Origin of the sequence: Caballeronia grimmiae (assembly GCF_000698555.1) — a bacterium.
Classification (GTDB): domain Bacteria; phylum Pseudomonadota; class Gammaproteobacteria; order Burkholderiales; family Burkholderiaceae; genus Caballeronia; species Caballeronia grimmiae.
Window position 1 is genome coordinate 1 of the sequence record NZ_JFHE01000011.1, and the last position, 54,350, is coordinate 54,350.

Genomic DNA, 54,350 nt, shown 5'->3' on the forward strand with positions numbered 1-54,350 from the left:
TCTTCGATGTCGTCTTCGATGCGACCGGCAATCCGCGCGCGATGGAGCGCGGCTTCGAGTTCATCGCGCACGGTGGGAAGTACGTTCTGGTGTCGATCGTGCCGGATCGTCTCTCGTTCGCCGATCCCGAGTTCCACAAGCGCGAAGCCACTCTACTCGCGAGCCGCAACGCGACGCCCGAGGACTTCGAGACCGTGCTCGCCGCGATGCGCGCGGGCAAGGTCCCGACTGATGCGCTCAACACGCACCGCCTCACGCTCAACGACGTGCCCGAGAAGTTCTCGACGCTGCTCGATCCGAAGGCGGGCGTGGTGAAGGCGATCGTCGAATGCTGAAGTTCGGCGGCTGAACGGCGTTAGTCAGGGCGGCTGTGCGGATAGCGCGGCCGTCCCCGAGCGTCGTGCCACGGCTCGGCCGTCTTGCACCAGATTTCATAGGCGGGCGGATAGAGCCCGGCTTCATCGAAGATGCCAGCCGGCACTTCGATCTCAGGCACGCCGTCGAAGACGAGATAGATAGGCGAACCGCAGGCCGCGCAATGATGGCGCCGGCCTGTCGGCGAGCTTGCCCAGGCGATGGTGTCGCCGCTGACTTCCACCGCATCGCGTTCGAAGATGGCATAGACGGCGAACGGCGCGCCGTGGATGCGGCGGCACGTCATGCAGTGGCAGAGATTCACCTCCTTCGGCTCCGCGAGGACGCTCACGCTGACTGCGCCGCATGCGCAGTGTCCCTGGTGAATCGGCGTTCGGTTCATGCGGGGCTCCCGATGTTGCCGCCCTCGCAGGATAACCCGCCCTTAGCGCACGAAATACCCCCTGCCCTGCATGCAGTCGCCATAGGCGCGCCAGTAGCGGACCATCGGCGGTTCGGGCGGCGGCAGCGGCGGCATCTTCATGTCGCCGCCGAGCATGGCATCCGAGGCACCCGAAGGCATCGCCACATCCGACGACGGCATCGCCGCCGATGCGCCGTGCGGCGCGGATGCGCCCGCAGCCACCGTGGCCGAAGCGCCCGATGCCGCGACCGCAGCCGAAGCGCCGGATGCGGCGAGCGCGCCTGACGGAACCGCCGGCAGCGGCGGCTCGACCGGACGCGGCGAAGCCAGCGTGCGCGTCTCCGTCGCGCTGTGCTTCGGCGGCGTCTGTGATTCGCGCGCGACGTTGACCTTCGTCGTCTGATTGGCAAAGGCGTAGCAAGCGGCCGTGTCGACGGACTGTTGCCACGTGCTCTGACTGCGGCCGGGCAAGGTCAACGGCTGCTGTGCGAGCGCGGTGCAGGACACCGCGAGCAACGCGAATCCCGCGTAAGTGGAAGGTTTCATTGGCGTGCGTTTCCCCGATGCGGTGTTTTTAGTCGTTGCAGTCCCGCCCGCCGTTCGCTGTTCGGCGAACGGCCGCGAACCTGCGCCGGGCCTGCTTTCAAGGATACCGTGCACGCCGCTGCGCGCGCCACGCCAGAAGCACCGGCTTCTTCCGCCAAATTCGTCTTACCGGGAAATGCGCCGCGTCAGAACTTCATGCCGACGCCCAGACCGAGCACCCAGGGATCGATCTTGAGCGATCCGAGATCGGCCCCGCCCGCCGACGCGCTCGTGCGCATCCAGATCTTCTTGACGTCCGCATTGACGAAGAGTGTCTTCGTCACCTGCACGTCGACGCCCGCCTGCAGCGCGGGGCCGAAGCTGCTGCGCTTGATCGAGACGGGCGTATCGCCGGCCTTGAGCTTGTCGTTATAGAAGTACGTGTAGTTGAGACCCGCGCCGACGTAGGGCCGCACGCGTCCCTGATGATTGAAGTGATACTGCAGCAGCAGCGTCGGCGGCAGCACCCCGACGCCGCCCAGCCCGCCGATATTCGACGTCACCTGATGCCGCGACGTCCCGAGGATGAGTTCGACGCCGATGTCATCGCGGATCATGTACGTGAAGTCGAGCTCGGGAACGATCGCGTTGTTCACATCGACGCCCAGCGAGCCGAGCGCACCGCCCGCGCTAGCTTGCGGCTGAATGCTGATGGCGCGCAATCGCACGAGGACATCGCCGGCGTGGATGCCGCCCGTCGTATCGACACTGGATGGGCCATTGTCCGCCTGCGCCGCACCAGCGAAGAGTGCAGCGCAGGCCAGAAACATTGCTCCGAGACTTCTTCTCATTTGCTTTCCCCGTTGAAAGCCTGATTGTCCGGGGGGCAAGCGAACGAGCTTTTGATGGCCGACAAAACACCGTTTCAGCCGATAGACGCACAACGCGCAACATTGCGCAACGACAAACAACGTGCGCGGCAGGACCGGTGTTTGCTTCGAAACAACAAACCGCAGAACATAGGGAGGACGAGATGAGACCCATATCGACAATGCTCGGCGGCGTCGCGGCGATGCTCGTCGCCGGCACGTTCACGATGACCGCGAGCGCACAGAATCCGACGGCCACGCCGACGCCGAAGCCGTCCGGGCAGCAGCAAACGCAACCGAATTCACCGAAGCCAAGCCGGCTCGATACCGACAGCACGCCGGCTTATCAGGAGCGCAACGTCACGCCGCCGGGCCATGCGGCCACTGCCGCAAGCGGTGCGTTGAAAACGGACCCGGGAAAGACATCGGCGGGAAAGGAGCCGCCGCCGAAGCGGCCCAATGGCATCGGCTTCGACACCGATGCGGGGAGCATGGGCAAGAAGCCCTGAGCCTTGATCGATGCAAGCGGCGCGTTGCCGCTTGCGCTTACTTCTTTTCCGGCCAGGGCCACGTCGCGTAGCGCGACGGCTCCGTCTTCGCGTTCACTTCCTTCTTGACGCTCGGCTCAACCGGCTTGCGCTTGGGCGCAGTCGCCTCCGTCTTCGCTTCGGCCGATGGCGATGGCGCTGGCGCGGGCGTTGAAGATGACGATGGCGATGCCGTCGATTCAAGCGCCGCTGGATGCGCAGGCGCGGCGCTCTCGGCGATTTCCGGCACGTCCTCGCCGAACCACGGCACTTCCGCGCGCCGCTCTTCGACGTAAGAGCGCCAGCCCGCCGCGTTGTCATCGAAGAGATCGGATTTGACCGTGCTCGCGAGCATCGGGCGATTGAGCGTCTCGTCGAGCAGCGCCTTTGGCCAGATGAAGAACGCACCGGATGCGCGCCGGATGAAATCGCGCGGCGTCATGCGCTGATCGACGAAGCCGAGCAGCGTGAAGCTCGCGAGCGCGTCGTTGCCGCGAACCGCATCGCCGATGCTCGCGTAATCGTCGGCGCATTGGCTCAGGCAGAAGACCGTTTCGAGCACATCGCCGAGATGCAGCAGCAGTGCGCGGCGTTCGTAGGGTTCTTGCGTGGCGGCCTCTTTCGTCATTCGCTCTTCCGTTTCGTAAAGGGTGAACAAGGGCGAGCGCCGGTCATGCTCGAGCGCCGCATTCATGACGATTCTAGCGAACCTGAAGCCGCGCGCCATCTGACGCGTTTCATCGGCAGATTCGATACGGTCCCATGTCCACGTGAAAGTGCGTTCTGTGCAGCGCGTTGTAGTCGGGACCGAGCGTCGTATCGAACGAACGGCACGCGCCGTCATGGACGCGGCGCAGAAAGTCCGCGTCGAGCGAACCTGCGTCGTTCCAGTCGTTGAGCGTGATGCGCCGGCCATCCGCGAGGACGAAGCCCGTCAGGTCGATGGCGTTCGCGCTCGCGTGCTGGCTCAGCGCCGCGTCTTTCTGATGATTCACATTGCGGCACGCATAGCTGCCGACATGCTCGATGCGCGCGACGCGCTTGCCGAACACTTCGATCGCTGCGGGCTGAAGATACTGATGCTCGAAGAACGCCATGCCGACCGCGAGCGGACACGTCGCGAGAAAAGGCGCGCTGAAGCGCACGTCCTCCGACTGCGACACGCGCACCACGTCTTTCAGTTCACAGCCGCCTGCGCCGGTCGTATCGGCCATTGGCCGATAGGCGAAGCCGGATTGCGCGAGCGCGGCGTCGCACAGTTGCGCGTCATGCGTCGTGCGCCAGAGCTTGTACGCGGTGAGCGGGCCGCGCGCGGCGCGCACATCGAGCGGAGCAAACGGATCGTATTGCTCGGGCACGGCGATGCGCCGCGAATACACGGCATAGCCGAAGCCCAGCGCCGCGACGAACGCCAGCAACAACAGCCATCCGGCGATTCGCGCGATCATCGCCGGCACCGCGTTTTATCCGGCTGCACTGGCCTGCACGCGTTCGGCGAGTTTGGCGTCGTAACTCGAATGGACATGCACGCGCTTCTTGTCCGGATACGCATACGCATAAGCCTTGCGCAACGCAAGCGATGCTTCGTGGAACCCCGACAGAATCAGCTTCTGCTTGTTCGGATACTGCGCGATATCGCCGACCGCGAAGATGCCCGGACGCGACGATTCGTAGTTCGAAGTATCGACTTCGATGCGCCCGCCGCGTATATCGAGGTTCCACTCGGCGATCGGCCCGAGATCCGCGACCAGCCCGTACAGCACGAGCAGCTTGTCGGCGGGGATGTCCGTCGTCCCGTCGATGTGCTTGATGCGCACGGCGCGCAGCGCGTTATCAGGGGCGTCGAGCGAATCGATCATGCCGACGACGAAGTCCATCTCGCCCGCTTCGACCTTGCTTTTCATCGCCGCCACCGATGCCGCCGCCGCCGAGAATCCGTTGCGCCGATGCACGAGCGTCAGCTTGCGCGCGACGCCGCTTAGCGCGAGCGCCCAGTCGAGCGCCGAATCGCCGCCGCCCGCAATCACGACGTCGCGATCGCGGAAGTCGTCGATGCGCGGCACGCTGTAATGCACGTCGCGATCTTCGAGCGCATCCGCCTGCGCCACCAGCAGGCGCTGCGGCACGAACGCACCGTTGCCGGCTGCGATCAGAATGGCGGCCACGTCGAACACGAGGCCCTGCTCGGTGTGCACGGTCCAGCGATGATCTTCGCGCTGAACCACCGTCTGCACGCGCTGCGAGAGATGGATCGGCACATCGAACGGCCGGATCTGCGTCATCAGCCGATCGACGAGTTCGCGCGCCGTGCATGATGGAATCGCGGGAATGTCGTAGATCGGCTTGTCAGGGTACAGCTCGATGCATTGCCCGCCGATACGCCCGAGCGCATCGACGATATGGCACGAAAGCCCGATGACGCCCGCCTCGAACGCCGCGAAAAGGCCCACGGGGCCCGCGCCTATGATCAGTACGTCGGTGCGAATGGGGCTGCTTTGTGGTTCCATGTGATCGTTTTCCGTAAATGCGGCTGTGCATGCCGTTTCGCTTTTGCACAGCATTCTTCGGTCACGATACAGAAAGCGTTCGCACCGGGCAACGAAGCCCCTGCCCGCCAAGCGGCGATTGCTCGCTCGCTTTGGCTAGCGGCGTTGAAAGCGGCGATGCCAGAGGGCGTCGTGCCGTGGAATCAGAGCGCCTGGAAGTACGGCGCGGGAATGTCGGGCAGGATCAGCGCCCTCCTTCCGTGCGAGGGCCGAAGCGCGCGTAATACGCGGGATCGTCAAGCACGACGCATCGCGCCGCGCCCGACGCCCGCAGTCGCGAGAGCGCGTCTCGTGCCAGCGCGCTGCCGTTGCCCTGCCGCTGACGCATCGGCGCGACTGAAAGCGGCCCGAGCCCGAACCATCGTTCATCGCGGCCGTCGATCAGCACCGGCGACAGCGCCACCATCGACACGGACAAGCGCCCGGCTGCACGAAGCGCATCGACGATCAAGAAAGGCAGCAGCCGTCACCGCATCGCCGGCTGCTCGCATCGGATGTCGAACGCCATGCTCACTGCTTGGTCAACTCTCGCGCATAGTAGTTCGAAGCCGCGTCGATTTCTTCGGGCGTCATGTTGCGCGCGACGTTGCGCATGACTTCGTTGATGTCGTTCGTGCGCGTGCCGTTGGCGAACGCGATCAGTTGCGACTTTGTGTAAGCCGCCGGCAGGCCATCGATCCACGGACTGCCCGCCTTGTTGTCGATGCCGCCATGACACGCCGCGCACGGCGCGATGTTGCGCATCGGCGCACCGTGCGAAACGATCGTCGGCGCCAGCGCATCGCTCACCTTGCGCTGCGCGGGCGGCCTCGGCAGGCTCGCGTAATAGGCGGCGAGATCGCGCATGTCCTGATCGCTCAGGTTGACGGACATCGGCGACATCACCGCGTTGTTGCGCGCGCCCGTCTGAAAATCGATCAGTTGCTTGTAGATGACCGATGCATACTGCCCCGCGAGATTCGGCGAATTCGCCTCGCTCATGCCGCGTTCGCCGTGACACATCGTGCATCGCAGGGCGAGCGTCGCACCGCGCCCGATCGAATTCGCGCTCGCGTTGACGAGCAGTTGCGGCGTCACTTCGACAGCACTGAGCTTGCGTTTCGGCTCGACGTTCGTGTCGCCCGAATACCAGTTGCGCGGCACGCCCGCGGCGCTGCAGATCGCATTCCAGATGCCGGTGAACGACGCATCGCGCTGAACGGATGGCAGCCACACGAAGCCGATCACCGCCGATACCACCGCGATGCCGATCGTCCCGAGCACGCTGGTCGCGAACCAGCGATTGCGGAAGGTGAAGAGGCGCTCGTCGCTCATCGCTGCGCTCCGATGGGAACGGCGGGCACCGATGTGTCCGAGCGTGCGAGAAGCTGCGCAATCGGATAGCCGTAGTTGACGAGCGTGAGGCCGATCATCAGCGCAAGCCAGAGCGCGAAGCTGTTCAGCGCGACCGGTATCGTGCGCGGCTCATGCACCGCGCGGCTGAACGTGTACTGCTCGACGCTCACCTGCGGCGCCCGATGTCCGCGTATCAGCACGACGAAGAACAGCACCGCCGACACGACGAGAACGAAGCCGCCGATCACCGACATGATGACCGATGCCGCCTGATGCGCAATCTGCGGATCGCCGTAGTCATAGAACGCCATGCGGCGCGGCATACCGAGAATGCCGGTGTAATGCCAGGGGAACGTCAGCACGATCATGCCGATGAACCACAGCCACAGTTGCCAGCGCATCAGGCGGATGCTTTGCAGCGCGCGCCCGGTGAGATGCGGCCACAGATCGTAGGCGATCGCGAAGTACATGATGACGATTGCGCCCGCGAAAATCAGGTGGAAGTGGCCGGTGACCCATTGCGTGTTGTGCACGGTCGAATCGAGCTGATAACTCATGTTGATGAGGCCGCCCGCTCCGCCGAAGCCCAGCATCACGAACGAGAACGCGACGGCGAGCATCATCGGATTGCTCCACGGCAGCGCCTTGACCCAGCCGAACGCGCCCTTGCCGCCGCGCAGCCGCGCCGCGATCTCCACCGATGCGCAGATGGTGAACACGGTCAGAAGCGTCGGCACGGCGACGAGCGCGGTGAACACCGAGTGCATGAACTTGAAGCCCGAGCCCACTTGCGGATCGGCGAACAGGTGGTGAATGCCGATCGGCATCGAGACCACGAGGAAGAGAATGAACGAGATGCGCGCCATCGCATCGCTATAGAGGCGTCCGCCGATGGCGCGCGGGATGATCGTGTAATACGCGATATACGCGGGCATCAGCCAGAAATAGACGATCGCGTGCAGCGTCCAGGAGAAGAAGACGCGCGCGAGGCCGGCGTCGATCGTGGACTTCCAGCCGAGCGCGACCGGCAGAATCATAAAGAGCACTTCGATCGCCGCGCCCACCGCCGTCCAGCCCCACAGATAAGCGCCCGCGACGGTGGCGAACATCGGCAGCGGCACGGTCCTGCCGCGATTGTCCCGTTTCCATGCGTGCAGGTTCACCGACATCAGCGCGACCCAGATCCACGATCCGACCACGACGAGCACCACGCCGAGGTAATAGAACGCGCTGCCGATCATCGGCGGATAGAACGTGTAGAGCACGGAGGCGAGGCCCATTGCGACCGGAATCATCGCCATGACGGAACCCACCGCGACGAGCCAGAAGCCGATCCACGCCCAGCGCAGTCCCACGAGCGCGCGCTTGAGCGACAGTTCCGTCACCGCGTAGCCGAAGCCCATCGCGATGAGCGTCGGGAACACGTAGCCCATAGCGGAACCATGAGCCGTCACCGAGCGATAGTAGATCTCGGGATTCTGCAGCCCCGCGAAAAGCGGGCTGCGCGCGAACATCTGCCACGCGCCGAGCAGGAGCGCGACGCCGAACGCGATGAACGCAAGCCAAAAGTGCGCGAGGATGAGGCGCTTGCTATTTAACACAGGACAGTCTCCGCGAATCGGCCGGCAGCTTGTCGGCCATCTGCATGAACTCGGTGCGATCGATCACCTTCACATGCGCCCACATGCCGTGATGCCCGACGCCGCAGAACTCGTGGCACGGCATCAGATGGTCGCCGGGTTCGTCGAACGTGGTCTTGAAGGTCGACACATACCCCGGCTCCAGCATCGAATTGATGTTCGTCTTCGTGATGAGAAAGCCATGCACGACATCCGAACTCGTCGCGCGGAACGTGACCGGGACGCCGGCGGGCACGAGCAGGCATTGCGGCGTGAACGAGTACTGCTGCGCCACGACACGCACCGTCACCGAGCCGTCCGCTTCCGGCGCGGTGCCGAGATTGCTTTCGATGAATTCGCCGGACACGTGCAGCGTTTCGGGCCGCACGGTTTCGACGCGCGACGGCGGCATCATCGCCCAGTGCAGGCCGGTGTAGACCACCATCGCCACGAGCACGACGACGATCGCGATGACGAGCATCGCCCAGCGTTTTTCGACGCGCTCGGCGACTTCGTGTGAATGCGGATTGATGGCCATAAATTCACTGAATAACGCCGCGCGGCAGGAACACGGCGAAGTAAAAGACGAACCAGCTTCCGATGACGATGGCCGTCGCGACGGCTGCGACCGCAAGCGCCCCGCCGGGGCCGCTTCTCACGATTTCGTCGACTGCGTCTTCGTTGGGATCTTCGTTCATGGTGTCGTCGATGCTCAATAAAGTGGTGCGGAGCGCAACTCGTTCACTTCCTTCACCGATACCGGCGCGCCCCGGTTGCCCCACGCCGTGCGGATATACGTCACGACCGCCGCGACTTCCACATCCGACAGCGATTGCGCGAACGGCGGCATGCCGTAAGGCTTCGGGTTCTTGAACGTGCCCGGCGGATAGCCGCCGTTGAGCACCATGCGGATCGGGTTCACGGCGGAACTCATCACGATCGACTGATTGTTCGCAAGCGGCGGGAAATCGGGCGGCTTGCCCTGTCCCTGCGCGGCATGGCATTCGGCGCATTGCGCGTCGTAGATCTTCTTGCCGAGCGGCGAGAGACTCGTGCGCTGCTCGGTGACGGCCTGGCTCGGCGGCTCGGACTTGTCGCCGGCGCGTGCGGGCAGCGCCTTCAGATAGACCGCCATCGCACGCACGTCTTCTTCGCTCAGATATTGCAGGCTGTCATAGACGACTTCGGCCATCGGCCCATACACCGCGCCGCGATTGCTCACGCCCGCATGCAACAGGCCGACGATCTCGTCGATGCTCCAGTCGCCGAGGCCCGCCTCACGGTTCGACGTGAGCGAAGGCGCGTACCAGTTCTGGATCGGGATCAGCCCGCCTTCGAACGCCTTCGACGATACATTGCCGCCGAGCGCGTTGATCGCGGTATGGCACATCGAGCAATGCCCGAGTCCTTCGACGAGATACGCGCCCCGGTTCCATTCGACGGACTGCTTCGGGTCCGGCTCGTACTCGCCCTGCTTGAAGAACAGCGACCGCCAGCCGAGCAGCAATTCGCGCCGGTTGAACGGAAAGCGCAGTTCATGCTGGCGGTTCGGCTGATGCACGGGCGGCGTGGACATCAGAAAGGCGTAGATGGCGTCGGAGTCGGCGCGCGTGACCTTCGTATAGGACGTGAAGGGCATTGCCGGGTAAAGCAGCGAGCCGTCGCGCGAGCGGCCCGTGTGCATCATCTTGTAGAACTCGTCGGCGGTCCATTGACCCAGTCCCGTCTCCTTGTCCGATGAGATGTTCGGCGTGAAGAGCGTGCCGAACGGCGTCTCCATCGGGCGGCCCCCACCGAAGGTCTTGCCCGCGGGCAAGGTGTGGCACGCGATGCAATCGCCCGCGCGCGCGAGATACTCGCCGCGCTTGACGGTCGCCGCGTCGTAGGTCTTCGCTTGCGCTGCCGCGTCCCGGACAGGCCCGCACAAAGCTGCCACGAAAGCCGCGAGGACCGTTACGGCAAGCGCCCCAAGTTGTCGGAAACGAAGCACGTCGGGTCCTCTTCAGTTGTGAACGCTGCCGCATGCAAGCGGCATCTTGAATGAGCCGGCCGCAACGGGCGTCGGATTCGCGGGCGCGGGGAGCGAAGCGAGATAGGCGGAAATCGCGGTGATGTCGCGCTCGCTCAGAAGCTGCGAGACCTGACGCATGCAGTCGAGCGCGACCGTCGTGCGGGTGCCGTAGCGCCAGGCGCCCAGTTGCGCGCTGATGTAGTCCGCATGCAGGCCGAGCAAGCCGGGAATCGCGGGCTCCATGCCGGTCATCGACGCGCCATGACAGCTGACGCACGCGGGCACCTTGCGCGACGGATCGCCCTTCATGACGAGCGTCTTGCCGAGATCGAGCGTCCTGGCGTCGACGGTGACGGGGCCCGGCTGCGGGAACGGCGGACGTTCGGCGGCGAAGTAATCGGCGATCTGCTTCAAGTAGGCGTCGGGCAGATATGCGAGCAGGTAGTTCATCGGCGGGTACTTGCGGCGCCCGTCGCGAAACGCGAGTAACTGGTTGTAGAGGTAGCCTGCGGGCTTGCCGGACAGACGCGGGAAGTAGTCGTTGCCGGTGCCCTCGCCGTGCGCGCCGTGACACGTCGCGCATCCCATCACGCGGGCCTGCATCGTGTCCGGTGCGCGTTCGAGGGGCGCGCCGGCGGCGGTGGCCGGCGGAGCGTCCGCGGCGAACGCCGCGATGCTGCCAAACGCGAAGAGCGCGGAGCACGCGATCCTGGCGCTGCGTTGAGCCACGTATCCCACGTTTCCCACGTATCCCCCGTGCCGCGTTGCCGTTTTTGACTCGCCGCGCACGGTTCGATCTCACGTTCGATCCATGCGCGTGCGATTGTTGAGAGCACTGCAATGGTTTTGCCGATGACGGGTGGTGCCTGGCTTCTCGAATGTTAGGAGGAAGTCCCCGTTTTCTCCAGCCCGGAGATTGTCTCAATACCTGCTATCGATACGCGTGACAAGACGGCACGTTTCTTTGCGTTTAGACAAAGAGACGCATTATTTTGAGATGCTCAACTGATCAGTTGATCGCGCGACTGCCGCGCCGGTGTTGTGCGGCGGAATCGGTGTTGGCTTTATCGAGACAAGGCGGAGCGCATCACTTGAGACCGAGCCGCCGCGCGAGCCGATTCAGATTGGCCCGGTCGATGCCCAGCTCCCGCGCCGTCGACGCCCAGTTCTGACCGTTGCGCGCGAGGGCATCGAGGATCAGCGTGCGCTCGTAGGCGGTCACGGCTTCGCGGAAGTCGGCGCCCGGCGCGGCCGCTTCGGGCGCGGTCGCAGACGCGGCGTTCGGGGTATCGGCGATACCGAAGTCGGCGGCTGTCAGCGTAAGAATGCGCGGCCGCTCGCGATGCGCCGCGAGCGCCTTCAGCGCGCTGCGTCCGATCAGATGTTCGAGTTCGCGCACGTTGCCGGGCCACCGGTAGGTGAGCAGCGCCGACTGCGCATCCGCCGACAGCCGCAAGCTCAGCAGCCCGAGCCGCGAGCGGTTCTCCTCGAGGAAGTAACCGGCGAGCAGCAGTACGTCGCGGCCCCGCTCGCGCAGCGGCGGCACGACGAGCGGATAAACCGACAGCCGGTGATACAGGTCCGCGCGGAAGCGCCCCGCGCGCACTTCATCGGCGAGATCGCGATTGGTCGCGGCGATCAGCCGTACATCGACGCGATGCTCGCTATCCGATCCGATCCGCTGCAACTGGCCGTTCTGCAGCACGCGCAGGAGCTTGGCCTGAATGGCGAGCGGCAACTCGCCAACTTCGTCGAGAAACAGCGTGCCGCCGTCGGCCAGTTCGAACTTCCCGCGCCGGTCCGCCGATGCACCGGAGAACGCACCGCGCACATGCCCGAAGAGTTCGCTTTCCACGAGCGTGTCCGGCAGCGCCGCGCAGTTGAGGCTGACGAGCGGCTTGTCGGCGCGCGGCGACAGCGCGTGTATCTCGGACGCCACCAGTTCCTTCCCCACGCCCGTTTCGCCGGTCACGAGCACGGTCAGATCGCTCGACGCGACGATCGCGATCTCGTCCATCAGATGCTTGTGGCTCGCGCTGCTGCCGATCATCTCGCGCCGGCGCGGCCCGCTCGCCTGCCGGTACACCTCGGCGCGCTGCCGTTCCGCCTCGCTCGTCTGCGCCAGTCTGTCGATGCGTTCCGCGACGCTCACGGTCGCCGCCGCGAGACTGAGAAACGCCTGCAACGAAGCCATATCGATACCGTCGAAACGCGCCGGATCGAGCGCATCGAGAGTCAGCAAGCCCCAGGGCCGGCCATCGACGAACAGCGGACTGCCAAGGCAGTCGTGCACTTCGAGGCGCGCGCCCGCGTGTTTGACGAGGCCATCGTAGGGATCGGGAAGATCGGAGTTCGCCGGAAAACGCGTCGGTTCGGGACGGGCAAGAATGCGCGCGAATCGTGGATGCTCGCTCACGCGGAAGCGCCGCCCCAGCGTATCGCTCGACAAGCCGTCGATGGCGAGCGGCACCAGCGTCTCGCCGTCGAGACGCAAGAGCGCGGCGGCGTCGCCGGGGAAGAGCGCGCGCAGCGTGCTCAGCAAGCGCCGGTAGCGCTCGGTGTCCGGCATGTCGCGCGACAGGTCTTCGATGAGCGGCACGAGCGCGTCGAGCAGGACGCGCGAAGTCATTGCGACTACATCGGCAGTCCGTTTGACTAGAGTCGTATCGACCATAACGATAGGTAATTCGTTGATTATTTGACGATTCTACACTGGAATGGAAACTGTATAGGAATAGGCCGAACGCGAAGCACACGTTTCGCCCTTGTCACGAGGACTACACCATGCTGTCAGCAGAACACCGCGCCATTATCAAAGCAACCGTTCCCCTGCTCGAAAGCGGCGGCGAGGCGCTCACGCGCCACTTCTACGCAATGATGCTCAACGAGTATCCGGTCGTGCGGCCGATGTTCAATCAGGCCCATCAGGCGAGTGGCGCGCAACAGCGCGCGCTGGCCAACGGCGTGTTGATGTACGCGCGGCATATCGACGAACTCGAAAAGCTCGGCGGTCTCGTCGGGCAGATCATCAACAAGCACGTCGCGCTCAATATTCAGGCAGAGCATTACGCGATCGTCGGAGCGTGCCTGCTGCGCTCGATCCGCGAAGTGCTCGGCGAAGAGATCGCCACCGATGCCGTGATCGAAGCATGGGCTGCCGCGTATCAGCAATTGGCCGACTTGCTGATCGGCCTGGAAGAAGGCATCTACAGCGAGCGCGAGAAAGCGCCGGGCGGATGGCGCGGCACGCGGCGTTTCGCCGTCGCGCGCAAGGTTGCGGAGAGCGACGAAATCACGTCGTTTTATCTCGTGCCCGAGGATGGCGGCGCCGTGCTCGACTTCCATCCGGGCCAGTACATCGGTTTGCGCATGCTCATCGACGGCGAGGAAGTGCGCCGCAACTACTCGCTGTCGGCCGCACCGAACGGCCGTGAATACCGCATCAGCGTGAAGCGCGAGCCCGAAGGCAAGGTCTCCGGCTTCCTGCACGATCAGGTGCGCGAGCGCGACACGCTCGACCTCTATCCGCCCGCCGGCGACTTCAAGCTCGACCACAGCGAAAAGCCGCTCGTGCTGATCAGCGGCGGCGTAGGCATTACCCCGACGCTCGCGATGCTGCAGGCCGCGCTCACCGCGACTACCCGTCCGGTCCACTTCATCCACGCGGCGCGGCATGGCGGCGTGCATGCGTTCCGCGCGGTCATCGAGGATCTGGCGGCGCGTCATCCGCAGCTCAAGCACTTCTACTGCTACGAGCAACAGCGCGAAGGCGATCGCGAGGCCCACGGCTTTGGTTTCGTCACCGAGGCGCTGCTCGACAAATGGCTGCCGAAGAGCCGCGACGTGGATGCGTACTTCCTCGGTCCGAAGTCGTTCATGAAAGCGGTGAAGAAGCATCTGAAGGCGCTCGGCGTGCCGGAATCGCAGAGCCGCTATGAGTTCTTCGGGCCGGCTTCGTCGCTGGATTAAGCGGCGTCGGCTTGTCGAGAATTGCGGCGATCCGAGGCACGTGCGCTATCGCGCGCGGTCCGGTTCGCCGCAAGAGGGACAGCGTTACTGGTCACCTGAAATCCTCCGGAATCGGTCATTGGATCACGCCACCTGCACGCCTAATCTGTCGATGTGGCAACGCAGTTCGCACAGTCTCTCAACCGATAAAGGAGCTAACCATGCAACCCCGTCTCGACTTCTACAAAGCCAGCCCCGCCGCGATCAAGGCCATGATTGGCGTCGAAGAGCGCATCGGCAAGTCGTCGATCGAACAGTCGCTGGCCGAACTCGTCCGGCTGCGCGCATCGCAGATCAACGGCTGCGCGTTCTGCGTCGACATGCACACGGCCGACGCGCGCAAAGGCGGCGAAACAGACCGGCGTCTCGCGACGGTGGTCACCTGGCGCGAAACGCCCTTCTTCACCGACCGCGAACGCGCCGCGCTCGAATGGACCGAGGCGCTCACGCTGATCGCGCAGGACCGTGTGCCGGATGCCGTGTGGGAAAACGTCAAGCCGCATTTCAGCGACGAGGATATCGCCGATCTGACCTTGCTCATCTCCGCGATCAATAGCTGGAACCGCTTTTCGATTGCGTTTCGCAAGATGCCCGAGTGAGGAGCGCGCGCATGAACATCCGTCGATGTGTGGCAGTGATGGCGGCGCTCGCAGTCGGAGCGTCAAGTGCGTCCGGCGCGTCGGCGCACGGGGGCGATGAGGAAACGGTCACGCCCTTGATGAAGCAAGCCTTGCCCGAAGCGCCCGGCAAGAACGTATTGATGGCGACGGTCGCTTTCGAGCCAGGACAGGCATCGGAGGCGCACCAGCATCCGGGGTCGATCTTCGCGTATGTGCTCGAAGGGCGCGTCGTGTCGCAGCTGGAAGGATCGGCGGCGAAGACATACGGGCCGGGCGAATCGTGGTACGAACCGCCGGGCGCGCATCACATCGTCGCGAAGAACGCGAGCGGGACGGAGAAGGCGGTGCTGCTCGTGTTTGCGATCGCCGGCGAAGGCGATGCGGTCAAGTCGCCGATTCCGCGTTGACCGCACGCGCAGGTTTCATCGCTGATCGAGGACAACATGGAGAGTCCCGTCATCGGCGGCGCGGTCATCGCGACGTTCACGCGGACCGCACGCGGTCATACCGGCTTGCGGATCGTGGCGGACAGATGGGACGTGGGCACTCGTGATGTCAGCGAGCGCGTTGCGGGTGCTCGGGCCGATCGCTGCGCCAACGGCGCATGGGTTCTGGATTGTCGGCGCGGGTTCGTGCTGGGTTTTCGCCTTCGCGATCTACGTCGCGCCCTACGCGCGACGGCTCACCCGGCCGCGTGCGGATGGCTAGCCCGGCTGACGACGGTTTTTGACAGTCACGCGCGCCGCGTCGGGGACAATGCGCGCCATCGTCAGAAACCTGCTTATTGCCATGAAACGCCTCCGCGCTGTCGCCCTTCTCATCGTTGCAACGCTCATGCTCGGCGGATGCGGTCTCTTCGGCTGCGGGGGCTGGGCCACCAACGGCGGCAGTTTCGGCGGATGCAGCGTCGGCACGCGGTTCTGACGTTTCGTTGAAGCGACGGCGCGATGCGACGCAGATTATCGACGTGCACGAGTTCAGCGGACGCGGGCCACGCGTTGACGTCGACAAGACGATGATTCGCCATCCGAAGCGAACAAACAGAAACCGGTCCGCGCGACGCACGCCGCGCGGACCGGCTTTACTTCCCCATTCGCTAGAACCTCAAAAACCTGCGATCACTCCTTCACGGCTGGCGAATATCCCATCTCCACGCCCGTATCCCGTGCATGCTTCTGCGTATGCGCGCTGCGCATCGGCTTCAGCACGAAGAGCGCCAGCAGCGCGGCAATCGCGGCCATCCCCGCTGCCAGCATGAAGACCGCCTGCCAGCTTCCGGTCGCCTTCGTGAGCACGCTCGAGAACGGCACCAGCAACGCAGCCGTGCCCTTCGCGGTGTACAGCAGCCCCGCGTTGGTCGCCGCGAACTTCGGGCCGAAGGTGTCGCCGCACGTCGCTGGGAACAGGCTGTAGATTTCGCCCCAGGCGAAGAACACGATGCCCGTCAGCACGACGAACGCCACCGGGTTATGCCCGAACTTCGATAGCGCGACGATCCCGACCGCCTCGATCGCGAACGCGATGAACATCGTGTTTTCGCGTCCGATCCTGTCGGACACCCAGCCGAAGAACGGCCGCGTCAGGCCATTCAGCACGCGGTCGATGGTCAGCGCGAACGTGAGCGCGGGCAGCGTCAGGCCGAGTATCGACACGGGCGAATCATGCAAGCCGAAGTCCTTCGCGATGGGGCCGAGCTGCGCCGTCGCCATCAGGCCGCCGGCGGCCATCATCACGAACATCAGGTACATCACCCAGAAGATCGGCGATGCCAGCACCTGCTTCGGACTCGCGTTGTAGACCGCGCGCTTCAATGTGGTCTTGACGGCCGCGAGCATGTGCGCGGGCGGCGCGTAGAGCGCCATGCCGAGCAGGAACACGACGAGGCCCTGTCCAAGGCCGAACCACAGGAAGGTCGCCTCGTAGCCGCTCGACTTGATCATGTGCGCGATCGGCACGACGGTTGCCGCCGAGCCCATGCCGAAGCCCGCCGCCGTGATGCCCGCCGCGAGGCCGCGCCGCGAGGGGAACCACTTCAGCGCATTGCCGACGCACGTGCCGTACACCGCACCAGCGCCGACGCCGCCGATTGCAGCCGCGAGATACAGGAGCGGCAAGGACGACGCGACGGAGTTCATCGCCCATGCAATCGCACAGAGCAAGCCCCCGCCGACGACGACCGGACGCGGCCCGTACTTGTCGACCAGATAGCCTTCCACCGGCACGAGCCATGTTTCGGTGACGACGAAGATTGTGAACGCCACCTGAATCGCGGCGCGGCCCCAGTGATATTTCTCGTCGATCGGATTGACGAAAAGTGTCCATCCGTACTGCATGTTGGCGATCATCGCCATACAGATCACGCCGAACACCAACTGCACCCACGGCGACGCTAGACGCGACGCCCCCTCCTGGCGATTCATCTGGTCCATGCCTGTCTCCTTGGCACTGCTGCCTTTGTGTAATCGGACGTCGAGCGACGCCTCTTACGATGCCGCCGCCGAAGCGTCATCGCATATACACAGTATGTGATATATCAAGTAAGTCAAGCGAAAGAAACGGCGGGGTTTTCACTTAGGACAGTGCTTTTCGTAAGGCACTGAAAGGCGCGCTGGGCGGCGATGCAGCAAAAAAAAGCCCGGCAGGAATAAAGCCTGCCGGGCGATGAGCGTGGGCGAGACATGGCAATCCGCTACACGCACTCACGTTATAGATGAAAGTTAAACGTAATGTAAAGGTGAGAATTTGTAGGGTTTACACGATGCGCGCCAAGAGCAAATGCGCCGTCAGAAGACGTTGAACGGCACGTTCACCATCAGCCGATAGACGTTGCTCGTCCCGTCCGGATAAAACTCGCTGCCGTGATGATGCATGTAGTAGAACTTGACCGACGTGTTCTTGAATTTGCCGTCCGGCACGGTGTATCCGGGGATGATGCCGAACTCGTAATGCGAGCCTTGCAACGGACGGCCATTCACGACGTAACTGCCCGCGTTCGCGGTGCCGCTGTTGGCCATTGCGCTGCCGTCGGCGCCCCAGCCGTACGCGGTCCACATCGTCACCTTGAGGCCCGGCACGCCATAGTCCTTCATGTTGAGCGAGTACGACAGGCTCACGGACTTTTCATGCGGCTGGTTGTAGTCCACGTCGAGCGAGTTCGACAGGTAGTCGCCGCCGGACTGGCCCATGTAGTCGAACATCTGGTCGCCGAGAATCTGCTGGAACGCGAACTGGAGCGTATGCGCGCCATGCGTGCCGGCGAGCGCGAGGCTGTATGCGTTGTTGTTGATCGGCCCCTGCCGTTTGTCGCCGATTGCGCCCGTGTAGTAGTAGTTCAGTGCGCCGGTCCAGCGAACCGCCTTCGGATCGCCGATGCTCTGCGTCGCCGACAGGTAGTACTGCTGCCACACGTTGTTCGCGACGCTGCCGTAGAGCGACACCGCCGTATCGTCGCCGTGCGTCCAGTCGCCGCCGAAGTACGTGAACTGCGAGACATGCGTGCCGCCGTATTCCGTCTTCAGGCCCGATACCGTCGTCATGCCGCGCGCGATCACGCCATCCACCGTGCCGGCTTTCAGCGTGAGGTTCCTGAACTCTTCGCTCGCGAGCGAGAAGCCGCGATATGTCGGCGGCAGCGCGCGGTTGTCGTGCGGCACGAGGAACGGGTTATCGAAGAGTTGCTGGCCGTACTTGAGCACCGTGTTCGACGCGCGCGCCTTCACGTCCCACACGCCCGGATACGCCCAGGCAAGCTGATGCGAACCGCCGCCGTCCGTGCCGACGTGCACGCGGTTGCCCGCGCCATCGCCGCCGTTCAGTTTGAACGCACCGAAAAGCGATACGTCCGCGCCGAGCCCGAGCAGGCCGCGCGTATAGCCTGACTCGAAGACCGCCTGCGCGCCGAGCACCCAGGCGTCTTTCTTGCCATTGCCCTTGAATTCGTCATGCTCGGTGAAAGACCGTCCAAGCAGATTCAAATGCGCGTCCTCGATAAAGCCTTTCGCCTTGGCCTGATTGCTCACCGGCGCATCGGCTTCGGTATTGGGCGGCGAACTCGGCACGGCTTCGGTGTGGCGCGAGGGCGCCTCGGTATCGGTCTCCTGGCCATAGGCGGCAACGTTCGCAGCCATGAAGCCGCTGAACAGTAGAATCGAAAGGGCAACTGATGTTTTTTGTTTTTTCATGAAACGTATCTCCAAACTCCTGACTCAACCTGCTAACGACAAAACAACAACTCACGACTCAATGGATGCAACCAGCCGCGCCTGGCGACCGGAGAGGTCGGCGGACGGCTTGTTTGACTCGATGAAAACGGGCGATGCGTGGACTTATCGTTCGTTCAAACGGCTTCGCGACTCCGATTCCGACTAGTTAGGAAACCGATACATCAAGCAAAATGGCATGCAGCCGAAACACCCTGCGCCAGCGTGCGCAATTCGGGCACTTCCTGCGAGCAGCGCGCCTGCGCCATCGGGCAGCGTGTATGAAACACGCATCCGGCGGGCGGATCGATGGGACTCGGGATATCGCCGGAAAGGATCTGAACGACCTTGCCTCGCTCGATCGCCGGATCGGGCACCGGCACCGCCGACAGCAACGCGCGCGTGTACGGATGGCGCGGCGTTTCATAGAGCGCGTGCTTGTCCGCAAGCTCCATCACGCGGCCGAGGTACATCACCATCACGCGATCCGAAATATGCCGCACCACGGCCAGATCGTGCGCGATGAAGATCAGCGACAGCTTCATCTCCGCCTGCAACGCCTTCAGCAGATTGACGATCTGCGCCTGAATGGACACATCGAGCGCGGAGACCGGCTCATCGCAAACGACGAGCTTCGGCTCGACGATCAGCGCCCGCGCAATGCCGACGCGTTGACACTGCCCGCCCGAAAACTCGTGCGGATAGCGGTTGATCATCTGCTCGCGCAAGCCGACTTTCGTCATCATCGCGCGCACGCGGGCGTCGATGTCCTGGCGGCTCATGCCGGGTCGGTGTTCCGTCAACGGCTCCGCGATGATCTGCCCGATCGTCATGCGCGGATCGAGCGATGCAAGCGGGTCCTGGAAGATCATCTGCACATCGGCGCGCACCGCATGCCACTCGCGGGCCGATGCTTGCGTCAGCTTCGCGCCCATCCATACGATTTCACCGTGCGTCGCGGGGATGAGATTGAGGATGGCGCGCGAGAGCGTGGACTTGCCGCAACCCGATTCGCCGACGACGCCGAGCGTCTCGCCCGCGCGCAGGTCGAAGCTCACGCCGTCGACCGCCTTCAGCGTGCGCGACGGCGCCCACGGCAGGCGGCTTTTCGCCTTCACCTGAAAATGCACGCGCATGTCGCGCACGGAAAGGATCGTCGCATCAGACATGGTTCGACTCCTGATAGCGCGTCGTCATCGCATCGACGGGACGATGGCACGCGCGCAGCCAGTGCGTAGCGTGCGCGCCGGACGTGCGGACCGTTTCGAGCGCAGGCTCGCGCTCCGCGCATTCGGCGGTCGCATCGGCGCAGCGTTCATGGAATGGACATCCTGCCGGCGGATGCGCCATGTTCGGCGGATTGCCGGGGATGCCCGCGAGTTCGCCGCCCTGCTGGTCAAGCCGCGGCAACGCGCGCAGCAAGCCGATGGTGTACGGATGCGACGGCTTCGCGAACAGCGTGGCGGCGTCGCACTGCTCCATCACGCGGCCGCCGTACATCACCATGACCTTCTCGCACAGTCCGGCGACGACGCCCAGATCGTGCGTGATCAACACGATGGACGTGCCGAAGTCGCGCTGCAGATCACGCAGCAGTTGCAGCACTTGCGCCTGCACGGTCACGTCGAGCGCGGTGGTCGGCTCGTCGGCGAACAGCACTTCGGGCTCGCACAGCAGCGCCATCGCGATCATCACGCGCTGGCGCATGCCGCCCGACAACTCGTGCGGATACTGTCCGATGCGATGCGCCGCCTCGGGAATCCGCACGGCTTCGAGCATGGCGATCGCGCGCTTCTTCGCTTCGCGGCGCGTCAGGTTCTTGTGCAGTTCGAGCACTTCCGTCATCTGCCGCTCGATGGTCAGGTACGGATTGAGCGAGCTCATCGGGTCCTGAAAGATCATCGAGAGACGATTGCCGCGAATGCGATTCAGCGCCCGGTCCGGCATGCCGAGCAGGTTCTCGCCGCGGTACAGCGCTTCACCTTTCGCGCGTCCGTTCGATGCGAGCAGCCCCAGCATCGCGAGCACGCTCTGGCTCTTGCCCGAGCCGGACTCGCCGACGATGCCGAGCGTCTCGCCCTCTTCCAGCGTGAAGCTCACGCCGTTGACGGCGCGCACGGCGGCGTCGTGCGTCCTGAATTCGACTTGCAGGCCTTTGACTTCGAGTAGCGGCATGACTCACCTGTCCTTCGGATCGAGCGCGTCGCGCAGCCCGTCGCCGACAAAGTTGATGCAGTAAAGCGTGATGGAGAGCAGCGCCGCCGGGAACAGCAAGATCCACGGCGCAGATTCCATGACGCCGACGCCGTCCTGAATCAGCACGCCCCAGCTCGTCATCGGTTCCTGCACGCCGAGCCCGAGAAACGACAACACTGACTCCGTGAGAATCACGCCCGGCACGGTGACGGTCGTATAGATGGCGACGATGCCCAGCAGATTCGGCACGACATGCCGCACGATGATGCGCCGCGTCGGCACGCCGATGGCGCGCGCCGCTTCGACGTACTCCTTCGAGCGGATCGCGAGCGTCTGGCCGCGCACCACGCGCGCCATGTCCATCCACGAGAACACGGTGATGGTCAGCACGACGAGATAGAACTCGCGGCCGAGCAGCGTCACCATCAGAATCGCGATGAGCAGGTATGGAATGGCGTACATCATGTCGACGAAGCGCATCATTGCGTTGTCGACGCGGCCGCCGATGAACCCCGCCACCGCGCCCCATACGATGCCGAGCGTGACCGACGTGAGCGTGGCGAGCGCGCCGATCATGAGCGAGACGCGGCCGCCGATCAAACAGCGCACGAAGAGATCGCGGCCGGTTTCGTCGGTGCCGAACAGATGCCAGTGTGCGAACGTGGGTGGCACGCTCATCGCGTTCCAGTCGGCGGAATCGAACTGATTCGGCAACAGCCACGGACCAGCGATGCACGCAAGCGTGATGATCGCGAGCAGCGCGAGACTCACGACCGCCGCCTTGTTACGCAGGAAGCGCACGCGGGCGTCCTGCCACGGACTGCGGCCCGCGACCGCTTGTTCGAGCGTGGCGCTCAGAGATGCTGATTTCATCGCGCGCCCTCTCAGTAGCGGATCTTCGGATCGAGCCACGCGTAAGCGAGATCGACCAGCAAGTTGAGCAGCACGGCCACGACCGTGACGAGCACGACGAGGCCGAGCACCAGCGTGTAATCGCGATTGGCCGCGCCATTCACGATCAGCTTGCCGATGCCCGGCAGCGAGAACACGGACTCCGTGACGACCGCCGCCGTGATCGACTGGATCGCGAGCGGGCCGATCACCGAGACGACCGGAATCAGCGTCGGCTTCAGCGCATGACGCAGCACGATGGTGTGCATCGCCAGGCCCTTCGCGCGCGCGGTGCGGATATACGGCGTGTTCATCACTTCGATGAGACTGGCACGCGTGACGCGCCCGACCGTCGCGACGTTGATCATCACCAGCAGCGCGACGGGCAGCGCCATGTAGCGCGGGTCGAAGTCGTTCCAGCCGCCCGCCGGAAGCCACTTCAGCGCGATGGCGAACACGAGGATCAGCACCGGCCCGATCACGAACGACGGGAACGCGTTGCCCGCATTGCTGACGAGCATCAGCGCGTAATCGGCGATGCTGTTGCGGCGCAGCGCCGCCGCGACGCCGAGCAGCACGCCGATAACGATCGCCAGCGCCATCGACACCCCGCCGATGGCGAGCGACACCGGCAGCGCGCGCAGCACGAGCTCGTTGACGCTCCAGTCGGCGTACCGGAACGACGCGCCGAGATCGCCATGCAAGAGGCCGTCGAGATAGAGCAGGTATTGCTTCCACAACGGCTCGCCGAGGTGATACTTGGCCTGCAGATTGGCGAGCACTTCGGCGGACACCTTGCGCTCGCCGTCGAACGGGCCGCCCGGCGTAGCGTGCAGAAGCAGATAGCAGACCGTGACGACGATCAGCAATGTCGGCAGCGTGAGCAACACGCGCCGCAGCGTATAGGACCACATGCGAACGGCTCCTGTGCGTCAGTGCTTGACGATGTAGAGATCCTTGCTGCCGTAATGATCCATCGGGTTTTTCAGCGAATAGCCGCCCACGTAGCTCTTGACGAGGCGCGGCAGGCCATATTGCAGCAGCGGCAGCATCGGGTAGTCGTCCATCACGAGCTTCGCGGCTTCGGTCAGCAGTTGCTTGCGCTTCGCTTGATCGGTCGTTTCGCTTGCCTGAGCGATCAGCGCGTCGGCCTTCGGATTGCAGTTGAAGTTGTCGTTTTGCGTCGACTTGCACTGCACGAGTTGCAGGAAGGTCGTTGCGTCGTTGTAGTCGGCCACCCAGCCGTTGCGCGCGATCTGATAGTCGCCGTCATGGCGCTTCTTGAGCAGCACCTTGAATTCCATCGATTCGATGTCGGTGGCGAGGCCCAGCTTCGTCTTCCATTCGGATGCCGCGAAGATCGCCATCTTCTTGTTGTAGTCGCTCGTATTCATCGCGAAACGCAGCTTCGTGCCCGGCTTCACGCCCGCCTGCTCCAGCAGCTTCTTCGCTTCCGCGACGCGCTTGTCCATCGGCCACGACGCCCACTCGTAGTTCGACACGTCCGCGCCGCTCACGCCCTTCGGCATCAGGCCGTACATCGGCGTCTGGCCGTCGGCGGTCACGCGCTGCGCGAGCAGATCGCGGTCGATGACCATCGACAGCGCCTTGCGCACGCGCACGTCCTTCAGCAGCGGATCGCGGTTGTTGAAGCTGTAATAGCGCGTGCCGAGAATCAGCGAATTGCGCGTGTCATTCGTAAACTGCTGGCGATACTTCGCATAGGTGCCGGTAGGCATCTGATACGTCATGTCGTTGTCGCCCGACTGGAAAAGCTTGACGTCGGTGTTCTCGTCCTCGACCGGCAGATACGTCACCTGCGTCAGTTGCACGTGGTCCTTGTCCCAGTAGTTCGGGTTCTTCGCCAGCACGAGCTTGCTGTTGACCTGCCAGTCCTTCAACTGGAACGGACCGTTGCTGACGAGATTGCCCGGCTTCGTCCAGTCGCGGCCGTATTTCTCGATCGTCGCGCGATGCACCGGCCCGAGATTGGGGTTCGACATCAGTTCCGGCAGGAACGGCACCGGGCCGGCGGTCCTGACTTCGAGCGTGAGCGCGTCGATGGCGCGCACGCCGAGGGCGCTCGCCGGCTTCTTGCCCGCGACGATATCCGCGCCGTTCAGCAGGAACGGCCCGAACACGTTGCCGTAGGGCGACGCCATTTTCGGATCGATGAAACGCTGGCAGCCGTACACGAAGTCGCTCGCCGTCACGTTCTGGCCGTTCGACCAGCGCGCGTTCTTGCGCAGGTGGAAGATCCACGTCGTCGGGTCTTTCTGCTCCCATTTCTCCGCGACGCCCGGCTCCACGGCCCCGTCGCCATTCGTGACCGTCAGGCCCTCAAAGAGATCGCGCCCGAGATTCGCCGCGCCGACGGATTCGACGAGCGCCGGATCGAGCGTCTCGACTTCCGAGCCGTTGTTGCGCACGAGTTCCTGCTTCGCGGCAAGCGCGACGCCCTGCGGCACGATGGCGGCCACGGCCGGCAGCGACAGCGCGCCCACTGCGAGCGTCATGCTGGCGGCGGCCAGCGCCGTGCGTTTGAAGGGCGTGAGAGCGGCGAATGACTTCATCGGGTTCCTCCTGATTGTCTCGTTCTATTACTTGTTGTGGATGCTTCGCGTGTCGCCTGACTTATCGCACGCAGGCGAAACGGACGACAGCCGACTGTTAGGCTGCCTAACGACCTATGCCTGCGAATGGCCGTTCGGAAGCTATCGTGGCGGCTTCAAAGCGTCTCGCGGCTGGGCGCGAGTATTTCGCATGAACAAGGCGGATGCCACCTACCCGAGCCGAAACATGACCAAATTTTTCGAATATTCGCCCGGTCAGGCGATAACGATGGCTGACTTCGCGCAGAAGGCCGGCGCACGGGGTCATGCGCCGGCTAAATTCAGTCGATGACGACGCGTCACGCCCCGTTGCCGAACAGCCGCTCGGCGCGCGCGCGCAGTTCCTCGGGCGATACGTCTTCCTTGTGCGTTGCAATCCACCACATGTGGCCGAACGGATCGCGCAGCTTGCCGCCACGGTCGCCATAGAACTGGTCTTCGACCACACGAATGATGGTCGCGCCTTCATCGAGTGCGCGCTGCACGACGGCATCGACGTCATCGACGTACAGATGCAGCATCACCGGCGTGCCGCCGACAGCGAGCGGCCCTTTCACGCCCATCTCGGGATATTCGTCGCTCAGATAGAAAGGACTGCCGCCGATCAGCAATTCCGCGTGCCCGATGCGTCCGCCCGGGTCCTGCATGCTGAACACTTCGGTGGCGCCGAACGCCTTCTTGTAAAAGTCGATGGCCGCGACGCCGCCCGCTACCGCGATATACGGAATGACGCCGTGACGTCCTTCGGGGATGGGATCGACTTGTGCATTCATGTGTGCCTCCAATTCGGCAAGGGTTGAGCGTGCGGACAGAGCTGCGTCGCGCCGCTGCCGTCATGTTGCCGCTTTTGACGGGGCGCGGCAAAGTGCCGGTTTGCCTCATACTGCGGGTTCGCAGCACCCATTTACATCCTTCAACACGGAGCACACATGCACGATCTGAAAGGTAAATCGGTTCTCATCACCGGCGCGAGCACGGGCATCGGCGCGGCCGCGGCACGCGCGTTCGGGCAGTACGGCGCGAATGTCGCGGTGCACTACAACAGCTCGAAGGACAAGGCCGAGGAAGTCGCGAAGGACGTGCGCGCGCTCGGTGTCTCGGCGATCACGGTCGGCGCGGACGTGCGCGATTCGAAAGCCATCGACGCGGCCGTCGCGGCCACCGTCGAGGCTTTCGGCAAGATCGACGTGCTTATCAACAACGCGGGCAGCCTCGTGAAGCGCGAGCCGATCGCGTCCGTCACCGACGAGCTTTTCGACGAGATCATGCACATCAACGCGCGTTCGGTCGTGGCGTTCACGCGCGCCGCGCTGCCGTCGCTGCGCGAGGGCGGCGGCGGCTCGATCATCAACGTGACGTCTGTTGCGGCGCGCAACGGCGGCGGGCCGGGCGCGCTGCTCTACGCCGCATCGAAGGGTTTCGTCAGCACGATCACGAAGGGCATGGCGAAGGAACTCGTCGCGGACCGCATCCGCGTGAACGCCGTTGCACCGGGCGTCATCGAGACGCCGTTTCACGAGCGCTTTACCACGCCGGAGCAACTGGAGGCGTTCCGCAAAGTCATTCCGATGGGTTTCGTCGGCGAGCCGGACGATTGCAGCGGCGCGTTTCTCTATCTCGCGTCGGAGGCGATGTCGCGTTACGTGACAGGCCAGATCATCGACGTGAACGGTGGGCAATTGATGCCGTGATCGTGGTATAAGCGCTAACCCATTGTCGAGGAAGGAGAACGCAGGAGATGCCGTTGAATCAGCAACATCGCTTTCGATCCCTCGCGCTGACGGCCATGGCCGCCGCCGCGCTCAGCGTGGCCGGCTTCGTCGAAAGCACGCCCGCTCATGCCAAGGCGCCGCAGGCGCAGCCCCAGGTACTGACCGCCTCGGCGGTCGCCGTCGCCGACAAATACGCCGCCGACACCGCCGCGCAGATCTTCAAGCAAGGCGGCAACGCCGTCGATGCCGCCGTGGCTATCGCGTTCTCGCTGGCGGTCACGTATCCGGAAGCAGGCAACATCGGCGGGGGCGGATTCATGACGCTGTATGTGGACCATCGCCCGTACTTCCTCGACTATCGCGAACGCGCGCCGATGAGCGCGACGCGCAACATGTATCTCGACGACAAGGGCGAAGTCATCAAGGGCATGAGCCTTTACGGGCATCGTGCAGTAGGCGTGCCGGGCACCGTCGACGGCATGTGGGAAGCGCAGAAACGCTTCGGCAAGCTCAAGTGGAAGCAGGTGCTCGCGCCGGCGATCAAATACGCGGCGGATGGCTTCGTCGTCGACGATCAGCTTATCGAGCGGCGCGACCGCGCATCGAAGGAATTTGCCGGCAAGACGAATTTCGATCTCTACTTCGGCAGCATGAAGTCGGGCCAGGTCTTCAAGCAGCCCGACCTCGCGGACACGTTGCAGCGCATTGCCGACAAGGGCTCGAAGGGCTTCTATGAAGGAAAGACCGCCGAACTGATCGCCACGTCGATGACCGGTCACGGCCTCATCACCGCACGCGATCTGAAGGAATACAAGGCCGTCTGGCGGCAACCGGTCGTGGCGAGCTGGAACGGCTATCGCGTGATCACCGCGCCGCCGCCGAGTTCGGGCGGCATCGGCCTCGTGCAGTTGCTGAAGATGAAAGCGGACCTGAAGGACAAGTTCGAAGGCGTGCCGCTCGACTCCGCGCAGTACATCCATCTCGTCGCGGAGATCGAAAAGCGCGTGTTCGCCGACCGTGCGCAATATCTCGGCGATCCGGACTTCTACAAGGTGCCGGTCGCTCAGCTGACCGACGACGACTACATCCTCAAGCGCGCGCAGGAAGTCAACCCGGAAGCGCCGTCGGACACGAAGAGCGTCCAGCCGGGGCTCGGCACGTCGATGCCGGAGAAGGCCGAGACGACGCACTTTTCGGTCGTCGACAAGTGGGGCAACGCCGTGTCGAACACGTACACGATCAACGGCTACTTCGGTTCGGGCGTGGTCGCGGAAGGCACGGGCGTCGTGCTGAACGACGAGATGGACGACTTCTCCGCGAAGCCGGGCGTCGCGAACATGTTCGGCGTGGTGGGCAGCGATGCGAACGCCATCGCGCCGCGCAAACGCCCGCTCTCGTCGATGACGCCAACAATCCTCACCAAGGACGACAAGGTCGCGATGGTGATCGGCACGCCGGGCGGCTCGCGCATCTTCACGTCGATCTTCCAGGTGCTGTCGAACGTCTACGACTTCAAGATGCCGCTCGCCGATGCCGTGGGCGCCACGCGCTTTCACCATCAACTGCTGCCGCCGAACACGATTTACCAGGAGCCTTATCATCAGCTCGACGCGGAAGTCGTGAAGGAACTGGAAGCGAAGGGCTATACGTTCTCGATGCAAGGCTTCAATGGCGATATCCAGGCCATTCGCATCGACGATACGACGCCCGAGCCGATGTCCGATCCGCGTGGACGCGGCGTATCGCAAGTCATCCCCTGAACCGCCTTGCCTGACTAGGCGTTTGCCCTAGTCCGGTGCTCGCTTCGATTGCACACACGTCCGCCCTGCGTGGCTTCTCAGAAATATAAGAATGCTCGCATGGGCGGAATGTTTTTCACGGGATTGGACCGCGTATCCCGTTCACCTAGTCTTTGCCTGACCGAGTGCAGCCTTTCCGGCGATGCATGCGGCCCACATCAAGAAAATCATACGAGACGACCCTGACGACGGACCCGCCGTGCGCGCACGGCTATCCGTTTCAGCGTGCTGATAAAGGAGCAGCTTATCATGTTGGAATCCCCCGCCCGGCAGCTTGGCGATATCTCTTCCGCTGAACAGACAGACGCGGTTCAGCCGGCGCACGACGGCTTTATCGACCGTTATTTCGGCATTTCGCAGTCCGGCAGCACGCAGAAGCGCGAAGTCGTCGCCGGCGTGACGACGTTCCTCGCGATGGTCTATTCCGTGTTCGTCGTGCCGGGCATGCTCGGCAAGGCGGGTTTCGATACGAGCGCCGTGTTCGTCGCCGTGTGCCTGACGACCGCGTTCGGCTCGCTGCTGATGGGCGTGTGGGCGCGCTTGCCGATCGCGATTGGCTGCGCGATCTCGCTGACCGCGTTCACGGCGTTCGGCCTCGTGCTCGGCAAGGGGCTGTCGCCCGCTGTCGCGCTGGGCGCGGTGTTCCTGATGGGCGTCGTCTTCACCGCGATCTCCGTGACCGGCGTCCGCTCGTGGATTCTTCGCAACCTGCCGACGGGCGTCGCGCACGGGACGGGCATCGGCATCGGCTTGTTCCTGCTGCTGATCGCATCGAACGATGTGGGGCTGATCGTGAAGAATCCCGCGCCCGGCATGCCGGTGTCGCTCGGCCACATCACGGCCTTTCCGGTGCTGATGTCCGTGCTCGGCCTCGCCGCGATCTTCGGTCTCGAGCGCCGGCGCGTGCCGGGCGGCATTCTGCTCGTGGTGGTCGGCTTGTCGGCCATCGGGCTGGCGTTCGACCCGTCGGTGCGCTTTCACGGCGTATTCGCGCTGCCCTCGCTGTCCGCGCCGGGGCATGCGTCGCTGATCGGCGCGATGGACATCAAGGGCGCGCTGTCGATGGCGGTCCTGCCGAGCGTCCTCGCGCTGGTGATGACCGCCGTGTTCGACGCCACCGGCACGATCCGCGCCGTCGCGGGCCAGGCGGGGCAGATCGACGGGAACGGGCGCATCGTGAACGGCGGCCGCGCGCTGACCGCGGATTCGCTCAGCTCGATTTTCTCGGCTTGCTTCGGCGGTGCGCCGGCGGCGGCGTATATCGAATCGTCGGTGGGCGTGGCGGCCGGCGCGAAGACGGGCCTCGCGGCCAGTGTCGTCGGCGCGCTGTTTCTCGCCGTGATGTTCCTCTCGCCGCTCGCGAGCCTCGTGCCGTCCTACGCGACGGCGCCCGCGCTGATGTACGTCGGGCTGCTGATGCTCGGCAACGTCGCCAAACTGCATATGGACGATACCGTCGACACGATGTCCGGGCTCGTGTGTGCGGTGTTCATCGTGCTGACGGCGAATATCGTCACCGGGATCATGCTCGGCTTTTGCACGCTGGTCATCGGGCGGCTCGTTGCGGGCGAATTCCGGAAGCTGAATGTGGGGACTGTGGCAATCGCGGTGGCGCTGGCAGTGTTTTATCTGGGCGGGTGGGCGATTTGACGGGTTCGCATCTGCACACGGCGCGCTTTTGAGAAAGCACGCCGTTTTGTGATCCTGGTGACTCGGCCTCAAGCCTCTCCGGACGAATAGCAAAGCTGTGCATATTCAATCGACATTCGAAAGCATTCGCCAAAACGACAAAGCCCCCGAAAGCATCAGCTTCCGGGGGCTTTGTCCAATACTGCTTGAAACTGCTAAACCGCCTGACCGGCGTGCAACGCAGCTTACTTGCGGCGATACGATTCAACGAGAATTTCGCAGTTTTGCAGGTGCAGTTGAAGCGCACGGTTCCACTCGCGAAGCACCGCAGCCTTGGCTGCGCGCACCCACGAACCGAACGAAACGACGACGGATTGTTGAGCGGTGGTTTTCATGAGCGTGTCTCAGGGTAAGTAGCTAGGGGATAACCCTAAGTATACGCTTTTCATGCTGCATTGCAACCAATTGTCAAAAAAGCTACAGCGTTTGCTGAAAACACACCGGTCAGTTTTGCCGCCGCTCACGGCACGAGCAAGTCTCCCTTACGCGCCGCCCCCTCGCCTGCAATCCGCGCGACCAGCATCCCTGCCGTGGCAAAACGCGTCCAGTGCCGCGCGTAAAGCACGCCGTCCGTCTGCGCGATGAGCGGCACGAGCCGGTCGTCGAACGGATCGAGGACTTCAGCGATGGTCTCGCCCGCGCGGACGCGGTCGCCCACGTCGCGGAGATGCAGAATCACGCCCGACGATGGCGATTCGACGTAATCGCACCCGGCAAGCGGCGTCGCGGGATGGCGCAACGGAGGCGGCTCGGGCGCATCGCCGGAGATGAAGCCCGCGTGCGTCAGGTAATCGACGATCGCCTGGGCGTCGCGGTTGGCCGTTTCGTGCGATACGTCGCGCACGCCGCGCAATTCGAGCGTAACGGGCGTGAGCCCCAGCGGAATCGGGAAGCGCCCGTCGAACGCGCCGCGCAGATAACGCCACGCCGACGCGCACGCTTCGTCGAACGGCTCGCCGCCCGAAACGTCCGCGAGCAGTTGCGCCTCGCTACCGAGATAGCGCGCGAGCGGCTCGATCGACGGCCACGCTTGCGGCGTCGTATAGAGATGCGGCACGGCTTCCCAGTCGCAATGCAGGTCGATGACGAGGTTCGCGTCGCAGGCAAGCCGCATCAGAGCGATGCGTTGCGATTCGAGTTCCGTCGTGCCTTCGTAACCCGCGAGATGATTCCGCAGCGCGGCGCGGATCAGGCTGGCGTTGTGCGCGGCGTCGGCGGTGAGACGGCCATCGAGCTGCATCGCGAGTGCGGGGCCGGGATTGGGGAAGCGGCGATTGAAGTCGTGACCGGAGCGCATGTCGAAGCGCCCCATGTGCGTGCCGAACCAATGCTGATTGAGACCCGCCGGATTCGCGACCGGCACGAGCACGATGCGCGCGTTCAGCCTGCCCGCCGCCTCGAGTTCCGCGAACCGCCGCTTGAGCAGCCACGCGACGACGATGCCCGGCAGTTCGTCCGCGTGCAGCGATGCCTGGATAGTGACCTTCGGCGCGGCGTCGTCGTCCGGTCCGAACCGATAGCTCGTGATCGCCCGCTCGGTGCCGAGCGACGCACCGACGAGCGGATGGCTGTGTACCTGCATCGGCGAAAATCCCCGTGAAACTCGCGTGAGAAACAAGAAAGGCACCGCAAGCGATGCCTTTCCGTGATTGCGTCGGTGCGCTTCGCAGCGATTACTGGATGGAGACGTCGGTCTCGAAGTACTTCGCCATGATGCGCTTGAACGTGCCGTTCTTCTTCAGCTCGCCGAAGGCATCGTTCAAGCCCTTCTGCAGGTCCGCGTCGCCCTTGCGCAGGCCGATGGCCGTGCCCGGACCAATGATCGCCTTGTCTTCGACGATCGGCCCGACGAGCGCGAACGGCTTTCCTTGCGGCTTCTTCAGAAAGCCGATGGCGGCTTGCGCGGCGTCGGTGAACATCGCGTCGATACGGCCCGCGACGAGGTCCGACTCCACCTGCTGCTGATCGCCATACGCGACGACCTGCACGCCCTGCGCTTCCCACTTCGCCTTCGCGTAGCGTTCCTGCACCGTGCCCTGCTCGACGCCGACGCGCTTGCCCTTCAGCGCCTGCGCCGTCGGCAGGATGCCGGAGCCGGCGCGTGCGACGAGTTGCGCGTGGGTATCGTAGAGCGGGACCGTGAAATCGATCTGCTTCAGACGCTCTTCGGTGATGCCCATGTCGGACAGCACGGCGTCGAACTTGCGAGCTTTCAGGCCGGGGATCATGCCGTCGAAATTGTTCTCGACCCACACGCACTTGACTTTCATCTGCGCGCACAGCGCATTGCCCAGGTCGATATCGAAACCGACCAGCTTGCCGTCCGCCTGCTTCGATTCGAACGGCGGATACGACGGATCGACGGCAAAGCGGATCTGCGTGATTTCCCTGGCATGCGCGGCGAACGACGTGGCGGCGACGGCGGCGAGCATCGCGCGCAGGGCGAACGATGCAGTCTTGCTAACGAACTTCTGTTGCGACATTCCGATCCTTCGATACTTGCTGTTAATGCAGGCGCGCCGAGCCGGCAGCGGGCGCGCAGTGGAGCCCCTGCGGGAAAACCCTGAAGTGTAACAAAACGGCACGCCGGCGAGCGCGCGTCAAAGCGCGTCAAGGGACCACGGAGAGGAACAGGAACGCCGCGAAAATCACCAGATGCACGACGCCCTGAAGCACCGTGGATCGCCCGGTGCCGAGCGTGATGACCGACACGAGCAGCGTGAGCGCGAGCAGCGTGATTTCCTTCGGCTCGAGGCCGAGCGAAATGGGCTGGCCGATGGCGATCGACACGACGGCAACCGTCGGTATCGTCAGGCCGATGCTCGCCAGCGCGGAGCCGAGCGCGAGATTCAGGCTCGTCTGGATGCGGTCGAGCCGAGCCGCCCGCACCGCCGCGAGTCCCTCGGGCAGCAGCACGAGCGCCGCAATCACGACGCCGACCACGGCCTCCGGCGCGCCCGCCGCCTCGACGGCCGCCTCGACCGCCGGGGACAGCAGCTTCGCCAGCCCGACGACCGCCACGAGCGAGACCACCAGCAAGGCGAGCGCGAACCACGCTTCGCCGCTCGTCGGCGGCGGCGCGTGCGGGGCCTCGTCCTCGTCGACGATGGTTTTCGCAGCGGCGGGCAGGAAGTAATCGCGATGCCGGATCGTCTGCACGAACACGTAGACCACGTACAGCACCAGCGAAATGACGCCCACGAAAACCAGTTGCGAAGTCGACAGCGCCGGACCCACTACCGTGCTCGTGAAGTTCGGCAGCACGAGCGTCAGCACCGACAACGCGCAGAGATTCGCGAGCGCCGCGCTTGCGCCCTGCAACTGAAAATCCTGCACGTGATGCCGCAGACCGCCGACGAGCAGACACATTCCGACGATTCCGCAGCAGCAAATCATGATCGCGGCGAACACGGTGTCGCGCGGCAGGGCGGCTTTCTCCGGGCCGCCGGAAAGCATCACCGAGACGATCAGCGCGACTTCGATCACCGTCACGGCGATTGCCAGCACCAGCGTGCCGAACGGCTCCCCGACGCGATGCGCGACCACTTCGGCGTGATGTACCGCTGCGAATACCGCGAGCGCGAGTGCAATCGCGGACAGGCCGGTCGCCAGCGCGTTATGGACAAACGCTGCGCCGGCGAGCACGACGATCGCGGCGATCGGCGCGAGAGTGGTCCAGTTGAGCTTGTTTTTCATCGGCGTTCCGGGGGAATCGGTGGAGGGGATGGTCGGTACACGACCCGGGGCGAGACGGTGAAACAATCCGACCCGCCCGCGCTGTGAGCGTGCGATGAAAGCGCTGCGGCAAAGGCCCGCCTGCCATCGGCATAATAGCCGCCGGATGCGGCCGGCGCGGTCTCGCGGTGAATTTTCCGTCTTCCAACCGAAGATTCCTCATTTGCCGGACAATACGTGCGCTTGCATCGCTCGACGCATCAATTCTGCAGGAGGAACCGAGACTTCATGCTCGTCGCCCCGAAACCCGAGAACGAATCGACCCGCCTCGCCACGCTGCGTACGCTGCGTATCCTCGACACGCCGCCCGAAGAACGCTTCGACCGGCTCACCCGCCTCGCGCGGCATCTGTTCGACGTGCCCATCGCGCTCGTGAGCCTGATCGACGAGAACCGTCAGTGGTTCAAGTCGTGTACCGGCCTGGAAGCACGCGAGACACCGCGCGATGTATCGTTCTGCTCGCACGCCATCCTGCAGGACGACCTGCTGATGATTCCCGACGCCCGCGCCGACAGCCGCTTTCGCGACAATCCGCTGGTCGTCGGCGAGCCGAATATCCGCTTCTATGCGGGCCAGCCGCTCACCGTGCCCAACGGCGCGCGGCTCGGCACGCTATGCCTGATCGATCGCCGCCCGCGCACGCTCGACGCCAAGCAGCGCGGACTGCTGCTCGACCTCGCGCGTATCGCGGAACAGGAACTGGCGGCGATCGAGCTCGCCACCGTCGACGACCTCACGCTGATTCCGAACCGTCGCGGCTTCGAGGCGCTCGCGCAACATGCGCTGAACGTCTGCAAGCGCATGGGGCATCGCGCATCCCTGCTGTTCTTCGATCTCGACGGCTTCAAGCAGATCAACGACAGCTACGGCCACGCCGAAGGCGACCGCGCGCTCGCGACCTTCGCCGCCGCGCTGCGCAATTCGTTTCGCCACACCGATGTGATCGGCCGGCTCGGCGGCGACGAATTCGTCGCGCTCCTGACCGATGCCGGCGACGACGAAACGGCCCGCGCGCTCGATCGCCTGCGCGCGACGCTCGCCGGTCACGAAGCGGCGGCGGAGCGTGGCTACGACATCCGCTTCAGCGTCGGACAGACGCAGTACGACCCTGCGCGGCATGCGACGGTCATCGATCTGCTCGCGGCGAGCGACAGTCAGATGTACGCGCACAAGATGGCGCAGAAAAAAGGCCTGCGGCATTGATGCGCGCAGGCCGGCGATGAGACGCGGACGGTACGCGCCCGATCAGGACTCCAGTTGCGCGTTCAGCGTGATTTGGGCGTTGCCGGCGAACAGTTTCGAAACCGGGCAGCCTTCCTTGGCGGCTTGCGCGGCCTTGTCGAACGCGGCCTTGTCGGCGCCGGGAATCTTCGCCTTCAGATCGAGCTGACACGACGTGATCGTGAAGCCTTCGCCGTCTTTTTCGAGCGTGACGGTCGACTTCGTTTCCAGGCTTTCGGCTTTCATGCCCGCCTGCTCGAGTTGCAGCGAGAGCGCCATCGTGAAGCAGCCGGCATGCGCCGCGCCGATCAGTTCTTCGGGATTGGTGCCCGGTCCTTCTTCGAAGCGCGACTTGAACCCGTACGGCGCGTCATTCAGCACGCCGGTCTGTGTCGAAATGAATCCCTTGCCGTCCTTGATGCCGCCGCTCCATTTTGCCGATGCAGTCTTTTGCACGAGAGTTCTCCATGAGAGATGAGATTGCGATGACCGGCCTTGCCGGCCGAGCTACTGCGTCAGCAGCGCAGACTCATTGCACGCACCGTGCCCGGCGCCGATGACGCGATGCCTCACTTTCATCGTAGCGGATCGCACCCGGCGATGCAGCGCTCGCGTCGCGGTCCCGGTGCCTGAAATTTTTGCGCCGATGGTCAAAGCCCGCCGATTCCCTTAGCATCCTCGCCGGATGTTCGACCGCAAACGAAGGAACACATGACACGCACTGCACGCAAAGAGGCCGCATAAGATGGGACCGCCAACCGAACGCATCGCGGAAGACAAGGCCTTGCCCGAAAGCGTCGACGTGGTCGTCGTCGGGGGCGGCGTCATCGGAATCAGCACGGCGCGCTTTCTCGCGGAGAAGGGCTTGTCGGTCGCCGTCTGCGAGAAAGGACATATCGCCGGCGAGCAGTCGAGCCGCAACTGGGGCTGGTGCCGCGCGACGCATCGCGATTTGCGCGAACTCGAACTGAGCCTCGAAAGCCTGAAGCTGTGGCGGCGCATGGACGTTGATCTCGGCATCGACAGCGGCTATCGCGAATGCGGCATCCTCTACGCCGCCGACGACGCCCGGGCGCTCGCCGATCACGAAGCCTGGCTGGCGCGCGCCGTCGTCAAAGTGGGCCGCGACGGAATCGATTCGCGCATCGTGTCGCCCGATGAAACCGCCGCGCTGATGCCCGGCGCGGCGCGCCGATTCGCGGGCGGCATCTACACGCCGAGCGATGGCCGCGCCGAACCGCAACGCGCCGTGCCCGCGATGGCCGCGGCGCTGCGCCAGCGCGGCGTCAAAATCGCGATGCCGTGCGCGGTGCGCGGCGTCGAAACAAGCGGCGGTGCGGTAAGCGCGGTGGTGACGGAACACGGCCGGATTCGCTGCCAGAGCGTGGTTGTCGCGGGCGGAGCGTGGACGCGTCTCTTCGCAGGCAATCTGGGCGTGGACGTGCCGCAACTGATGGTGCGCTCGTCGGTCATGCGTACGGCTCCGCTTCCCGGCGGCCCCGAAGTCAGCGCGTGCAATCAGGCGCTGGGCTATCGCAAGCGGATGGATGGCGGATACACCCTCGCCAATGCCTTCCGGAGTTACAGCGACATCACGCCCGACAGTTTCCGGCTCTTTACCAAATTCCTTCCCGCGCTCAAAAGCCAGTTCGGCTCGATCAAGCTCAGTCTAAACGCGCGCTTTTTCGAAGAACTGCGGCGTCCGCGCCGCTGGCCGCTCGATCAGCCGACGGTCTTCGAAACCGTCCGCACGCTCGATCCCGCGCCCGTCGAAGCGTTCAACGAGACCGCGCTCGCCGAGTTCCGCGCGATCTTCCCGTCGCTCGCGCCGGTTGCGGTGGAGCAAGCGTGGGCAGGCTATATCGACGTGACGCCCGACGCGGTGCCCGTCATTTCCGGCGTCGAGCGCACGCGCGGGCTGTTTATCGCGACGGGTTTCTCGGGGCATGGCTTCGGCATCGGGCCGGGCGCGGGCAAGCTGATGGCCGACCTCGTCGCCAACGATGCGCCCCTCGTCGATCCGCACGCGTTCCGCCTGTCGCGCTTCTTCGACGGCAGCCGCATCGAACTGGACGGCGGCTTCTGAGCGCATCGGACGATGCGGCGCGGCGCGAGGCGGCGCGCTAACATACCGGTTTTGCGGCCAGCGCACGCGCGCTGGCCGCCGCAATCATCGCTAGAGGCTTTCATGGCATCCACGCCGCTGTTGTATGTCGACGTCTGGTCCGACTTCGTGTGTCCTTTCTGCTATCTGGAAACGCCGGTGCTCGACCAGTTGCGCAACGCCTACGGAGACGCCGTCGAGGTTCGCTGGCATGCGTTCGAGCTGCGCCCCGAACCTGCGCCGCTGCTCGATCCGAACAGCGACACGATCCACGAGGCATGGGAAAAATCGGTGCGTCCGCTCGCCGAAGAACGCGGCCTGTTGATGCGTCAGCCGTCCGTTGCGCCTCGCAGCCGCAAAGCGTTCGAAACGGTTTTGTTTGCGCGTGAGTCCGGCCGATACGACCACGTGCATCGCGCCATCTTCAAGGCTTACTTCGAGGAAGGCATCGATATCGGCGATCAGGATGCGCTCATCGACATCGCCGCGACCTGCGGCATCGACCCGGAACTGCTGGAAGAGTCGCTCGACGACGGCACGTACACCGATCTCGTCATCGAAGACGAAGAGTTCGCGAAGCAACTCGGCATCAGCGGCGTGCCGTTCGCCGTGCTGTCGCGCGAACCGGCGCCGGGCCAGGAACCGCCGCCGCCGATCGCACTGCGCGGCGCCGCGCCGATTCAGCATTACGAAGCCGCAATCGAGCGGCTGTTCCCGGACGGTTTTCCGGGAAGCTGACATCGGCGCGCGCAGCCGTCTAGCTGTGCTCTGCCATGAACGACTTCAGCGCGATGCGCTGCGAAGCATCCAGCGCTTCGAACTCGAGCCCGTAGGCCGCGCCCGGCGCGCCTGACTCCGCCGGGCCGACGTGACGCACGATCGCGGTCGTATCGATTTCAACATCGACGCCATCGGTGCAGAACCGGAACGAAAGTTTCAGGCGGTCCCCGGCGCGGGCAGTCGCGGTGGGCGCCGACAGCGACATGCCATACGGGCTGATATCGGCGACGCGGCCGAGTTGCGGCACCGCGCTCGCTACGGCTTCCGTCGAGAAGCGCGCGCCGAGGCAGGTCGGCAGCCGCGCGAACTTGCGCGCCCGCAAGCGGCGGATCGCGCCCGGCGCCGATAACACCACGTAGTTGAACGGCTCGCGGCTGGTTGCATCGACCGTGCAGGCGAAGCGGAACACGCCGCGTCCCGTCAGCGCGACGAGATCGACCTGCTCGCCGCGCGTCAGTTCGAGCGGACCGGAACCGGCCATGACCGGCTGCGTGACGAAAAGCGACCGCTCGCCGTTGCGACGCGGATTCGAGAAGCCGATTACGCGGCTCGCGTACATCGCGGACCCAGAGATGCTGCCGCCGCGCAAGCCGACGCGTCCGCCAATGGCGAGGCCCATGTCCTCGAGTGCCGGCGCTCCATCGGCGGCTGTGTCGATGGCGGCGGAAGCGAGCGTCGCTTCCCGCGACGGTCGATGCGGCTCGAAATGACGATAAAGGAAAGCGCGCGCGGCTTCGTCGGGGACGACGGTGCCGCTATCGAACAGTACCGCGCCGTCCGGCGCGAGGATGGGCCATTCGAGCGGCGCTTTCAGCGGGATATCGGCTGCATTCAGACGGACGAGAGCCGGTCGTTTCTCAAAGACGGGTTCCGCGAGCATTTGGTCGGATTATTCTTAAGTGTTTGGTGCAATCCTCTTAGTTGCTCGCTCAATCGTCAAGTGTTTTCGGAAATCATTACATATCGGGACGGAACGCCTCACAATTTCGGTTATTGATGCCGCGTTTCCCCTAGCGCGGCGCAGTGTTATGCGCATAAAAACTAAAGCGCCTGCGCCGAGTATGTGTCGCATTGGCGAACGTCGCCGGACGACAGCCCGCGCTTCAACCATCGCTGTCGCTGCGCGCTCGTCCCGTGCGTGAACGCCTCCGGCACGACGCGCCCCTGCGTCTGCTGCTGCAAGCGGTCATCGCCGATTGCGGCCGCTGCGTTCAACCCCTGCTCGAAATCGCCCGGCTCGATCAGCTTCGCGTTTTGCTGCTGCGCGACCGCCGCCCAAACGCCCGCAAAGCAATCCGCCTGTAACTCGACTCGCACGGACAGCGCATTCGCCTGCTCACGCGACATCCGCGAGCGCGCGCGATCGACCTTGTCCGAGACGCCGAGCACGTTTTGCACGTGATGCCCCACTTCATGCGCGATCACATACGCCTGCGCGAAGTCTCCGCTTGCGCCGAAGCGGTCGCGCAGTTCGCGATAGAAAGAAAGATCGATGTACACGTTGCGATCGGCCGGACAGTAGAACGGGCCCATGGCGGCCTGCCCCGTTCCGCAGGCGGTCTGCGTGCCGCCCGAGAAGAGCACGAGCTTCGGCGCCGGATAGTCCTGATTGAACTCCGTGCGGAAGATGTGCTGCCAGGTGCGCTCGGTATTGCCGAGCACGCGGCGCACGAACACAGCGCCTGCATCGTGAGCCGGTTCCGCATTGCTTGGCGCGGCCTGACGTTGCGGCGCATTGCCTTGCAGCACTTGTGCGCCATTGATGATCGTCATCGGGTTGATGCCGAAAAAGTACGACGCGGCCAGCGCCAGCACGATGGTGCCGATGCCTATCGTTCCCCCGCCGATGCCGAAGCCGCCCGAGCCCCGCCGGTCTTCGACGTTCTGACTTTCACTTTCATCATCGAGGCGCATGTAGGTTCTCCTTGTGTTCGCGCGTCATGCGCTTCTGGAAAGCCAGTATCGTACCCGCGCGCTCTGTGGATTCTGCACCGCACGCAGGTGAAACTTCGCCCGCCCATTTCGCTTCAGTCCGTCTGATGCAGTGCGGTCGATTGTCGCGAGAAGCACGTCGCGCGCCCGGCGACGCCACGCCGGTCGTCATCTCGAAAACGCATAGATATCAAGCGGATAACGCCGCCAACTCGTTGAAAGTGCGGCATTTCCGCACAATGCGGCATCTCTGACGCAGCGCAACAGTCGTTCATTTTCGGCGCTAAGCTCCGGCCGTGATCAGACGCATTCGTCGCGACACACAACCGGCCAGACCTCCACGAACGGCCGCGTGAATTTCAAAAAGACAAGTCATCATGCACTCGACTCCCGAAGCAATCGACCTGGCGCGGATACAGTTCGCGTTCACCGTATCGTTTCACATCATCTTTCCTGCCCTGAGCATCGGACTCGCGAGTTTCATCGCCGTGCTCGAAGGCGCATGGCTCAAAACAGGCAAGCCCGTCTACAAGGAGCTCTGCCTGTTCTGGTCGAAGATTTTCGCCGTGGCGTTCGGCATGGGCGTGGTGTCGGGCGTCGTCATGGCGTATGAATTCGGCACCAACTGGGGCGGCTTCTCCACCTTCGCCGGTCCCATCACGGGGCCGCTGCTGACCTACGAAGTGATGACCGCGTTCTTCCTCGAAGCGGGCTTTCTCGGCATCATGCTGTTCGGCTGGAACAAGGTCGGCCCGAAGGCGCATTTCGGCGCGACGCTGATGGTCGCCATCGGCACGCTCATCTCGACGTTCTGGATCCTCGCATCCAATAGCTGGATGCAGACGCCGCAAGGCTTTCGCATCGAAGGCGATCATGTCGTGCCGGTCGACTGGTTCGCGATCATCTTCAATCCGTCGTTCCCGTACCGGCTCGCGCATATGGCGATAGCCGCGTTCATCGTCGCGGCGCTCGTGGTGGCGGCGACGGGCGCATGGCACCTGTTGAAGGGCCGGCGCGACCCGGCGATCAAGAAGACTTTCTCGATGGCGCTGTGGCTGCTGCTCGCGCTGACGCCGCTTCAGGCGCTGGTCGGCGACGCGCACGGCATCAACACGCGGGAGCATCAGCCGGCGAAGATCGCGGCGATCGAAGGCATCTGGGAAACCGAGAAAGGCGGCACCGCGCTGAACCTGTTCGGCATCCCCGACATGGAAGCCGAGACCACGAAGTACGCCGTGCAGATCCCGCACCTCGGCAGCCTGATCCTCACGCATAGCTGGGACGGCGAAATTCGCGGTCTCAAGTCATTCCCGAAGGACGAGCGCCCGAACTCGACGATCGTGTTCTGGAGTTTTCGCGTGATGGCCGGCCTCGGTGTGCTGATGATCGTGATGTCGGTGGCGTCGTGGCTGCTGCATCGCAAGCGCCGGTTGTTCGAGGCACGCTGGTTTCATCGCTTCGTGTTGCTGATGGGCCCGAGCGGTTTCATCACGCTGCTTGCGGGCTGGGTCACGACGGAAGCCGGGCGTCAGCCGTGGGTCGTGTATGGCGTGATGCGCACGGCGGATGCAGTCTCGCCCGTCACCGCGCAGCAAGTGGGCGTGTCGCTGCTCGCGTTCGTGATCGTGTACACGATCGTGTTCGGCACGGGCATCTACTACTTGCTGAAGCTGCTGCGTCAGGGCCCCGCGCTGCCGGGACAGACGCCGCACGAGCCGTCATCGGAAGGCACCGCGCGCCGGCCGCTTTCCTTGCCTACCCAGTCCATCGAAGGAGCGTAACAACATGGACCTGACAGTTGCCTGGGCCGCGATCATCGCATTGGGCCTCTTCATGTACGTGGTGCTCGACGGCTTCGACCTGGGCATCGGCATTCTCTTTCCGTTCTTTCCGGACCAGCACGACCGCGACGTGATGATGAACACCGTCGCGCCCGTCTGGGACGGCAACGAAACGTGGCTCGTGCTCGGCGGCGCAGGGCTTTTTGCCGCCTTTCCGATGGTCTATTCGACTGTCCTGTCGGCGCTCTATCTGCCGCTCGTGCTGATGCTCGTATGCCTGATCTTCCGGGGCGTGTCGTTCGAGATCCGGTCCAAGGCGACGCGCACCCGGCATCTGTGGGACCTTGCGTTCATCGGCGGGTCGGCGGGTGCGACGTTCTTTCAGGGCGTGGCGCTCGGTGCGTTCCTCGAAGGCATTCCCGTTGCGGACGGACGCTTCTCCGGCGATGCCTTCGGCTGGTTCACGCCGTTTGCGATGTTCACCGGCGGCGCGCTCGTCGTCACCTATGCGCTGCTCGGCGCTTGCTGGCTGATCGCGAAGACCGAAGGCGACTTGCAGCGGCGGATGTATCGCGTCGTGTGGCCGCTGACGCTGCTGCAACTCGCGACGATCGCTGTCGTCAGCGTGTGGACGCCCCTGCTCGATGCGGGCATTGCGTCGCGCTGGTTCGACTCGCCGCTGTTCTATCGGATGCTCCCGGTTCCGGTGCTCGTCGCGGCGTGCGCGTGGGCGATGCGCCGGTCGATCGATTCGCGTCACGAGAAGCGGCCGTTCGCGATGGCGCTCGGCTTCGTGCTGCTCGGCTATGCGGGACTGGTGGCGAGCATTTCGCCGCACGACATCTTTCCGGGCGTGTCGATCTGGGATGCGGCGTCGCCGCGTTCGAGCCAGCTATTTACGATCGTTGGAGCGGCGGTGATCTTGCCGGTGATCGTCGCTTACACGACGCTGGGGTATTGGGTATTCAGAGGGAAGGTGCGCCATGGCGAACATCACTATCACTAAGCGGATGCGCGGCGTTTTCTGGTTCTTTGCGCTTTGGGCCGCTGGCGTCGGCGCGACGATGTTGCTCGCGCTGCCGTTCAAGTTGCTGATCCGGTGGGGGACTGCGGCGGGATTTTGAGTTGTCGCTGTGAGGGAGCCTGCTACGTACGGTTTAGTGCAGTAGACGGTTCCCGGCGGTGTCGACCAGAGTTTTTGACGTTTTGGCTCCTGCTCCGGTTCGATGCTTAGCGCTGAGTGGAACGAGCCCGACGCAGCCCTGAATCGCCCTCAATGTCAGTCGAGCCGCTTTGCCCGGTTAGAACCGACGCAAAGCAGCACGAAGCGGAACAACATCGGCATGAGCGGGTCGGGCAATCGGACCCTTGCTCACGCGTCGCCTAGAACAACCACCCCGCCACCACCCCGCCGATCACCCCGAACGCGACCACCGACGCCGCCACGAACGCCAGCACCTTCGGCGGAAACGACCGCCCGAGCATTACCAGCGACGGCACGCTCACCGGCGGCAGCGTCATCAGCAGCGCGCCTGCAGGACCCGTCGCCATGCCGAGCGACAGCATCGCCTGAATGATGGGCACCTCGCCCGCCGTCGGGATCACGAACAGCGTGCCCGCCACCGCGAACGCGATGATCCACAGCGCAGCATTGCCGATATCCGGCCCGATATGCGGAAAGAGCCACGCCCGCGCCGCGCCCAGCAGCAGCACCAGCACGATGTACTCCGGCACGAGCCGCAGCGTCATGCGGCCGAGAATCTTCAGCCAGCGCGAGAAAGCAGTGCCCGGATCGTCCTCCTGAACCAGCTTCGACAACGCCTCGCGCGATGCCGCCGCCTGCGCCGGCGTCACCATGCGATTCACCGCGTAGCCGAGACCGAACACCATCAGCATGCCCAGCACGAGACGCAAGCCCGTCCACTGCCAGCCGAGCACGAAGCCCATGAACACGAGCGCCGCCGGGTTGAGCACCGTGTTGCCGAGCCAGAACGCGATGGCCGCGCCCGGCGCCGCCTGCCGCGCCCGCAAGCCCGCGACGACCGGCGCCGCGCAGCACGTGCACATCATGCCCGGCAGAGACATCAGCCCGCCATTCACGACGCTGCCGAAGTTATGCTCGCCGAGCGCACGCGCCACCCAGCGCGGCGGAATCAACGCCTGCACCGCCGATCCGAGCAGCAGGCCGAGCACCATCGCCTGCCAGATGGCCTTGCCGTAGGCCATCGCGTAATCGAGCGCAGCCTGCCAGGACGGCTCCGGCGCGGTTGCCGATGCGCCCATCAGGATCGACTTGCCGATCGAATGCTGGCTCGCCGCGACGAACGCGCGGTTGTAGTAGGGAAACCATTTGACGTAGAAGAGGCCCGCGACGGCGATCAGCAGGAACACCATCCAGCCGAGCGCGACGCGAGGTTGTCGGAGCGTGGTCATATTTCTTATTTCTGAGTGGAACAAAAAGATTAGCCGAGCACGACGGACGTCTCGGACAATTGCGCGAGCAGCACCTTCGCCTGATCGAGGCTGTCGGCGTCGTTCGGACGGAAAAGCATATGCGCCGCCTGAGGCAGTTGCGTGTAGAGCGCGCGGCTGCTGCGGCCATAGGCGGGATCATAGTGCCGGTCGATCAGTTCCGCGAAAAGCTCGGCGCGCGCGCCTTCATCGATCAGCCGATGCCAGTGCCCGACCCGCTCCCGGCTATGCAGCGCGACGAGCTTCGACAACTGCGCCTTGAAAGACTCCGGATCGTCGAAGAGATGCGCGTAGTCCTGCAACAGGAACGCGATACGGTCCTCGCGGCGCGCTTCGACTTCGACACACGCGGCGGCGTGCAGGCTGTCGAGCAGCGAGTCGGGCATCGTGACCGCGCCGATGCGCCGCCCTTCCGCCTCGATGAACACGGGCCGGGCCGGATCGAAGCCGCGCAGCGTCGCGACCAGCGCCGAATCGAATGCCTTCTGCGACGGCTGATCGTGCCCCGGCAGCGCGCCGAGCAGCGAACCGCGATGCGCCGCCAGTCCTTCGAGGTCCAGCACTTGCGCGCCCGCGTGCCCGAGCGCCTGCAACAGCCGCGTCTTCCCGCTGCCCGTGTGGCCGATCAGCGCGACATAACGAAAGCGCGCCGGCAATGTCGTCAGGCGATCCAGCACGTCACGCCGATAGCTCTTGTAGCCGCCTTCGAGCTGACGCGCCTGCCAGCCGATCATGTTGAACCACGTCGTCATCGAGCCGGAACGCTTGCCGCCGCGCCAGCAATAGATCAGCGGCCGCCAGTTGCGCGGGCGGTCGGCGAAGAGCGTATCGAGATGCCGCGCGATATTGCGCGCGACCATCGCCGCGCCGACACGCGTCGCCTCGAACGGCGAGACCTGCTTGTACATCGTGCCGACGATCACCCGCTCCTCGTTCTCGAGCACGGGTGCATTGATAGCGCCGGGAATGTGGTCCTCGGCGAATTCGAGCGGCGTGCGGACATCGATGATTTCGTCGAAGTCGCGGAGGCGATCGATGGAAACGAGCAGGTTTTTCACTGGAAAATCAATGCGAAAGAAGCGGCGGCGAAGCCTGAAATTATCGCACGGCTCACGGTTTCGCTTCAGCACGCGATTTTGGTCACGCTTTTTGCAAGCGATGCAATGCGGTTAAAGTGACAGGACCATCGGTCCAGGGACAAGCGATGAGCTACTACGAGACGATCGGCGCGCGCCGCTACCGCTTCGACGATCTGAAGACGCTGCTCGCCCGTGCAAGTCCGCAGCGCTCCGGCGACGAACTCGCGGGCGTCGCGGCCGCGTCGGAAGAAGAGCGCGTCGCCGCAAAAATGGCGCTCGCGCGGGTGCCGTTGCGCACGTTTCTCGACGAACCGCTGATTCCGTACGAGGACGACGAAGTCACGCGCCTGATCCTCGATACCCACGACGCCGATGCCTTCGCGCCCATCGCGCACCTGACCGTGGGCGAGTTCCGCGAGTGGCTGCTCTCCGATAGCGTCGATACCGCCGCGCTCGAACGCGTCAAGATGGGCGTCACGCCGGAAATGGCCGCCGCCGTTTCCAAGCTCATGCGCAATCAGGATCTGATCCTCGCCGCGAAGAAGCGCCCGGTCGTCACGCGCTTTCGCACGACGATCGGCCTGCCGGGGCGGCTTTCGGTGCGCCTGCAGCCGAATCATCCGACCGACGATCCAAAAGGCATCGCGGCGTCCATGCTCGACGGCCTCTTCTACGGCTGCGGCGATGCCGTCATCGGCGTGAATCCAGCCTCCGATTCGCCCGCCGCCATCACCGCGCTGCTCACGATGATGGACGACTTCCGCCGGCGCTACGACGCGCCGATCCAGTCGTGCGTGCTGACTCACGTGACCAATACGATCGCCGCGATCGAGCACGGCGCGCCCGTCGATCTCGTGTTTCAGTCGGTCGCGGGCACCGAGCGCGCGAACGCGAGCTTCGGCGTATCGCTCGCGCTGTTGCAGGAAGCGCACGAGGCGGCGAAGTCGCTCGGGCGCGGGACCGTCGGCGACAACGTCATGTACTTCGAGACCGGTCAGGGCAGCGCGTTGTCGGCGAACGCGCATCACGGCGTCGATCAGCAAACCTGCGAGGCGCGCGCCTACGCGGTCGCGCGCCGCTTCGAGCCGCTTCTGACGAACACGGTCGTCGGCTTCATCGGCCCGGAATATCTCTACGATGGGCGGCAGATCATCCGCGCCGGCCTGGAAGATCACTTCTGCGGCAAGCTGCTCGGCGTGCCGATGGGCTGCGACATCTGCTACACGAATCACGCCGAGGCCGATCAGGACGACATGGACACGCTGCTGACGCTGCTCGGCGTCGCGGGCGTGAACTTCATCATGGGCGTGCCCGGCGCCGACGACGTGATGCTCAACTATCAAAGCACCTCGTTCCACGACGCGCTCTTTATTCGCCGCGCGCTCGATCTCCAACGCGCGCCTGAATTCGAAGCGTGGCTCGCGCAAATGCGCGTCACCGATACGCGCGGTGAATTGCTTTCCGCGCCAGGCCAACCGCTGCTCGACTGGATCGACACATGACGATCGACGCGAATCCGTGGGATGCACTGCGCCGGTTCACGAATGCCCGCATTGCGCTCGGGCGCGCGGGCAGCAGCCTGCCGACCGCGCCGCTGCTCGCCTTCCAGCTCGCCCATGCGCAGGCGCGCGACGCGGTGCATCATCCGCTCGATACGGCCGCCCTCGCCGCCGCGATTCGCGCCGCCGGCTTCGACACGCTCGACGCCGCGAGCGCCGCGCCGGATCGCGATCACTATCTGCGCCGGCCGGACCTGGGCCGCGTGCTCGACGATGCCAGCGCCGCACGCCTCGCCGCACGCGCGTCGCGCTGCGACATCGTGTTCGTCGCCGCCGATGGCCTCTCTGCAATCGCAACGCAGCGCCACGCCGCGCCGCTGCTGTCGGCGCTGCGCGCGATGCTCGACGGCTGGTCGATCGGTCCGGTGGTGATCGCGACACAGGCGCGCGTCGCGATTGGCGATGCTATCGGTGAGCTTTTACGGGCGACGATCGTCGTCGTGATGATCGGCGAGCGGCCGGGCCTGAGTTCGCCCGACAGCCTCGGCCTCTACGTGACTTACGCGCCGCGCGCCGGACGAAGCGACGCCGAGCGCAACTGCATATCGAACGTGCGGCCCGAGGGACTCGGCTACGACGCCGCCGCGTTCAAGCTGCACTGGCTGTTGAACGAGGCGCGCAGGCTCGAACTGACGGGCGTCGCGCTGAAAGATCACAGCGGCGCGCTGCCGCCGCCCTCTTCCGCGAACGCAAAACGGCTCGACGAAGAGGCTTAAGTCCGCAGCTTCCGATACACCGTCGTACGCGATACCCCCAACGCACGCGCCGCCGCCGATACATTGCCGCCGTGCTTGTCGAGCGCCGCCGTGACCGCGCTCACGGCGATATCGGCGAGACGCGCATCGCTTGCGGGCGGCGTCGGCGCATCGTCCAGTTCTTCCAGGAAGTCGCGCGGAAGATGGCCGACGCGAATCTGCGTGTCGTGTTCGTCGAGCATCGCACAGGCCGTGCGCAGCACGTTGCTCAACTGCCGCAAGTTGCCCGGCCAGCGATGCCGCGCGAACAGCGCGAGCACGTCGTCCGCGATGCCGACGGTGCGGCCCGCGCAGTCATCGCCGGCCAGCAGCCGGTCGATGATCGCGCGAAGGTCGGTCCGCTCGCGAAGCGGCGGCAGCGTCACCGATAGCCCGTTGACCCGGTAATAGAGATCTTCGCGAAACGCGCCGGCCGCGACTTGTTCCCGCAGCTTGCGGTTGCTCGCGCAGATCAGCATGAAATCGACCGGCGTCGCGCGCGCCGCGCCGAGCGGCTCGACGACACGCTCCTGCAGGACACGCAGCAGACGGCTTTGCAGCGTGAGCGGCATGTCGCCGATTTCATCGAGGAACAGGGTGCCGCCGTTCGCCTGCGCAATTTTGCCGGTCGCGCCCCGCTTCGCCGCGCCGGTGAATGCGCCCTGCGCATAGCCGAACAGTTCGGATTCGATCAAGGTCTCCGGCAGCGACGCGCAATTGACCGCGACGAACGGGCCATCGCGACGCGGCGAATCGCGATGAATGGCGCGCGCGAGCATTTCCTTGCCCGCGCCGGTCTCGCCGCCGATGAGTATCGGAATGGGCTTGCCGATCACCTTGCTGACGCGCTCGACGATATCGCGCATGGCCGGATCGCCGGTGCAGAGCTCGAGCAGATGCGACGGCGGCGCAGGCTGCGTGCTGCGGCGAGGCGTGGCGGGTGCGCGGCGCGCATCGAACTGCACGCTCGCGAACACGCCGACGCCGTTGTGCAATTCGAGCCGGCATGTTTCGCCTGCCTGCGCGGCCAATGCGTCCGCAGTCGCGCCGAATAGCGAGGTCAGCGTCTCCCTACGCAGCCGTCCGAGTTCGACGCCCAGCTGAAACTGCGCGCTGCGGTTCGCACTGAGCAGGCGGCCGCCGGAATCGAAAACGGCGATGCCTTCCATCAACGTGCCGATGAACTCGGGGCGGCTGTGGAAGTGAATGCGCAAGCCATCGTCGAACGCGCTCGCGATGAGCCGGTTTTCGATCATCTGCCCGGACATCCTGACGAGCGCCATCGTGTGCTGGTGATAGCCGCGCCGGTCGCCGGTCACGTCGAGCACGCCGCTCAAGTTGCCGAGCGGATCGAGAATCGGCACGCTCGAACACGTCAGGAAGTGATTGGCCCGCAGATAGTGCTGGTCGCCGTGCACGGTGATGGCTTCGCGCGCCGCGATGGTCGTGCCGATCGCGTTCGTGCCCTGCAGCGCCTCGCTCCAGACCGCGCCCGCCCGCAGCGAGACTTTCTGCGCGCGGGCGAGGAAATCGTCGTCGCCGAGCGAATGGAGGATGAGCCCGCTGGCATCCGTCAGCGCGATCATGCTGTGAGTATTGGCGATCTGCGCGTACAGCGTTTCCATGACCGGCAACGCATGGGCGAAGAGCGTGTGGCTTTCGTCCAGCCGGGACGCGAGTTCGGACGTGGACAGCAAGGCGTAGTCGGGTCGCATGTCGGCGATGAGGCCGAACGTCGCGGAACGCTCGTGTGCGTGACGGATGACGTCCTGCTGCACGACGTCATGATGCGCCGGCCGCAAAGCCGCGCCGATGGCATGCATGGCTTCCTCCTTTCGATCCATCGCGCGCCTGACCGATGTGGCCGGCGCGGCCGGTCGAATGTCTCCTCGACGGAATCTAACATTCTCCCGGCACTCGGGTCGATGCGAGGAAGCGCTACTGCCCGGCTTCCACCATCAACGTCACAGCACGAGCGATCCGGCCGAAATCGCGACGATCAGGAAGATCACGAACAGGACGAGGAAGATGAAGAAGCAGATTTTCGCGATGCCTGCCGCACCGGACGACACGCGCCCGAAGCCGAAGAAGCCGGCAATAACGGAAATCACCGCGAAGAGGATGGCGAGCTTGAGCATGACAGCGAGTCCTTTTTGGTTATGGATGCTTCGCTATCTGCAAGGGTCGTGCCGGAGTTGTCGAAGACGCCGGAAGAATAGACGGTTAGTTGCTTTTAGCGCACTGAAAAAAGGGCAGCACACTCTTGTGCTGCCCTTCTCGGAGTTAGCGCACTGCCCGATGGTCCGCTGCAGCAACCGCCGCACTCGCCGGTACAGGCCGGCGCGCACGCAGCCACTCCGCGACCGGCTGATGCAGTCGCGGCACCGACAGCAGCGCGGTAATCGCGATGGCATCGGCGGCAAGACCGGCCGGCACGTTGATGAGACCGTCGGTCATCGTGAAAAGAATCGAATCGACGACGAGCGAAATCACCGTTCCCGCGACGAAGCAAACCATGCCGACGCGCCCGATCGCTCCGACCCACGGCAAACGCCGTGCAATCGCCTTCACGACGCCGTAGCGCGCGAGATTCGACGCAATCCACGCAATCGCCAGAAAGTTGACGACGCGCGCCCCCGCCAGATCACGCTTGAACGCGCTGTCGAGCACGGGCGGCAACACGAGCAGCTTGTAGTACGCCATGCCGGCGATGAGCGCGAACGCCGCCGCGCTGATTGTCCAGCCGAAGCGATGCGACGCGATCCGCTGATACACCGGCTGGCAGCGCGCCAGCACGCCGAGCATGAACATCAGTTGCCAGGCGGCGGGGTTGAAGTCCCAGAGGGTGTCGTCGACGGAAGGCATGTATTCGCCGATCTGCGGCGCGCACGCCCACAGCGCGAGGCTCAGGCCGAGCAGCAGCCACGGCTTGCTGCGTGCCAGCGGCAGCGCGAGCGGCACGGAGAGCGCGAACAGCGCGTACATCGGCAGGACGGCGGCGAGATACGGCTGGCGCTCGAAGGTCAGAATCTGCGCGATGGACAACAACGGCGCGGACAACAGGCTGTCGAGATCGTGCAATGCGAGGTTGGGCGCGTGACCGTAGAACGGCCGCAGCAGGAACGTGGCGACCAGCATCAGCACCGCGGTGACGACGAAAGCGCGATAAATCTCGAACGCGCGCTTGATGAAGCGCATGCGCGCCGCGCTTTCGGAGCGGCGTTCCGCGAGCGACACATACGCCGTCGCGGTGGCGAAACCGCCGAGAAAGACGAAGACTTCGGCGGCGTCGTTCAGCGCGAACGCATGCAGCGTGAATCGCGACAGCATGCTTCCGCCGATATGATCGACGACGATAATCAGCAGGACGAGTCCACGAAAGAAATCCAGCTCGACGAGGCGTTGCGATTTTCCGGACATGCGGCGTATGGTGGGTTCCTGCGCGGCTCGCAGGCAGGTTCAAAAGCGGGGCCGCGTCACGCGGCATCGAAGCATAGGAGTTTACCCGTAAATGCGGCAGCGCATCATCGGAACAGACGGAGTTTTCTGTTTCAAATCCGATATTTGTCGCTTTTTAGGATATGTGAGAACTTTCTACCCCCGTTCGTCTCGAAAAGTTTTCATCTTGCTTTCAAGCTATGGGCGGACAGGCTAAGATCACGCCCTCGTTCTCACATCAACCAACACGCTCGCATGGACTATTTCGCCGCCCTCGTCACCGATCCCGCCGCCTGGGCCGCCCTCGCGACTCTCGTCGTGATGGAGGTCGTGCTCGGCATCGACAACCTGATCTTCATCTCGATCCTCACCAACAAACTGCCCCTTGCCCATCGGGAGCGCACGCAGCGCATCGGCATCGGGCTGGCGCTGGTGATGCGGCTCGGCCTGCTCGGCACCGTCGCGCTGATCGTGCGGCTCACGGCGCCGATCTTCGAGGCATTCGGTCACGGCTTCTCATGGCGCGACCTGATCCTCATTGCGGGCGGCGTCTTCCTCGTCTGGAAGGCGACGACGGAAATCCACCATCACGTTTCGCACGACGATAGCGACGCCGGCCCCGCGACAGGCGGCACGCTCACGCCGTTGTCCGCGATCGGCCAGATTCTCGTCCTCGACCTCGTGTTCTCCATCGACAGCATCGTGACGGCGGTGGGCATGACCGAGCACATTCCGATCATGTTCGTCGCGGTGATCGCGGCGGTGACGGTGATGCTGTTCGCGGCGGGGCCGCTGTCGCGGTTCATCGAGCGCAATCCGACCATCGTGATGCTCGCACTGGGCTTCCTGCTCGTGATCGGGATGACGCTGATCGCCGAAGGTTTCGGCTCGCACGTGCCGAAGGGCTACATCTATGCGGCGATGGCCTTCTCCGCGCTGGTCGAAGGGCTGAACATGCTGGCGCGCAAGGCGAAGGCGCGAAGGTCAAGCCCGGCAAGGGTTTCAGGCGACAACTGAGCAGCGGCGCAAGCCGTTCGGTGCAAACATGCATCACACCGAACGGTCGTTCGTCTGGCATGAGTCCCGAATTCGTACCGAATTTTTCGCGATCGGCTCGGCGGCTTGATACGATTACTGTGTATCCATACAGTATCGAGCAGGCCGACATGGGACTCTTTCAAGCTGAGCCGGGCGTCCACCACTGCCGCAAGTGCGAGCACTGGAGCTGCGACGTCGCAAACGGAAATCACGCGCTGTGCATGCTCGGCGGTCGCGCGCAAGTGAAAGCGCTGCCCGAGAACGGGTGTGCCTTCTGGGTGCGCGCGATAGGCGCTGACGACGAACAGCCCAATACACGAAAAACAGCGCTTCACTATCGTGCTTGAGTTTCGGAGCGTGTCGGTCATACTCACTGTGAGCGCTTGCATGGCGCTTGATTCATCTAAATCTATTGCCCGGCCCGTGCCGGGCTTTTTTTATCTGGCTGCGCAGTTCTTCGCGACGGCGAGGTCATGCGCGAGGATCTGCCGTTTCGTTTCGTCGGTGTCGGCCTTGCTCGCCGTGATCGGCTTTACCCAGTCGCACGCCGTGTCAACGACCTTCGTCACGGTCACGGTCTGCGGCGGCTGGGGCGTCGGCGCTGTCGTCGCACACCCAGCGATTGCCAGTGCGCAGCAGATAGTCATGGCCCGCGTACTCATTGCTGCTCCTTTCGCAGTGCCCCGATCTGGTCGAGTTCGGCGTCGAGGTCTTCTCGCGCTGTAGACGCAGCCGCCTGATCAGCCGATGCGCGATTGACGACGGCCTGCTCGCCGGCCGCAGACGCAGCAGCATTCGCCTGATCCACTTCGCTCTGCTTCTGCGCGACGGCGCGCGCGGCGTCCGCTTTTGCGGCGGCTGCGTCGGCTGTCGCGGACTTCGCTTGCTGATGGCGAAAGGAGCCGAACAGAATTCCCCCTGCCAGGCCGAGCCCGCCGAGAATCCACGGACCGAGTTTCATCAAGAGTTCGATCATGCTGCCTCCATTTGGACTGCCGCGACCGCCTGCGCATGCAGATCGGGCCACGTATCGGGTTTCGGTTTCCCAGGGCGCCACACGCGCTGATAAAGCGCCCACGAACCCACGACGTCGTCGGTCGCCGGCAACCTGCGCGGATCGGTGAACAGGCCGAGGCGCGCAACACCGGCGGCCAGCACGTCGTCCTTGTCTAGCGCGTTGTAGATGGCCGCCGGAGTGAACGCAATGCCACGCGCGGCGCACAGCACGCTCATCCAGTAGCGGCTGGCCGGATGCAGGAAGAAGCCCCAGACGCCGCCTCGACTACTTTGCGTGCCCTGCTCGCACTGCCAGAAGCCGCGCGCCGGGCCGCCGCCCATTTGCCGACGGACAGCGAACCGGGATTCTTGGAGGCCGATCGACAGCAACATGACGCGCGCTTCCGGCGTATCCATCTGGTGCGGAAGAATCGCGAGCGCAGGCTCGATCGCCGTGCGAAGTACGTCATTGAGCGTCATCGTCGGCCTCCTTCTGCACGCGACGAACGGACGTGTATCGGATTGCGATGAAGCTCAAGCCGAAGAGCGTGTATGCGATCCACTGCTGCACGTTTTGCGGGATGACATCGCGCAGCTCACGCGGCATGCCTTCCCACGCCTGGGCGATGAGCGGGCCAGCGGCGGCCAGCGCGGTGAATGCTGCGCCGGCGATTACAGTGCCGCGCTTATGTAGCTTCTGCCACCCGTCGGCGAGTGTCAGCCGCAACCGGGTGAACGGGATCAGAGGCATATGCGCTCCAGAGATGAAAAAGCCCCGCACATAGCAGGGCACAAAAAAAGCCACCCGAAGGTGGCTGTCTTAAAGGAATCTAATCGCTAGGAAAGGGGGAGCCTAAAAATCGAACTCGCGTTGGTCGCCGAACCGATCCCTGATCTTTTTCTCGTACTCCTCCTGAGAACTCGATGACTCCGTCATCTCAAGTATCCGGCCTAGATGGATTCGAAGTGCTCTGGTTCCGATCTCCGAAAGAAACTGGTGCAGCTTCTTGGTCCGATCGCCACCCTTCTCTTTATTTGCCCGCATGAGCTCCAACAACTTCCCGTTGCTCTTTGCCAATGGATAGTAGATATGTTGGAGCGTGAGCGTCTTGAATTCCCAGGGGCGACCGCGATCGAACTTCGGCAATTGATAAAGCTTGTACCATTCCTCATAGAGCTGCGGCGGGAACTCCTTCTCGTACTCTTTCGCTTCTTCCTGGACGTACAGCTTGAAAGCTGTGATCACCTCTTCACGGGTCGCATCGTATCCGGACAGCGCGTAAACCAGCCCCTGAATACCGGACTTCGCCGATGCGTTCAAAATGATCCGGGCTTGCTTAGCCAGGATGGCTTGGTTGGGCGCGAGATCGCCCGCCGAGTCGGCGTCCAAGATCGCTTTACATACGTCGATCAGCAGCGTCACGTCGTAGCCATTAACCAGCGTCGGAGGAACCTCCGCGCCGCCGGACCCCCATTGAAACTTAAGGGGATTCTCGATCTTCTCTCGGAGCTCCGCGCCTAGGTAAGACGCCATCACTTTGCCGG

Annotated in this window: 59 protein-coding genes (1 of these 59 running past the window's edge); 20 read left to right on the plus strand and 39 right to left on the minus strand. The window is 64.2% G+C overall.

What is annotated here, in order from left to right; genetic code table 11:
• The coding region (locus BG57_RS13755; protein ID WP_035964114.1) for a zinc-binding dehydrogenase at positions 1 to 335 on the plus strand (335 nt) is incomplete at its 5' end.
• A gap of 20 nt (positions 336 to 355) precedes the next feature.
• Here BG57_RS13755 and BG57_RS13760 read toward each other — a convergent pair.
• From BG57_RS13760 to BG57_RS13770, 3 genes are all read right to left on the minus strand, one after another.
• The gene (locus BG57_RS13760) at positions 356 to 757 is read right to left on the minus strand and encodes a GFA family protein (protein WP_035964119.1); all 402 of its coding nucleotides are present in this window, start codon (positions 755 to 757) and stop codon (positions 356 to 358) included.
• A gap of 42 nt (positions 758 to 799) precedes the next feature.
• Positions 800 to 1,324: a hypothetical protein gene (locus BG57_RS13765; protein WP_035964125.1), complete on the minus strand. Its 525-nt coding sequence runs from the start codon at positions 1,322 to 1,324 to the stop codon at positions 800 to 802.
• A 185-nt stretch (positions 1,325 to 1,509) separates the two neighbouring features.
• Positions 1,510 to 2,133, minus strand: a complete 624-nt coding sequence (locus BG57_RS13770; protein ID WP_371875842.1) for an OmpW/AlkL family protein — start codon at positions 2,131 to 2,133, stop codon at positions 1,510 to 1,512.
• A gap of 203 nt (positions 2,134 to 2,336) precedes the next feature.
• On the opposite strand from BG57_RS13770, the gene BG57_RS13775 reads away from it, so the two are divergent.
• Positions 2,337 to 2,681 (plus strand): hypothetical protein, encoded by a 345-nt coding sequence (locus BG57_RS13775; protein WP_152562589.1) that lies wholly within the window; start codon positions 2,337 to 2,339, stop codon positions 2,679 to 2,681.
• A 37-nt stretch (positions 2,682 to 2,718) separates the two neighbouring features.
• Here BG57_RS13775 and BG57_RS13780 read toward each other — a convergent pair whose 3' ends face one another.
• The 11 genes from BG57_RS13780 to norR all read right to left on the minus strand — a co-directional run bounded on the left by BG57_RS13780 (position 2,719) and on the right by norR (position 12,884).
• Positions 2,719 to 3,327 (minus strand): hypothetical protein, encoded by a 609-nt coding sequence (locus BG57_RS13780; protein ID WP_052005815.1) that lies wholly within the window; start codon positions 3,325 to 3,327, stop codon positions 2,719 to 2,721.
• Between the two features lie 109 nt (positions 3,328 to 3,436).
• Positions 3,437 to 4,147: an extensin-like domain-containing protein gene (locus BG57_RS13785; RefSeq protein ID WP_035964143.1), complete on the minus strand. Its 711-nt coding sequence runs from the start codon at positions 4,145 to 4,147 to the stop codon at positions 3,437 to 3,439.
• A gap of 15 nt (positions 4,148 to 4,162) precedes the next feature.
• Positions 4,163 to 5,206, minus strand: coding sequence for an NAD(P)/FAD-dependent oxidoreductase (locus BG57_RS13790; RefSeq protein WP_035964151.1), 1,044 nt, complete (start codon positions 5,204 to 5,206; stop codon positions 4,163 to 4,165).
• A gap of 223 nt (positions 5,207 to 5,429) precedes the next feature.
• Entirely contained in the window at positions 5,430 to 5,696 is a 267-nt protein-coding gene (locus BG57_RS13795; protein WP_052005803.1) for a GNAT family N-acetyltransferase, read from the minus strand.
• 59 nt (positions 5,697 to 5,755) lie between these two features.
• Positions 5,756 to 6,559 carry a c-type cytochrome gene (locus BG57_RS13800; RefSeq protein ID WP_035964161.1) on the minus strand — a complete coding sequence of 268 codons (804 nt, stop codon included), beginning with the start codon at positions 6,557 to 6,559 and terminating at the stop codon, positions 5,756 to 5,758.
• Positions 6,556 to 8,181, minus strand: coding sequence for a b(o/a)3-type cytochrome-c oxidase subunit 1 (locus BG57_RS13805; protein ID WP_035964171.1), 1,626 nt, complete (start codon positions 8,179 to 8,181; stop codon positions 6,556 to 6,558). Before BG57_RS13805 ends, BG57_RS13800 begins: the two co-directional genes overlap by 4 nt.
• Positions 8,171 to 8,737 carry a cupredoxin domain-containing protein gene (locus BG57_RS13810; protein WP_035964178.1) on the minus strand — a complete coding sequence of 189 codons (567 nt, stop codon included), beginning with the start codon at positions 8,735 to 8,737 and terminating at the stop codon, positions 8,171 to 8,173. Before BG57_RS13810 ends, BG57_RS13805 begins: the two co-directional genes overlap by 11 nt.
• Positions 8,738 to 8,741: 4 nt before the next feature.
• Entirely contained in the window at positions 8,742 to 8,897 is a 156-nt protein-coding gene (locus tag BG57_RS32565; RefSeq protein ID WP_035964189.1) for a cytochrome c oxidase subunit 2A, read from the minus strand.
• Between the two features lie 14 nt (positions 8,898 to 8,911).
• Positions 8,912 to 10,189 carry a c-type cytochrome gene (locus BG57_RS13820; protein WP_035964192.1) on the minus strand — a complete coding sequence of 426 codons (1,278 nt, stop codon included), beginning with the start codon at positions 10,187 to 10,189 and terminating at the stop codon, positions 8,912 to 8,914.
• Positions 10,190 to 10,201: 12 nt separating this feature from the next.
• Positions 10,202 to 10,813 (minus strand): c-type cytochrome, encoded by a 612-nt coding sequence (locus BG57_RS13825; protein ID WP_052005816.1) that lies wholly within the window; start codon positions 10,811 to 10,813, stop codon positions 10,202 to 10,204.
• A gap of 484 nt (positions 10,814 to 11,297) precedes the next feature.
• Complete coding sequence (gene norR, locus BG57_RS13830) at positions 11,298 to 12,884, minus strand: nitric oxide reductase transcriptional regulator NorR (RefSeq protein WP_035964195.1); 1,587 nt, start codon at positions 12,882 to 12,884, stop codon at positions 11,298 to 11,300.
• 110 nt (positions 12,885 to 12,994) lie between these two features.
• Here norR and hmpA point away from each other — a divergent pair, with 110 nt between their 5' ends.
• From hmpA to BG57_RS33010, 5 genes are all read left to right on the plus strand, one after another.
• Positions 12,995 to 14,179 (plus strand): NO-inducible flavohemoprotein, encoded by a 1,185-nt coding sequence (gene hmpA / locus BG57_RS13835; RefSeq protein ID WP_035964198.1) that lies wholly within the window; start codon positions 12,995 to 12,997, stop codon positions 14,177 to 14,179.
• 200 nt (positions 14,180 to 14,379) lie between these two features.
• Positions 14,380 to 14,817 (plus strand): carboxymuconolactone decarboxylase family protein, encoded by a 438-nt coding sequence (locus BG57_RS13840; RefSeq protein ID WP_035964205.1) that lies wholly within the window; start codon positions 14,380 to 14,382, stop codon positions 14,815 to 14,817.
• Positions 14,818 to 14,828: 11 nt separating this feature from the next.
• Positions 14,829 to 15,245, plus strand: a complete 417-nt coding sequence (locus BG57_RS13845; protein ID WP_035964213.1) for a cupin domain-containing protein — start codon at positions 14,829 to 14,831, stop codon at positions 15,243 to 15,245.
• A gap of 145 nt (positions 15,246 to 15,390) precedes the next feature.
• Positions 15,391 to 15,546 (plus strand): NnrS family protein, encoded by a 156-nt coding sequence (locus BG57_RS33780; RefSeq protein WP_229753876.1) that lies wholly within the window; start codon positions 15,391 to 15,393, stop codon positions 15,544 to 15,546.
• 48 nt (positions 15,547 to 15,594) lie between these two features.
• The gene (locus BG57_RS33010; protein WP_160174728.1) at positions 15,595 to 15,762 is read left to right on the plus strand and encodes a hypothetical protein; all 168 of its coding nucleotides are present in this window, start codon (positions 15,595 to 15,597) and stop codon (positions 15,760 to 15,762) included.
• Between the two features lie 194 nt (positions 15,763 to 15,956).
• Here the strand turns inward: BG57_RS33010 and oxlT are convergent, their stop codons facing one another.
• The 7 genes from oxlT to BG57_RS13880 form a co-directional block, all read right to left on the minus strand.
• Positions 15,957 to 17,267, minus strand: a complete 1,311-nt coding sequence (oxlT, locus tag BG57_RS13850; RefSeq protein WP_035964217.1) for an oxalate/formate MFS antiporter — start codon at positions 17,265 to 17,267, stop codon at positions 15,957 to 15,959.
• 354 nt (positions 17,268 to 17,621) lie between these two features.
• The gene (locus BG57_RS13855) at positions 17,622 to 19,019 is read right to left on the minus strand and encodes an OprD family outer membrane porin (protein ID WP_035964869.1); all 1,398 of its coding nucleotides are present in this window, start codon (positions 19,017 to 19,019) and stop codon (positions 17,622 to 17,624) included.
• A 203-nt stretch (positions 19,020 to 19,222) separates the two neighbouring features.
• Positions 19,223 to 20,206 carry a murein tripeptide/oligopeptide ABC transporter ATP binding protein OppF gene (gene oppF / locus BG57_RS13860; protein WP_035964225.1) on the minus strand — a complete coding sequence of 328 codons (984 nt, stop codon included), beginning with the start codon at positions 20,204 to 20,206 and terminating at the stop codon, positions 19,223 to 19,225.
• The gene (locus BG57_RS13865; protein ID WP_035964227.1) at positions 20,199 to 21,212 is read right to left on the minus strand and encodes an ABC transporter ATP-binding protein; all 1,014 of its coding nucleotides are present in this window, start codon (positions 21,210 to 21,212) and stop codon (positions 20,199 to 20,201) included. The genes oppF and BG57_RS13865 overlap by 8 nt, the downstream gene beginning before the upstream one ends.
• Before the next feature lie 3 nt (positions 21,213 to 21,215).
• Complete coding sequence (locus BG57_RS13870) at positions 21,216 to 22,106, minus strand: ABC transporter permease (protein WP_052005804.1); 891 nt, start codon at positions 22,104 to 22,106, stop codon at positions 21,216 to 21,218.
• 11 nt (positions 22,107 to 22,117) lie between these two features.
• Positions 22,118 to 23,038: an ABC transporter permease subunit gene (locus BG57_RS13875; RefSeq protein ID WP_035964229.1), complete on the minus strand. Its 921-nt coding sequence runs from the start codon at positions 23,036 to 23,038 to the stop codon at positions 22,118 to 22,120.
• Positions 23,039 to 23,056: 18 nt separating this feature from the next.
• On the minus strand, positions 23,057 to 24,697 hold the full coding sequence (locus tag BG57_RS13880) for a peptide ABC transporter substrate-binding protein (protein WP_035964230.1): 1,641 nt from the start codon (positions 24,695 to 24,697) through the stop codon (positions 23,057 to 23,059).
• A gap of 190 nt (positions 24,698 to 24,887) precedes the next feature.
• Here BG57_RS13880 and BG57_RS33015 point away from each other — a divergent pair, with 190 nt between their 5' ends.
• Positions 24,888 to 25,028, plus strand: coding sequence for a hypothetical protein (locus BG57_RS33015; RefSeq protein ID WP_160174729.1), 141 nt, complete (start codon positions 24,888 to 24,890; stop codon positions 25,026 to 25,028).
• A 7-nt stretch (positions 25,029 to 25,035) separates the two neighbouring features.
• Here the strand turns inward: BG57_RS33015 and BG57_RS13885 are convergent, their stop codons facing one another.
• The gene (locus BG57_RS13885; protein ID WP_035964234.1) at positions 25,036 to 25,509 is read right to left on the minus strand and encodes a VOC family protein; all 474 of its coding nucleotides are present in this window, start codon (positions 25,507 to 25,509) and stop codon (positions 25,036 to 25,038) included.
• A 156-nt stretch (positions 25,510 to 25,665) separates the two neighbouring features.
• On the opposite strand from BG57_RS13885, the gene BG57_RS13890 reads away from it, so the two are divergent.
• The 3 genes from BG57_RS13890 (at position 25,666) to BG57_RS13900 (ending at position 29,897) form a co-directional block, all read left to right on the plus strand.
• Positions 25,666 to 26,427, plus strand: coding sequence for an SDR family NAD(P)-dependent oxidoreductase (locus tag BG57_RS13890; RefSeq protein ID WP_035964235.1), 762 nt, complete (start codon positions 25,666 to 25,668; stop codon positions 26,425 to 26,427).
• A gap of 53 nt (positions 26,428 to 26,480) precedes the next feature.
• A complete protein-coding gene (ggt, locus tag BG57_RS13895; protein ID WP_035964875.1) occupies positions 26,481 to 28,208 on the plus strand; it encodes a gamma-glutamyltransferase in 1,728 nt (575 codons plus the stop codon).
• 288 nt (positions 28,209 to 28,496) lie between these two features.
• Positions 28,497 to 29,897: an NCS2 family permease gene (locus BG57_RS13900; RefSeq protein ID WP_035964246.1), complete on the plus strand. Its 1,401-nt coding sequence runs from the start codon at positions 28,497 to 28,499 to the stop codon at positions 29,895 to 29,897.
• Between the two features lie 224 nt (positions 29,898 to 30,121).
• Here BG57_RS13900 and BG57_RS33020 read toward each other — a convergent pair whose 3' ends face one another.
• The 4 genes from BG57_RS33020 to BG57_RS13915 all read right to left on the minus strand — a co-directional run bounded on the left by BG57_RS33020 (position 30,122) and on the right by BG57_RS13915 (position 33,632).
• Positions 30,122 to 30,271, minus strand: a complete 150-nt coding sequence (locus tag BG57_RS33020; RefSeq protein WP_160174730.1) for a hypothetical protein — start codon at positions 30,269 to 30,271, stop codon at positions 30,122 to 30,124.
• Positions 30,272 to 30,396: 125 nt separating this feature from the next.
• A complete protein-coding gene (locus tag BG57_RS13905; protein ID WP_035964253.1) occupies positions 30,397 to 31,518 on the minus strand; it encodes a succinylglutamate desuccinylase/aspartoacylase family protein in 1,122 nt (373 codons plus the stop codon).
• Positions 31,519 to 31,609: 91 nt separating this feature from the next.
• Entirely contained in the window at positions 31,610 to 32,419 is an 810-nt protein-coding gene (locus BG57_RS13910; protein ID WP_035964261.1) for an ABC transporter substrate-binding protein, read from the minus strand.
• Between the two features lie 127 nt (positions 32,420 to 32,546).
• A complete protein-coding gene (locus BG57_RS13915; protein WP_035964267.1) occupies positions 32,547 to 33,632 on the minus strand; it encodes a calcium:cation antiporter in 1,086 nt (361 codons plus the stop codon).
• Positions 33,633 to 33,899: 267 nt separating this feature from the next.
• Here BG57_RS13915 and BG57_RS13920 point away from each other — a divergent pair, with 267 nt between their 5' ends.
• On the plus strand, positions 33,900 to 34,874 hold the full coding sequence (locus tag BG57_RS13920; RefSeq protein WP_035964273.1) for a GGDEF domain-containing protein: 975 nt from the start codon (positions 33,900 to 33,902) through the stop codon (positions 34,872 to 34,874).
• Positions 34,875 to 34,916: 42 nt separating this feature from the next.
• On the opposite strand, the gene BG57_RS13925 is transcribed toward BG57_RS13920, so the two are convergent.
• Entirely contained in the window at positions 34,917 to 35,348 is a 432-nt protein-coding gene (locus BG57_RS13925; RefSeq protein WP_035964282.1) for an OsmC family protein, read from the minus strand.
• Positions 35,349 to 35,637: 289 nt separating this feature from the next.
• Here BG57_RS13925 and BG57_RS13930 point away from each other — a divergent pair, with 289 nt between their 5' ends.
• Both BG57_RS13930 and BG57_RS13935 read left to right on the plus strand, forming a co-directional pair.
• Positions 35,638 to 36,978 (plus strand): NAD(P)/FAD-dependent oxidoreductase, encoded by a 1,341-nt coding sequence (locus BG57_RS13930; RefSeq protein WP_035964291.1) that lies wholly within the window; start codon positions 35,638 to 35,640, stop codon positions 36,976 to 36,978.
• A 102-nt stretch (positions 36,979 to 37,080) separates the two neighbouring features.
• The gene (locus BG57_RS13935; protein WP_035964298.1) at positions 37,081 to 37,734 is read left to right on the plus strand and encodes a DsbA family oxidoreductase; all 654 of its coding nucleotides are present in this window, start codon (positions 37,081 to 37,083) and stop codon (positions 37,732 to 37,734) included.
• A 19-nt stretch (positions 37,735 to 37,753) separates the two neighbouring features.
• On the opposite strand, the gene BG57_RS13940 is transcribed toward BG57_RS13935, so the two are convergent.
• Both BG57_RS13940 and ypfJ read right to left on the minus strand, forming a co-directional pair.
• Positions 37,754 to 38,656, minus strand: a complete 903-nt coding sequence (locus tag BG57_RS13940) for a flagellar brake protein (protein WP_035964303.1) — start codon at positions 38,654 to 38,656, stop codon at positions 37,754 to 37,756.
• A 161-nt stretch (positions 38,657 to 38,817) separates the two neighbouring features.
• On the minus strand, positions 38,818 to 39,690 hold the full coding sequence (ypfJ, locus tag BG57_RS13945; protein ID WP_035964306.1) for a KPN_02809 family neutral zinc metallopeptidase: 873 nt from the start codon (positions 39,688 to 39,690) through the stop codon (positions 38,818 to 38,820).
• Between the two features lie 395 nt (positions 39,691 to 40,085).
• Between ypfJ and BG57_RS13950 the strand changes: the two genes are divergently transcribed.
• From BG57_RS13950 to BG57_RS33345, 3 genes are read left to right on the plus strand one after another with little or no spacing between them, the layout of a single operon-like run.
• The gene (locus BG57_RS13950; RefSeq protein WP_035964308.1) at positions 40,086 to 41,489 is read left to right on the plus strand and encodes a cytochrome ubiquinol oxidase subunit I; all 1,404 of its coding nucleotides are present in this window, start codon (positions 40,086 to 40,088) and stop codon (positions 41,487 to 41,489) included.
• A gap of 4 nt (positions 41,490 to 41,493) precedes the next feature.
• Positions 41,494 to 42,495, plus strand: a complete 1,002-nt coding sequence (gene cydB / locus BG57_RS13955; protein ID WP_035964312.1) for a cytochrome d ubiquinol oxidase subunit II — start codon at positions 41,494 to 41,496, stop codon at positions 42,493 to 42,495.
• Positions 42,473 to 42,613, plus strand: coding sequence for a hypothetical protein (locus tag BG57_RS33345; RefSeq protein WP_167569259.1), 141 nt, complete (start codon positions 42,473 to 42,475; stop codon positions 42,611 to 42,613). Before cydB ends, BG57_RS33345 begins: the two co-directional genes overlap by 23 nt.
• A 259-nt stretch (positions 42,614 to 42,872) precedes the next feature.
• Here the strand turns inward: BG57_RS33345 and BG57_RS13960 are convergent, their stop codons facing one another.
• Both BG57_RS13960 and mnmH read right to left on the minus strand, forming a co-directional pair.
• A complete protein-coding gene (locus tag BG57_RS13960; RefSeq protein ID WP_035964314.1) occupies positions 42,873 to 43,922 on the minus strand; it encodes a permease in 1,050 nt (349 codons plus the stop codon).
• A gap of 29 nt (positions 43,923 to 43,951) precedes the next feature.
• The gene (gene mnmH, locus BG57_RS13965) at positions 43,952 to 45,019 is read right to left on the minus strand and encodes a tRNA 2-selenouridine(34) synthase MnmH (protein WP_035964319.1); all 1,068 of its coding nucleotides are present in this window, start codon (positions 45,017 to 45,019) and stop codon (positions 43,952 to 43,954) included.
• A gap of 146 nt (positions 45,020 to 45,165) precedes the next feature.
• On the opposite strand from mnmH, the gene BG57_RS13970 reads away from it, so the two are divergent.
• A complete protein-coding gene (locus tag BG57_RS13970) occupies positions 45,166 to 46,542 on the plus strand; it encodes an ethanolamine ammonia-lyase subunit EutB (protein ID WP_035964327.1) in 1,377 nt (458 codons plus the stop codon).
• Positions 46,539 to 47,315: an ethanolamine ammonia-lyase subunit EutC gene (gene eutC / locus BG57_RS13975; protein WP_035964335.1), complete on the plus strand. Its 777-nt coding sequence runs from the start codon at positions 46,539 to 46,541 to the stop codon at positions 47,313 to 47,315. Before BG57_RS13970 ends, eutC begins: the two co-directional genes overlap by 4 nt.
• Here the strand turns inward: eutC and BG57_RS13980 are convergent.
• The 3 genes from BG57_RS13980 to BG57_RS13990 all read right to left on the minus strand — a co-directional run bounded on the left by BG57_RS13980 (position 47,312) and on the right by BG57_RS13990 (position 50,753).
• Entirely contained in the window at positions 47,312 to 49,156 is a 1,845-nt protein-coding gene (locus tag BG57_RS13980) for a sigma-54-dependent Fis family transcriptional regulator (RefSeq protein WP_035964885.1), read from the minus strand. The two genes, eutC and BG57_RS13980, sit on opposite strands and share 4 nt — an antisense overlap.
• 141 nt (positions 49,157 to 49,297) lie before the next feature.
• Positions 49,298 to 49,471 (minus strand): DUF1328 domain-containing protein, encoded by a 174-nt coding sequence (locus tag BG57_RS31600; protein WP_035964337.1) that lies wholly within the window; start codon positions 49,469 to 49,471, stop codon positions 49,298 to 49,300.
• Between the two features lie 145 nt (positions 49,472 to 49,616).
• Entirely contained in the window at positions 49,617 to 50,753 is a 1,137-nt protein-coding gene (locus tag BG57_RS13990; RefSeq protein WP_035964343.1) for an OpgC domain-containing protein, read from the minus strand.
• Positions 50,754 to 51,026: 273 nt separating this feature from the next.
• Here BG57_RS13990 and BG57_RS13995 point away from each other — a divergent pair, with 273 nt between their 5' ends.
• On the plus strand, positions 51,027 to 51,788 hold the full coding sequence (locus BG57_RS13995) for a TerC family protein (protein ID WP_035964349.1): 762 nt from the start codon (positions 51,027 to 51,029) through the stop codon (positions 51,786 to 51,788).
• Positions 51,789 to 52,246: 458 nt separating this feature from the next.
• On the opposite strand, the gene BG57_RS14005 is transcribed toward BG57_RS13995, so the two are convergent.
• The 5 genes from BG57_RS14005 to BG57_RS14025 form a co-directional block, all read right to left on the minus strand.
• A complete protein-coding gene (locus BG57_RS14005; protein ID WP_035964361.1) occupies positions 52,247 to 52,471 on the minus strand; it encodes a hypothetical protein in 225 nt (74 codons plus the stop codon).
• The gene (locus BG57_RS14010; protein ID WP_035964362.1) at positions 52,468 to 52,785 is read right to left on the minus strand and encodes a hypothetical protein; all 318 of its coding nucleotides are present in this window, start codon (positions 52,783 to 52,785) and stop codon (positions 52,468 to 52,470) included. Before BG57_RS14010 ends, BG57_RS14005 begins: the two co-directional genes overlap by 4 nt.
• Positions 52,782 to 53,285, minus strand: coding sequence for a hypothetical protein (locus tag BG57_RS14015; RefSeq protein ID WP_035964363.1), 504 nt, complete (start codon positions 53,283 to 53,285; stop codon positions 52,782 to 52,784). The genes BG57_RS14010 and BG57_RS14015 overlap by 4 nt, the downstream gene beginning before the upstream one ends.
• Complete coding sequence (locus tag BG57_RS14020) at positions 53,272 to 53,556, minus strand: DUF7940 domain-containing protein (RefSeq protein WP_229753863.1); 285 nt, start codon at positions 53,554 to 53,556, stop codon at positions 53,272 to 53,274. The genes BG57_RS14015 and BG57_RS14020 overlap by 14 nt, the downstream gene beginning before the upstream one ends.
• Positions 53,557 to 53,658: 102 nt before the next feature.
• Positions 53,659 to 54,350, minus strand: the 3' portion of a protein-coding gene (locus BG57_RS14025; RefSeq protein WP_052005817.1) for a P63C domain-containing protein. 304 nt of this gene lie beyond the right edge of the window; 692 of the gene's 996 nt are visible here — the last part of the coding sequence; its start codon lies off the right edge, out of view — the gene reads right to left on this strand; it ends in the stop codon at positions 53,659 to 53,661.

Excerpts from the sequence above, each read along its gene's own strand:
- oxlT (WP_035964217.1), bottom strand. The coding sequence starts at position 17,267 with ATGGACCAGATGAATCGCCAGGAGGGGGCGTCGCGTCTAGCGTCGCCG.
- hmpA (WP_035964198.1), top strand. The coding sequence starts at position 12,995 with ATGCTGTCAGCAGAACACCGCGCCATTATCAAAGCAACCGTTCCCCTG.
- BG57_RS13785 (WP_035964143.1), bottom strand. The coding sequence starts at position 4,147 with ATGATCGCGCGAATCGCCGGATGGCTGTTGTTGCTGGCGTTCGTCGCG.
- BG57_RS33015 (WP_160174729.1), top strand. The coding sequence starts at position 24,888 with ATGAACAAGGCGGATGCCACCTACCCGAGCCGAAACATGACCAAATTT.
- BG57_RS13790 (WP_035964151.1), bottom strand. The coding sequence starts at position 5,206 with ATGGAACCACAAAGCAGCCCCATTCGCACCGACGTACTGATCATAGGC.
- BG57_RS13930 (WP_035964291.1), top strand. The coding sequence starts at position 35,638 with ATGGGACCGCCAACCGAACGCATCGCGGAAGACAAGGCCTTGCCCGAA.
- BG57_RS13840 (WP_035964205.1), top strand. The coding sequence starts at position 14,380 with ATGCAACCCCGTCTCGACTTCTACAAAGCCAGCCCCGCCGCGATCAAG.
- BG57_RS13910 (WP_035964261.1), bottom strand. The coding sequence starts at position 32,419 with ATGTCGCAACAGAAGTTCGTTAGCAAGACTGCATCGTTCGCCCTGCGC.
- ypfJ (WP_035964306.1), bottom strand. The coding sequence starts at position 39,690 with ATGCGCCTCGATGATGAAAGTGAAAGTCAGAACGTCGAAGACCGGCGG.
- BG57_RS13765 (WP_035964125.1), bottom strand. The coding sequence starts at position 1,324 with ATGAAACCTTCCACTTACGCGGGATTCGCGTTGCTCGCGGTGTCCTGC.
- BG57_RS13885 (WP_035964234.1), bottom strand. The coding sequence starts at position 25,509 with ATGAATGCACAAGTCGATCCCATCCCCGAAGGACGTCACGGCGTCATT.
- BG57_RS13990 (WP_035964343.1), bottom strand. The coding sequence starts at position 50,753 with ATGTCCGGAAAATCGCAACGCCTCGTCGAGCTGGATTTCTTTCGTGGA.
- BG57_RS13775 (WP_152562589.1), top strand. The coding sequence starts at position 2,337 with ATGAGACCCATATCGACAATGCTCGGCGGCGTCGCGGCGATGCTCGTC.
- cydB (WP_035964312.1), top strand. The coding sequence starts at position 41,494 with ATGGACCTGACAGTTGCCTGGGCCGCGATCATCGCATTGGGCCTCTTC.
- BG57_RS13980 (WP_035964885.1), bottom strand. The coding sequence starts at position 49,156 with ATGCATGCCATCGGCGCGGCTTTGCGGCCGGCGCATCATGACGTCGTG.
- eutC (WP_035964335.1), top strand. The coding sequence starts at position 46,539 with ATGACGATCGACGCGAATCCGTGGGATGCACTGCGCCGGTTCACGAAT.
- BG57_RS33780 (WP_229753876.1), top strand. The coding sequence starts at position 15,391 with ATGTCAGCGAGCGCGTTGCGGGTGCTCGGGCCGATCGCTGCGCCAACG.
- oppF (WP_035964225.1), bottom strand. The coding sequence starts at position 20,206 with ATGTCTGATGCGACGATCCTTTCCGTGCGCGACATGCGCGTGCATTTT.
- BG57_RS13880 (WP_035964230.1), bottom strand. The coding sequence starts at position 24,697 with ATGAAGTCATTCGCCGCTCTCACGCCCTTCAAACGCACGGCGCTGGCC.
- BG57_RS13870 (WP_052005804.1), bottom strand. The coding sequence starts at position 22,106 with ATGAAATCAGCATCTCTGAGCGCCACGCTCGAACAAGCGGTCGCGGGC.
- BG57_RS13940 (WP_035964303.1), bottom strand. The coding sequence starts at position 38,656 with ATGCTCGCGGAACCCGTCTTTGAGAAACGACCGGCTCTCGTCCGTCTG.
- BG57_RS13900 (WP_035964246.1), top strand. The coding sequence starts at position 28,497 with ATGTTGGAATCCCCCGCCCGGCAGCTTGGCGATATCTCTTCCGCTGAA.
- BG57_RS32565 (WP_035964189.1), bottom strand. The coding sequence starts at position 8,897 with ATGAACGAAGATCCCAACGAAGACGCAGTCGACGAAATCGTGAGAAGC.
- BG57_RS13825 (WP_052005816.1), bottom strand. The coding sequence starts at position 10,813 with ATGCAGGCCCGCGTGATGGGATGCGCGACGTGTCACGGCGCGCACGGC.
- BG57_RS31600 (WP_035964337.1), bottom strand. The coding sequence starts at position 49,471 with ATGCTCAAGCTCGCCATCCTCTTCGCGGTGATTTCCGTTATTGCCGGC.
- BG57_RS13855 (WP_035964869.1), bottom strand. The coding sequence starts at position 19,019 with ATGAAAAAACAAAAAACATCAGTTGCCCTTTCGATTCTACTGTTCAGC.
- BG57_RS13890 (WP_035964235.1), top strand. The coding sequence starts at position 25,666 with ATGCACGATCTGAAAGGTAAATCGGTTCTCATCACCGGCGCGAGCACG.
- BG57_RS13950 (WP_035964308.1), top strand. The coding sequence starts at position 40,086 with ATGCACTCGACTCCCGAAGCAATCGACCTGGCGCGGATACAGTTCGCG.
- BG57_RS14005 (WP_035964361.1), bottom strand. The coding sequence starts at position 52,471 with ATGAGTACGCGGGCCATGACTATCTGCTGCGCACTGGCAATCGCTGGG.
- BG57_RS13845 (WP_035964213.1), top strand. The coding sequence starts at position 14,829 with ATGAACATCCGTCGATGTGTGGCAGTGATGGCGGCGCTCGCAGTCGGA.
- BG57_RS13865 (WP_035964227.1), bottom strand. The coding sequence starts at position 21,212 with ATGCCGCTACTCGAAGTCAAAGGCCTGCAAGTCGAATTCAGGACGCAC.
- BG57_RS33010 (WP_160174728.1), top strand. The coding sequence starts at position 15,595 with ATGCGCGCCATCGTCAGAAACCTGCTTATTGCCATGAAACGCCTCCGC.
- BG57_RS33020 (WP_160174730.1), bottom strand. The coding sequence starts at position 30,271 with ATGAAAACCACCGCTCAACAATCCGTCGTCGTTTCGTTCGGTTCGTGG.
- BG57_RS14020 (WP_229753863.1), bottom strand. The coding sequence starts at position 53,556 with ATGCCTCTGATCCCGTTCACCCGGTTGCGGCTGACACTCGCCGACGGG.
- BG57_RS13875 (WP_035964229.1), bottom strand. The coding sequence starts at position 23,038 with ATGTGGTCCTATACGCTGCGGCGCGTGTTGCTCACGCTGCCGACATTG.
- BG57_RS13960 (WP_035964314.1), bottom strand. The coding sequence starts at position 43,922 with ATGACCACGCTCCGACAACCTCGCGTCGCGCTCGGCTGGATGGTGTTC.
- BG57_RS13935 (WP_035964298.1), top strand. The coding sequence starts at position 37,081 with ATGGCATCCACGCCGCTGTTGTATGTCGACGTCTGGTCCGACTTCGTG.
- norR (WP_035964195.1), bottom strand. The coding sequence starts at position 12,884 with ATGGTCGATACGACTCTAGTCAAACGGACTGCCGATGTAGTCGCAATG.
- BG57_RS13920 (WP_035964273.1), top strand. The coding sequence starts at position 33,900 with ATGCTCGTCGCCCCGAAACCCGAGAACGAATCGACCCGCCTCGCCACG.
- BG57_RS13770 (WP_371875842.1), bottom strand. The coding sequence starts at position 2,133 with ATGTTTCTGGCCTGCGCTGCACTCTTCGCTGGTGCGGCGCAGGCGGAC.
- BG57_RS13905 (WP_035964253.1), bottom strand. The coding sequence starts at position 31,518 with ATGCAGGTACACAGCCATCCGCTCGTCGGTGCGTCGCTCGGCACCGAG.
- BG57_RS13760 (WP_035964119.1), bottom strand. The coding sequence starts at position 757 with ATGAACCGAACGCCGATTCACCAGGGACACTGCGCATGCGGCGCAGTC.
- BG57_RS13915 (WP_035964267.1), bottom strand. The coding sequence starts at position 33,632 with ATGAAAAACAAGCTCAACTGGACCACTCTCGCGCCGATCGCCGCGATC.
- BG57_RS13800 (WP_035964161.1), bottom strand. The coding sequence starts at position 6,559 with ATGAGCGACGAGCGCCTCTTCACCTTCCGCAATCGCTGGTTCGCGACC.
- BG57_RS13780 (WP_052005815.1), bottom strand. The coding sequence starts at position 3,327 with ATGACGAAAGAGGCCGCCACGCAAGAACCCTACGAACGCCGCGCACTG.
- BG57_RS33345 (WP_167569259.1), top strand. The coding sequence starts at position 42,473 with ATGGCGAACATCACTATCACTAAGCGGATGCGCGGCGTTTTCTGGTTC.
- BG57_RS14010 (WP_035964362.1), bottom strand. The coding sequence starts at position 52,785 with ATGATCGAACTCTTGATGAAACTCGGTCCGTGGATTCTCGGCGGGCTC.
- BG57_RS13810 (WP_035964178.1), bottom strand. The coding sequence starts at position 8,737 with ATGGCCATCAATCCGCATTCACACGAAGTCGCCGAGCGCGTCGAAAAA.
- BG57_RS14015 (WP_035964363.1), bottom strand. The coding sequence starts at position 53,285 with ATGACGCTCAATGACGTACTTCGCACGGCGATCGAGCCTGCGCTCGCG.
- BG57_RS13995 (WP_035964349.1), top strand. The coding sequence starts at position 51,027 with ATGGACTATTTCGCCGCCCTCGTCACCGATCCCGCCGCCTGGGCCGCC.
- BG57_RS13970 (WP_035964327.1), top strand. The coding sequence starts at position 45,166 with ATGAGCTACTACGAGACGATCGGCGCGCGCCGCTACCGCTTCGACGAT.